The sequence below is a fragment of the Saccharothrix sp. NRRL B-16314 genome (genome assembly GCF_000716595.1).
Lineage (GTDB): Bacteria > Actinomycetota > Actinomycetes > Mycobacteriales > Pseudonocardiaceae > Actinosynnema.
In genome coordinates, this window is the sequence record NZ_JNXC01000004.1 from 227135 (window position 1) to 282083 (window position 54949).

Here is a 54949-nt window from a genome sequence, read left to right on the forward strand (position 1 = left end):
CCTCCGCGTCACGGAGGTAGCCGGCGCCGCCGTGCAGCTGGACCGCCGCGTCGACGACGAACGAGCACGCCTCCACGGCCGCGTTCTTCGCGAAGCAGACCTGTGCGACGACTTCCTGCCCCTGCGCGGCCTGTGCCGCCACCTCGCGCGTGTACGTGCGGACGAGGTCGATGCGTTGCGCCATCTCCACCAGCCGGTGGCTGACGACCTGGCGGGCGATGAGCGGTTTGCCGAACGTCTCGCGTTCCCTCGTGTACGCCACGGTCAGGTCGAGGCAGCGCTGGGCCGTCGCGTAGGCCTGCACGGCCAGCGAGATCCGCTCCACCTGGAACTGGCGCATGACCAGCGCGAACCCGGCGTTCTCCTCGCCGACCAGGTTGGCCACCGGCACCCGTGCGTCCGCGAAGGAGAGGTCGGCGGTGTCCGAGCAGTGCCAGCCCATCTTCTCCAGCCTGCGGTCCACGGTGAAGCCGGGCGTGCCCTTCTCGATCACGAGCAGGCTCACCCCGCCGTACCCGGGACCGCCGGTGCGGACCGCTGTGGTGACGAAGTCCGCCCGGTCACCGGACGTGATGAACGCCTTCGAACCGTTCACCACGTAGTGGTCGCCTTCGCGGCGGGCGGTGGTGCGCAGGGCCGCCACGTCCGAACCGCCACCCGGTTCGGTGATGCCGAGCGACCCGATCAGCTCACCGTCCAGCGTGGGCCGGACGAACCGGTCGATCAGGTCCTCGTTCCCCGAGTCGACGATGTGCGGCAACGCGATGCCGTGCGTGAGCAGCCCGGCGACCAGTCCGGACGAACCACCGGCCTGGATCAGCTCCTCGGTGACCACGACGGTGTCGAGCAGGTCGCCCGCACCGCCGAGGTGCCCGGGGAAGCCGATGCCCAGCAGGCCGATCTTCGCGGCCGTCCGGTGCAGCTCGCGGGGCAGCTCACCGGCCCGCTCCCAGTCCGACAGGTGCGGCACGATCTCCTGCTCGGTGAACTTCCGCACGGTCGCGCGGAGGTCCCGGCGCTCCGGTGTCCCGAACAGCTCGGACGTCGTGGTCACAGCAGGGCCTCCGGGATGTCGACGTGGCGGGACCGCAGCCACTCCCCCAGCGCCTTGGCCTGCGGGTCGAAGCGGGTGGACGAGGCGACGCCGTCACCGAGCAGGCCGTGCAGCACGAAGTTCAGCGCCTTGAGGTTCGGCAGCTCGTGCCGGTCGACCTCACCGGCCTCGGGCAGCAGTTCCTTCAGCCGCTCGACCGTGAGCTCGGTGCGCAGCCACTCGTACTGCGCGTCGGTGCGCACCCACACGCCGAGGTTGGCGTCACCGCCCTTGTCACCGGAACGCGCGCCGGCGATCGTGCCCAGCGGAACCCTCCTGGAGGTGGGCCTCATACCTCGACCACCTTCCCGTCCGGCAGCACGGCCTGGTGCGACACCGACGTGCGCGGCACGTACGCGGCCTTGTACACGCCGAACGGCGTGCCGTCGCCGGGCGGCGCGGTGACGTGGAAACCCGGGTAGGAGCCCAAGGCCAGCTCGATGCCCGCCCGCGAGAACGCCTTGGCCCGCTTGGCATCCGCCGTCTTCACGGTGACGTGCAGCAGCGCGCTCGCCGCCTCCTCGGTGTCCGCGTCGACGTGTTCCGTGCGCGCCAACGTCCACGTCAGGCCGTCGGCGCCGAGAGCGGCTTCCAGCTGGTGCCGGACCAGGTCCGCCTTGGCCTCGACGTCCAACCCGGTCAGCACGAACGTGGTGGAGTTGCGGAACCCGCCCAGGGTGTTGAGGCAGACCTTGAGCGTGTCCGGCGGCGGCGAGCCCTTCACCCCGGAGATCCGGACGCCCCGGTCGTGCGGGTCCAGTCGGATGGTGTCGAAGTGGCTGACCACGTCCGGGCCGGGGTAGGCGGGCGCGCCGATCTCGTAGAGCAGCTGGGCGGTGACGGTGTCCACGGTGACCGCGCCGCCCGTGCCGTCGTGCTTGGTGATGACCGACGAGCCGTCCGCCTCGATCTCGGCGATCGGGAAGCCCGGCCTGGTCGCGTCGATCGCGGTGAAGGACGAGTAGTTGCCGCCGGTGGCCTGCGTGCCGCACTCCAGCACGTGCCCGGCGACGGTCGCGCCCGCCAGCGCGTCCCAGTCCTCCCGGCCCCAGCCGAAGTGCGCCGCGGCCGGTCCGACGACCAGCGACGCGTCGGTGACGCGGCCGGTGACCACGACGTCGGCCCCGGCGTTCAGGCATTCGGCGATGCCCCACGCGCCGAGGTAGGCGTTGGCGGTCAACGCCTCCGGGAACCGGTCGCGCAGGTCGTCACCGGTCACGTGGGCGACCTTGGCGCCGAGGCCGAGCTCGTCGATCGCCTCGGCCAGGCCCTCCGGGTTCAGCCCGCCCGCGTTGGAGACGATCTTGACGCCGCGTTCGAGGGCACGGGCCAGGTTCTCCTCGAGCTGGCGCAGGAACGTGCGGGCGTACCCGAGTCCGGCGTCCTTCATCCGGTCGCGGCCCAGGATGAGCATGGTCAGCTCGGCCAGGTAGTCGCCGGTGAGCACGTCCAGGTCGCCGCCGTCCAGCATCTCGCGGACGGCGGAGAACCGGTCGCCGTAGAAGCCCGAGGCGTTCCCGATCCGGATCACGGCTGCCCCTTGTCCCGGCCGGGTCCGGGCGGGCCCGCGAACGCCTGCGCGATGGGCAGCCACGCCTCGGCGTTGGCGCCGACGGCCGTGACGGCGAGGTCGTCGCGGTGCCGGCGCCGGGTCGCCAGCAGGCAGAAGTCCAGCGCCGGTCCGGTGATCCGGTCCTCGGCGTCCGCCGGGCCCCACGTCCACAGGTCGCCCTCGGGCCCGAGCAGCTCCACCCGGAGCGGCACCTGCGGCACCGGCAGGCCGTTGACCATGAACGCGTAGCCGAACGCGCGGACCGCGATGTGCGCGACGTGCTTGAGCCGGTCGGTCGGCGCACGGGTGACGCCGAGCGCGTCGGCCACGTCCTGGCCGTGCGCCCACGTCTCCATCAGCCGGGCGGTGGCCATCGACGCGGGGCTCATCGGCGGGCCGAACCACGGCACCTTCACGCCCGGCGGCACGGCGAGCAGCGCGTCGGCCAGCTCGTCGCGGCCCTCCCGCCACTGCTCCAGGGTGACCGGCTCACGCGCGCCCTCGTCCACCATGTCCGGCGTGGCCCGCTTCAGCGCTTCGGCGAACGCCTCCGGGTCGCGCGCGGCGAGCGCGGAGATCCGGTCGGTCCAGTGCAGGTGGGCGATCTGGTTGGCGATCGTCCAGCCCGGCGCGGGGGTGGGCGCCGACCAGTCGTCCAGTGGGGCGACGAGGGCGTCCAGCACCTCGCTCTCGGTGCGCAGGTCGATCAGGATCTCGTTGATCACAGCGTGTCCTCCAGCATCCGCGCCCAGTGCCCGATGACCCGCTTGCGCCGCTTGCCGTCGTCGGTGAGCTGGTTGGCCAGGGCCAGCCCGCGCACCAGGTCGAGCGTGATCTGCACGGCTTCGCGGACGCCGGGTTTGGTCTCGTCGGCGTTCAGCAGTTCGACGGCCAGGCGGTGCGTCTCACGGCCCAGCCGGACCTCCAGCGGCACCACCACGGTCTTGAGGTCGGGATCGGTGCGTGCCGCGACCCACAGTTCGAGGGCGGCGGTGAACAGGTCGCTGGCGTAGTAGTCGGCGATCAGCTCGACCACCGCGACGGTGCTCCCGTTGACCAGCTTCGCCCGCTCCTTGAGGTGCAGGACGCTCTCCACGCCCAGGTGCTCGACGGCCGCCGCGACCAGCTCGCCGCGGGTGCGGAAGTGGTGCAGCTGAGCGCCCCGGGACACGCCCGCGCGCTCGGCGACCACGGTGGTCGTCGTGCCCGCCCAGCCGTGTTCGACCAGGCACTCGACGGTCGCCTCCATGAGCTTGCGCCGCGTCTCCCGGCTGCGGTCGGCCTGCCGCCTGGTCTCCTTGGGCCCGATCCCCTTGGGCGTGGTGTCCGTGGCCATGGGACCGAGTGTTCCGCGCTACTAACAAACAGTCAAGACTGATTGTTAGTAGCGCGGACCGTGCTCGGACCGCCTACCAGCCGCCCTGCGCCATCGTCTGGAACAGCCACTCGCCGTCGACCTTCACCAGCAGGTCGCCGTACCGCACGACCTGCGAGAACCCATCGACCGTGAAGGTCGCGTCGGTGATCACGAACACGAGGTTCGCGTTGATGAAGTGCGGCGTGCGGACCGACTCCATCCGCACGTCACCCTCACCGAGGGTCGCTTCCATGTCGGCGAGGAACCGCGCCCGGTCCCACGACTGCGCCGACCCGTCGGTGACCGCGTTGACCGGGAACAGGGCCATCCCGGCCATCGCCTCGACGTCCTTGGCCACGGCCCGGGCGTCCCACTTCTCGAACCACGCGAGCACGCCCGCCACGTCGTCATCGGTCGGCACGAATCCCACTCCGGTGTCACCCATGCCGTACAGCGTACGGTAGGTCGTACGATCCCGCTCCCGGTCGACCGAACAGCGGTTCCGAACCGATTCGGACCGCTGTTCCATGGGTGACCTGACGAGGAGGTCGGTGTGGGCGCTTCGCGGCGGGACCTGTTGCGCTGGTGGGGAATCGCCACGCTCACGACGGCGGGGAGCGCCGCCGCCGGGCCGCCGCCGCGGTGGCAGCGGCTGCGCGCCCGACTTCACGGCGACCTGCTCCAGCCAGGTGACCCCGACTACGAGACCGTGCGGCTGCCGTTCAACTCGCTGTTCGACCACCAACGGCCGGCGGCGATCGCCCGCTGCACCCGGGTGGAGGACGTGCAGCACTGCTTAACGGAAGCCCGGCGCGCCGACATCCGGGTGGCGGCCCGCAGCGGTGGGCACAGCTACCCCGGGTACTCCACACCGCACGACGGGCTGGTGGTGGATCTCGCGCCGATGTCCGGGATCGAGGTGCGGCCCGACGGCACGGCCGTGATCGGCGCCGGCGCACGTCTCGGCGACGTCTACGCCACGCTGGGCGCGGCCGGGCGCTGCCTGCCCGCCGGGAACTGCCCCTCGGTCGGCATCGCCGGTCTCACGCTGGGCGGCGGCATCGGCTGGGTGGACCGCACGTACGGCCTCACGTGCGACTGGCTGCGCGGCGCCCGGGTGGTCACCGCGGACAGCCGCGTGCTCACGGCGTCGGCCGATCGTGAACCGGACCTGTTCTGGGCGCTGCGCGGCGGGGGAGGCGGGAACTTCGGCGTGGTCACGTCGTTCGAGTTCGCCACCGCGCCGGCGCCCGACGTGCTGACGGTGTTCCGCGTCCGGTTCCCGGCCGGGTCGGCGGCGGACGTGCTCGGCGGCTGGCAACCGTGGAGCGTGGCCGTGCCCGAGGAGGTGTCCAGCGTCTGCGTCGTCCTGCCGGACGGCTCGGTCGACCTCACCGGTTGCGCCATCGCCCCGGCGACCGCGCTACGGGCAGAGGTGGCTCGACTGCTCGGCGCGATCGGCGTCGACGCGCCGTTGGAGCACGCCGAGGTGGACTACCTGACCGCGATGCGGATCATGACCGGCGGCCACCCGCCGCGCAACGCGTTCCGGGAGTCGTCCCGCGTCGCGGACGGGATGTGGTCCGATCCGGCGGCGGTCGCGGGAACGTTGCGCGGCAGGAAGAGCCCGCTGCTCATCGTCGGCGCGCTGGGTGGCGCGATCGACCGGCTGACGCCCACCGACACGGCGTACCCGCACCGGGGCGCGCCGACGTCGATCTCGGTGTTCGGCGCGGTGGGCGACCTGCCGCCGGAGCGGGTGACCCGCGAGGTGGACGAGGTGCAGCAGGAGTTGGCCGGGCTGATCGGCACCGGCACGTACATCAACTACCTGGACCCGGAGCAGGAGGACTGGGCCGCCACCTCATACCGCCACAACCTGCCCCGCCTGCGCGCCGTCGCCCGCCGCTACGACCCGGACCGCGTGCTGCGGTTCCCCCAGTCGGTGCGGTAGGTCGTCTACAGCATCCCGGCGGCGCGGAAGAGCCGGTCGTAGATCTCGCGGATCACGGCCTCCTTGCGCGCGTTGTAGTCCATGACGTGCCCGCCGCCGGGGATCGCCGCCCGTTTCGCCTCCTCGTACCGCGCGCGGTCGTCCGGATGGGCGCGCAGCCAGTCGCGGAACATGCGGGTCCGGATGGTCTCGGGGCTGTCCGGACCGTGCACGTGCAGGTTCGTGCGGGGCTCGGCGAGCGTCAGGCACCGGTGCTGGTGGAACGACGGCTCCCGGATGACGAGGACGTAGCCGGCGCGTTCGAGCGCGGGGACGTACCGGTCCTCGTTCTGGGGTCGGCGACCGTGAGGTTGATGTCGATCACGTCCTTGGCGGCCAACCCCTCCACGGAGGTCGATCCGACGTGCTCGACGTCCAGGACCGCGTCGCCGAGCGCCGTGCGGATCCCCGCCGCCAGGGTTTCGTAGCGGCCGGGCCACCGGGGGTCGTACGGCACGATCGTGACCGGTGCGGGCGCGGGCGGACCCAGGACCCACGGGTTCTCAGACGGGTCGGCGTCGTGGTGTCGGGTGATCTCGTCGAAAGTCGGCACCCGCCGCAAGGTAGCGCCGTCGAACGGGGACGTCCACCGCTTTCGGGGCCGGTCAGAGCAGGGTCAGCTGCTCCTGGACCAGGGGCGCCGGTGGGGTCGACGCGGGGAGGCTGCCTTCGGGCCACAGACCTTCCTCGTCGCCCGGAACGCCCACCTCCGCACGCTTGCCGCGCGCGTCCAAACCGTGCTTGGCCAGCAGTGGGCCGATGCGGGCGGCGAGCAGACGGCGGTACCGGGCGTCCACGTAGGACCCGCGCGCGTACAGCTCCCGGTAGTCACCGGCCAGGTCCGGCCGTTCCCGCAGCAGCCACCGGGCGAACCACTCCCGCGCGCCCGGCCGCAGGTGCAGCGGCAGCACGGTCACGCCCGTCGCGCCCGCCGCCGCGATGGACGCCAGCAGCTCGTCCAACTGCTCGTCCGAGTCGGTCAGCCGGGGCAGCACCGGCGCGACGAACACCCCGCACGGCAGGCCCGCGTCCCGGATCCGGCGCACCAGGTCCAACCGCGCCTGAGGGGTCGGCGTGCCCGGTTCGAGGCCTGCCTGCAGGTCCCGGTCCAACAACGCGAGCGACACCCCGATGCCCACCGACACCGACGACGCCGCGTCCGCCAGCAGCGGGAGGTCGCGGGCCAGCACGGTGCCCTTCGTGAGGATCGAGAACGGCGTCCCGGAGTCGGCCAGCGCCCGGATGATGCCCGGCATCAACGCGTACCGACCCTCCGCCCGCTGGTACGGGTCGGTGTTCGTGCCCATGGCCACGTGCTCGCGCCGCCACCGGCGGGACCGCAGCTGACCCTTCAGCACCTCCACCGCGTTGACCTTCACCACCACCTGGGTGTCGAAGTCCCGCCCCGCGTCGAGGTCCAGGTACGTGTGCGTGTTGCGGGCGAAGCAGTTGTGGCTGACCAGGCCGTTGGCCACGAAGTCACCGGTGCCGGTGGTGATGTCGTACAGGGTCCGCGCCACCCCCAGCGACTCGACCGACACCACCGCCAGCCGGGACGTCACGGGCACGGTCATGCCCTCCACCGCGTTGCCGCGCGGGATCGCCGGACCGATCAGGTGCAGGAACCGCAGCCGCTCGGCCAGCCCGCCGAGGACCCGCACCCCGCGCACCTCGACCACGTGCCCCACGCGCAGCCGGGTCAACGCCAGCACCGCCGCGTCGAACACCGCGCCGTCGGCGCTGGACATCACCAACTGCCCGCCGGTGGAGCTGCCGCGCGCGTCGAACAGGCCCGCCAGGAACCCCTTCGACCACTCCTCCCCCGGCGTCACCGGCCAGTCGACCAGGTCCTGCTCGCGCGGCACGCGCCCGCCGGTGTACTCGCGCAGCCGGGCCAGCACGTCCGGGTGGCTGGGCAGACCGCCGCGCACCACGCCCCACAGGTAGCCGGTGCGGTACTGCTCGCCCTGCGCGGGCGGTGCGGCGAACCGGCCCGTCCCGACCAGCTGCGCGCCCTTGACCAGGAACGGGCGTTCCTCGAAGTCCGCGCACCGGCCGGGCGTGACGTGCTTCCAGCCCTCGTCGGTGAGGAACCGGTGGTCGCCGCCCGAGACGACCTGGGTGCCGTCGGCCAACGTCACCCGGTACGCGGGCTTGGTGGTCTGCCAGTGCGCCCGCACGCGGGTGACCACGAACCGGCCTTCGACCGTGCCGAACACCGCCTCGCCCACGGTCAGCTCGGCGATGGGCTTGGTGCGCCCGTCGGCCAGCAGCACCGGCGTGTCACCGGTCAGGCAGTACGTGCAGCCGTGCGTGCAGCCCCGGTACGGGTTGACCGTCCAGCCGAACGGCAGGTCACCGCCCTGGACCTTGTTGAGCACGGACTTGGCGTTCACCTCGTGGAACACGATGTCGGCGAAGTCCGGAGTTCGTACGCTGCGAACCAGCCCCGGCAACCCCGGCAGAGCCTGCTGCCGGTCGGCCCCGTCCTTCTGCCCGTCCCATCGCATAAGTCCATTCGAACATGTGTTCGAACTACGGTCAAACGGAGTGCCCGTGTCAGTGCTGGACGTCATCCTCTGGCCCTTCAACACCCCCGCGGTGACCTTCGCCGGCGTGACCACCAGCTGGGGCGAGGTGGCCGGTTTCATCACCGGCGCGCTCTGCGTGTGGCTCGTGGCCCGGCAGAACCCGTTGAACTGGCCGATCGGCATCCTCAACAACCTCGCCTTCCTGGTGCTGTTCGCGACCAGCGGCCTGTACGCCGACTCGTGGCTCCAGGTCGTCTACGTCGCGCTCGCGCTGTACGGCTGGTGGGCGTGGCTCCGGGGCGGCACCGAACGCACACCGCTGCCGGTCAGCCGGACCACCCGCGCGCAGTGGTGGTGGCTGCTGGCGGCCGGCGTGGCCGGGACGCTGCTGCTGGTGTGGGTGCTCACCTCGTTCACCACCTCGACGGTGCCCTGGCCGGATTCCGTGACCACCGTGCTCTCCCTGCTGGCCACGTGGGGCCAGACCCGCAAGAAGGTCGAGTGCTGGTGGCTGTGGATCGCCGCGGACGTGATCTACGTTCCGTTGTACGCCTACAAGGACCTGTGGCTGACGGCGATCCTCTACGTCGGCTTCATGGCCCTCTGCGTGCTGGGCCTGCGCAACTGGACGAAGGCCCTGCGCGAGGACGAGCGCGACGAGCTGGTCGCCGCGTGACCGACTTCGACCACGCGCTGGTGCTCGGCAAGTTCTACCCGCCCCACGCCGGCCACCACCACCTCATCCGCACCGCCGCCGCGCGCAGCCGGCGGACCACCGTGACCGTGCTGGCGTCGGCCGTCGAGTCCATCCCGGTGGCCGACCGGGTGGCGTGGCTGCGCGCCGAGCACGCCGGCACGCCCGGTCTCGTCGTGCTCGGCGACGTGGACGACCACGAGATGGACTTCCACAGCGACGCCGTGTGGGAGCTGCACATGGGCGTGGCGAGGGCGGTTCTCGCGCGACGGGCGATCATGGACGGCGACCCGGCGTCGGCGGCGGTCGACGCGGTGTTCTCCAGCGAGCACTACGGCGACGAGATGGCCAAACGGCTGGGCGCCGCGCACGTGCTGGTCGACGTGGACCGCGACACCTTCCCCGTGTCGGGGACGGCGGTCCGGGCCGATCCGCGCGGCCAGTGGGCGCACCTCGCGCGGGCGACCCGGGTGGGGCTGTGCGCGCGGATCGTCGTGCTCGGGGCGGAGAGCACCGGCACCACGACGTTGTCGCGCGACCTCGCGGCTGCGCTGGGCGCGCCGTGGGTGCCCGAGTACGGGCGTGAGCACACCGAGCTGAAGCTGGCCGCCGCCCGCGCGTTCGACCCGGACGCCGCCGTGGACGGTCTGGTGTGGACGGTCGGCGACTTCCAGGACGTGGCGCGCCGGCAGCGGGAGCTGACCGACGCCGCGGTGGACGGCCCGGTCCTGGTGTGCGACAACGACTCGTGGGCGGCGACCGTCTGGGGCCACCGGTACCTGGGCGCGCCGCACCCGGACATCGCGCCGGACGCCGACCGCCCCGCCCTGTACCTGCTCACCGATCACGTCGGCGTGCCGTTCGAGCAGGACGGGTGGCGGGACGGCGAGCACCTGCGGGCGTGGATGACGGCCGAGTTCCAGGCGGGACTGTCCGCGCGGGACGTGCCGTGGCGGCTGGTCACCGGGTCGCCGGAGCAGCGGCTGCGGCAGGCCCTCGCGGCGTGCGAGGAGGCGGTGGCCCGGCACTTCCGGTTCACCGACCCGCTCGGTCAGGTCACGGTCGGCTTGCCGAGCGTGACACCGCACGCCTGAGGTGGGTCGGGCAGTATGTGCGCCGTGCACGCCAAGGATCTGATCGCCGCGCACGGCGGACACGGACACGGACACGGCCGCTCCACCGAACCCTCCTCCCAGCCGGTTCGGAAGCTGTTGCTGGTCCTGCTGCTGCCGTTCGCGCTGGCCACCGTGGTGGGCACGCTGCTGCTGTACCCGTTCGGGCACGAGCAGCGCACGGGCGCGGAGGCCGGGCTCGCGCAGGTGCCGGTGCGCGGTGACGTGACGGCCGTGGCGCAGGGCGGGTGCGGGCCGGACGCGACCGCGCCCGGCGCCACCGGGTGCTTCCTGGTGACCGTGAAGATGAGCGACGGCGCGGCGGCCGGGCGGGACGTCCGCATCCCGATCCCCGACCAGCCGGGCACGCCGAAGTTCGAGGTCGGTGACGCGGTCGTGCTGTCCTACGGCGGCGGCGACCCGAACGACAGCACGTCGTACCAGCTGGCCGACTTCCAGCGCGGGGTTCCGCTGCTGCTGCTCGCCGTGCTGTTCGCGGCGGCGGTGCTGCTGCTGGGGCGGTGGCAGGGGCTGGCGGCGCTGGGCGCGCTGGCGTTGAGCTTCGTGGTGCTGGCGCTGTTCGTGCTGCCCGCGATCCTCGCCGGTGAGAGCCCGCTGACCGTGGCCGTCGTCGGCGCCGGGCTGATCATGTTCGTGGTGCTGTACCTGACGCACGGGTTCTCCGCGCGGACGTCCACGGCGGTGCTGGGCACGTTGGCCAGCCTGGCGTTGATCGGCGTGCTGGGTGCCGCGTTCTCCGCGTTCGGGAAGCTGACCGGGCTGGACCAGGAGAGCGCGAACCTGGTGTCGCTGCTCGGGCACGACATCGACACCCGCGGGCTGCTGCTGGCGGGCACCATCATCGGCGCGCTGGGCGTGCTGGACGACGTGACCGTGACGCAGACCAGCGCGGTGTGGGAGCTGCGCCGGGCGAACCCGTCGCTCGGGTTCCGGGAGCTGTACGCGGCGGGGTCGCGGATCGGCCGCGACCACCTGTCATCCGTGGTGAACACGCTGGTCATGGCGTACGCGGGCACGGCGCTGCCGTTGCTGCTGGCGTTCTCGCTGTCCGGGCGGACGCTGGGCGAGATCCTCACCGCGCAGGAGGTGGCGCAGGAGGTCGTGCGGACGCTGGTGGGCAGCATCGGCCTGGTGGCCGCCGTGCCCATCACCACCGCCCTGGCCACGTTCGTCGCCGGTCGCGAACCGTTCCCCGCCTCCCCCGCGCCCGACGACGACCGCACGCCAGACACGGACGAGGTCACGTCGGCGCTGAACCCCACGTGGCGCAAGCGGGTGTCCGGTGACCTGCGGACCGGCTACGACCCGGCCAAGGGTCCGTGGCGCCGTCCCGCCGCTAGCGGGCAAGCAGGACCAGCACCAGGGCGATCGCGGCGGGCACGGCCTGCACGACCAGGATCCGACGACTGACCGTCGCCGCGCCGTACAGGCCCGCCACGATCACGCAGATCAGGAAGAACACCGCGAACGCGAACCCCGTCGTGCCCGGCGCGATCAACGCGAAGATCAGACCGGCTGCCAGGAAGCCGTTGTAGAGCCCCTGGTTGGCGGCCAGCACCTTGGACTCGGCGGCGAACGCCTCGGTCGTGCCGAACGTCGCACGGCCTCGCGGAGTGGTCCAGAGGAACATCTCCAGCACGACGATGTAGAGGTGGACGGCCGCGACGAGCGCGGTCAGGACATCAGCGGCGATCTGCACGGATCGGTAACGTACTCGCATGCTGAGGACCGTGTTGAGCCTCACCACCCGGGTCGCCACCGGGTTGGTCTCGGGCGTGCTGTCACTGCCGCGGATCGCGGACGCCCTGGAGCAGCTGGCACCACTGGCGCAGGCACTGCCGCAGGTCGTCGAGCTGCGCGGCACGCTCGAACGGCTGGAACAGCTCGCCACGTTCCTCGCCAACGAGCTGCCGGAGGCGTTGCACCAGCTGGAAGCGGTCCGGCAGCAGCTGGCGGACCTGGCGCCCAAGATCACCGCGCTGGCGGACGACACCGGGCAGCTCGACGAGTCGATCCGGGTGCTGGCCGCCGCGCTCGGGCCGCTGCAGGGCACCACCGAGCGGTTGGGCCGGTTGGTCGACCGGCTGCCGGACCGCAAGCGTCGCGGACCGGCGCTACCTGGATAATCAGCGGGTGGGACGGATCCGGAAAGCCGACGAGACCATCAGCCGGGAGGTCGACTCGGGCATCGCGGAACTGGTTCCCGACCCGGACGTGCCCAGGGCGTGGATGCTGCGCCTGAACGGCACGCCGCAGTCGCACGTCGACCTGGACGACCCGACGCACCTTGAGTTCGAGTACCTGCGCAGGCTCGGCCACGTCGCCGACCTGGTCGCGCCGGGCAGCGACCCGATCCGGGTGCTGCACCTGGGCGGCGGCGCGCTCACCCTCCCCCGGTACATCGCCACCACTCGGCCGCGGTCCACCCAGCAGGTCGTGGAGATCGACGCGGCGTTGATCGACCTGGTCCGGGGCGTCCTCCCGCTGGACCGGAACTGGCGGCTGCGCATCCGCAACGGTGACGCGCGGGCAGTGCTGGCCAAGGCGCCCGAGGACGCGTTCGACCTGGTCGTGACCGACGTGTTCGCCGGTGCCCGGACGCCCGCGCACCTGACGTCGGTCGAGTTCGTCGCGCTGGCGTCGCACACCCTGCGCCCGGGTGGGGTCTACGCGGCGAACATCGGCGACGGCGGCAAGCTGGCGTTCGCCAAGGCGCAGGCCGCCACCGTCCGCGCCGTGTTCCCGCACGTGTGCGTGCTGGCGGAGCCGGGTGTGTTCCGGGGCAGGCGGTTCGGCAACTTCGTCATCGTCGCGTCACACGTCGAGCTGCCGGTCGCGGCCCTGACCAGGCTCACGGCCGGCGACCCGTTCCCGGGGCGCGTCGAGCACGACGACTCCCTGATCCGCTTCATCGGCGGCGCGCCGGCGACCACGGACGAAACGGCCACCCAGTCACCTTCCCCGCCCAAGGGCACTTGGGGCCTGCCCGACGAGTGAGCGGCTAGCGGCGCGGCCACCCCGAAAACGCGTGAGTCCTACGTTCAGAACCCGTGAGTCCTACGTTCGCGACCCCCGAATTCAACGCTCAGAACGCGGACGTCGCGCTTAAGCGGGCATGTACCGCCGGTGTACCGGCACGTCGGATGCTCGTTGCGCGTGGGTACCGGCGGCGGCTCCGGACGAGGGGTGGGGCCGCCGCGCACGGCCCCGCCGCACGCCGCCGCACCCCACCAACGTCACCCCATCAACGTCACCGCACACCGCACGCGTCACCGCACCCGCCGCACGCGTCACCGCACACCGCCGGCGTCACCGCACCCGCCGCACCCGCCGCACGAGTCACCGCACGCCGCCTCACCCACCGCACGCCGCTGGCATCACCGCACGCCGCCGCACCTCACCGACGGAGCGGACGTGTCAGGCCTGGTCGAGGGTCGAGACGAAGCGGGAGATGGCTTCGGGGGTGAGCTTCTGGGCCAGCCGGCCGGTGGGCGCCATGGAGCCCAGCCGGTAGAGGGGTCGGTCGGCGGCGGCCAGGCCGCGGGCCTCGGCACGCAGTTGGGCCACCAGCAGCTCGGAGAACACCAACCCCGGCGCGTCACCCCGACCCGCCAGCACGTCGGCCAGCTTGCGCAGCGACAGGACGCCCTGCTCCCGTCCACCGGTCCCCGCGTAGATCGCCAACGCCAAGTTGATCGCCTTGCCCCCGCCACGCACGAACAGCCCGACAGTCCGGGTGCCACGCATGTCGGTGACGAGCAGATCCAACTGGTCGGCGACGTGGAGGTCCACCGAACGCGTGCCGAACGCGCGCACCGACAGCACGCGGCCGTCCAGCCACACCCGCCGCCGCGCCTCGGACCACGCCAGCAGCAACAGCGGCAGCGCGAACACCGCCGCCGTCACCAGACCGGCGGTCCGCCCGGCGAGCAACCCCAGCAACCCGCCGAACGCGCCGGCCACGATCAGCGCGCCGATGCCGACCGTCCGCGCGCGCTTGCGCACCGCCTTCGGGTCGAGCAGGTCAAGGGCAATCCGCTCGCTCACCGGCCCAACGCCTCCAGCACCGAGATCACCACGTCCGCCAGCGGCACGGGACGCTGGTCACCCGACGCCAACTCCTTCACCTGCACGACGCCGGCCTCGATGTCACGCTCGCCCAGCACCAGCGCGAACCGCGCACCGGACCGGTCGGCGCCCTTCATCGCACCCTTGAGCCCCTTGCCGCCGTACGACAGGTCGAACCGCACCCCGGCCGCACGCAGCGGCGCGGACAACGCGACCAGCCGCGACTTCGCCGCCTCGCCCAACGGCACGCCGTACACGTCGCACCGCGTCTCGTCACCCGGCGACACGCCCTCGACCTGGCACGCCAGCAGCGCCCGGTCCACGCCGAGCCCGAACCCGACGCCGGACAGCGGCTGCCCGCCCAACTGCTCCATCAACCCGTCGTAACGCCCGCCGCCGCCGATGCCGGACTGCGCGCCCAACCCGTCGTGCACGAACTCGAACGTCGTCTTCGTGTAGTAGTCCAGACCGCGCACCATCCGCGGGTTCTCCACGAACTTCACGCCCAGGTCGTTCAGGTAGCCCTTGACCTGCTCGTAGTGCGCCAGCGATTCCGCCGACAGGTTGTCCACCATCAGCGGCGCGTCCGCGACCAGCTCACGCACCTCGGGCCGCTTGTCGTCCAGCACCCGCAACGGGTTCAGCTCGGCCCGCCGCCGCGTCTCCTCGTCCAGCGGCAGCGCGGCCAGGAAGTCCTGCAGCTTCTCCCGGTACTGCGGACGGCACGTGGTGTCGCCCAGCGACGTCAGCTCAAGCCGGTACCCGGTCAGCCCCAACGCCCGGAACCCCGCGTCGGCGACCGCGATGACCTCGGCGTCCAACGCCGGGTCGTCCACGCCGACCGCCTCGACGCCGACCTGGTGGAACTGCCGGTAGCGCCCGGCCTGCGGCTGCTCGGCGCGGAAGAACTGCCCCGCGTACGCGAGCTTCACCGGCAACTGCCCGCGGTCGAGCCCGTGCTCGATCACCGCGCGCATCACGCCGGCCGTGCCCTCGGGCCGCAGCGTGATCGACCGGTTGCCCCGGTCGGTGAACGTGTACATCTCCTTGCTGACCACGTCGGTCGACTCGCCGACGCCACGCGCGAACAGCGCGGTGTCCTCGAAGACGGGCAGCTCGACGTAGCCGTACCCGGCCCGGCGCGCGGACTCGATCAGGGTGTCGCGGACCGCCAGGAACGACGCGGAGGTCGGCGGGAAGTAGTCGGGCACGCCCTTGGGCGCGGCGAACGGTGGTGCGGAGGAAGCGGGTGCGGAGGAAGACGTCGTCACGGTTCTACAGTCCTCGGTGCGGTGCGGCCGGCGCGTCGGCTGAACCCAGTCCCAGCAGGAACGGGTTGCCCGCGCGCTCGCGGCCGATGGTCGTCGTGGGCCCGTGGCCGGGCAGCACCACCGTGTCGTCGGCCAACGTCAGCACCTTGGTGCGCAGGGACGTCAGCATCTCGCGGTGGTTGCCGCCCGGCAGGTCGGTGCGTCCGATGGAGCCGGCGAAGAGGGTGTCGCCGGACAGCACGAGCCGTCCGCCCTCTTCCGTGCCGGCGCGGAACATCACCGACCCGCCGGTATGGCCCGGTGTGTGGTCGACGGTCAGCCGGAGACCCGCCAGGTCCAGCTCGGCGCCGTCGGTCAGTTCGCGCACCTCGCGCGGCTCCCGCATCTCCAGGTTGCCGCCGAAGAAGGACCGCGACTCGGCGCTGATCCCCTTGAGCGGGTCGGACAGCAGGTCGCGGTCGTCGGGGTGGATCCACGCCGGTATGTCGTTGCCGTCGCAGACGGGCGCGACGGAGAACGAGTGGTCGAAGTGCCCGTGCGTGAGCAGCACCGCGACCGGGGACAGCCGGTGCTCGCGCAGCGCCTCGGCGATCGGCTCGGCCGCGTCCTGGCCGGGATCGACCACCACGCACGCCCCGCCGGCACCCGTGGCCAGCACGAAGCAGTTGGCCTGGAGGGCGCCGGTCGGGAACCCGATCACCAGCACGGGATCACCTCTCGTCGGCAACGGATCTACAACGGATCCCTGCGGACCCCGTCAACCAGCCTATCCGGCATACACCAGCCATATACGTGCCCCCTAGACTGCTGACCGATCGTCGCCGTCGACGGGAGATCAGGGAGGTTGCAGGTGCCGACCAACGTGCAGCGCCGCGAGCAGGCCAAGCGGAAGCTGGAACGCCAGCTCGTCCGCAGGGCTGAGCGCGCGAAGCGGCGCCGGATGCTCGCTGTAGTCGCGACCGCCGCCACCGTCGTAGTCGTGGCGGGTGGTGTGTACTTCTTCGCCACGGCCGACTTCGGCAACGACACAGGTGACGACGCCGCCGCTACCTCGACCACCCCGGCCGCGCCGATCGAGATCCCCACCGAGGTCAAGGCGCTGCCGACGCGTCCGACCCCGATCGCGGACCCGGCGACCTGCGAGTACCGGGCGTCCACGGAGCCCGCGTCCAAGGAGGGCACGAAGGCCCCCGAGGCAGGCGGCGTCGCCGCGACCGGCACCGCGACCGCCACCATCAAGGCGAACATCGGCGAGCTGAAGCTGACCCTGGACCGCGCTTTGGCGCCGTGTGCGGTGAACAGCTTCATCAGCCTGGTCAAGCAGGGCTACTACGACGGCAGCAGCTGCCACCGCATCGGCACCGAGGGGCTCCAGATGCTCCAGTGCGGTGACCCGACGGGCACGGGTTCCGGTGGTCCCGGGTACACGTTCGACAACGAGACGTGGCCCGAGCTGACCTACGGCCGGGGTTACCTGGCGATGGCGAACGCGGGCACGGACGAGGCGACCCAGAAGGGCACCAACGGGAGCCAGTTCTTCATCGTCTACGGCAACGCGCAGCTGGCGCCGGACTACACGGTCTTCGGCAGCATCGACGAGGCCGGCCTGAAGCTGGTCGACGAGGTCGCCCGTGCGGGCCACGACGGTGCGTTCGACCCGGCGCCCGGTGGCGGCAAGCCGAACAAGGAAGTGAAGTTCGAGTCGGTCTCCGTCGCGTAGACCGCGTCGCGCAGACCCCGTCCGCAGACCACGGGCGAACACGCAGGGGCCCGGCACTCGGGAGAGGAGTGCCGGGCCCCTGCGCCTTCCCCGTCGGTTTGTGGGGACCGACAGGCGGATTGTCCCACCGCGCGATGACGTTTCGCTGACGCGACCCGACCGCGCGGGCGCGTTCCGGCAGGTGGACGCCCTGGGACGGCTAAACGGGCGAGTGACCGGCGGACGTCGGACTCCCGCGGCGGGACAGCGTGGCGGCGAATGCCCGCCGTGCGGGCATTCAGCGAATCGGGAATCGCCCAGGGCTGACACGCATTTCTAAGCTATTCGCTGGTAGAGAGCGCGTTCCGGCAATCACGCTCCGTATTGACGCGACCACACCCAATCAGCGGATACCCTCCCGAACGGCCAGGCGATTCGATTCGCTTACCCGAGAAACCAATTCGGGCATCAATTTCCAGGGAGGGAAGTTGAAGTTCGCCAAATCGTTCGCCGTACGCACGGCGGTCGTGATTTCCGCATTGTTCATGATGTTCACGGGCGTTCAGGCCGCGCAGGCCGAGACCGCCGCACCACCGCAGGCCGTGGCTGCCGCGCCGGCACCGTCCGGTGACGTGGGCGCGCAGGTCATCTGCGGGCTGCACGAGGAGTTCTGGGGATGGTACTGGGGCAACTGCACGAACTCGCCCATCATCATCCGCTGGCACATCTGGTCGAACCCGTGGTCGTACAAGTGCACCGCGCCGCACAGCGACACCTTCGTCGGCGCCGACACGCCCACCGTCGAGGTGCTCCAGGGCCCCTGCATCCCGTAGTAGACGGCTTTTCCCGACCCGGGTCCGGCGCGATCACGCGCCGGACCCGGCGTTCGTCCGGGGGCAGGCCTCAGGACGCGGACGTCACGCGGTAGACGTCGTAGACGCCCTCGACGCTGCGGACCGCCTTGAGCACGTGGCCCAAGTGCTTCGGGTCGCCCATCTCGAACGAGAACCGGGACACCGCCACCCGGTCGCGCGACGTGGTCACCGACGCCGACAGGATGTTCACCTTCTCGTCGGCCAGCACCTTCGTCACGTCCGACAGCAGCCGGTGCCGGTCGAGCGCCTCCACCTGGATCGCCACCAGGAACACCGACGACGACGACGGCGCCCACTCGACGTCCAGCAAGCGCTCGGGCGTGCTCAGCAGTTCGTCCGCATTGGTGCAGTCGGTCCGGTGCACGGACACACCGCCGCCCCGCGTGACGAAACCGAGGATGTCGTCACCCGGCACGGGCGTGCAGCAGCGGGCCAGCTTGACCCACACGTCGGACGCGTCCTTGACGATGACACCGGCGTCACCGGTGACCCGCCGCCGCGTGACGGTGGACGGCGTGGACCGCTCGGCCAGCTCCTCCTCGGCGTGCTCGACCCCGCCGAGCTGCGCCACCAACCGCTGGACCACGTGCCGCGCGGAGGTGTGCCCCTCCCCCACGGCCGCGTAGAGCGCGGACACGTCGGGGTAGTGCAGTTCCTTCGACAAGGCGCCCATGGAGTCGGCCGAGACGAGTCGCTGGAGGGGCAGCCCGACGCGGCGGACCTCCTTGGCGATGGCGTCCTTGCCGACCTCGATGGCCTCTTCCTTGCGCTCCTTCGCGAACCACTGCTTGATCTTCGCCTTGGCCCGCGGTGACGCCGCGAACGACAACCAGTCGCGGGACGGCCCCGCGCCCTCGGCCTTCGAGGTGAAGATCTCGATGACCTCGCCGTTCTCCAGCTTCCGCTCGAGCGCGACGAGCCGCCCGTTCACCCGGGCGCCGATGCACCGGTGGCCCACCTCGGTGTGCACGGCGTACGCGAAGTCGACCGGCGTGGAGCCCGTGGGCAGGGTGACGACGTCGCCCTTCGGGGTGAAGACGAAGATCTCCCGCGCCGCCAGGTCGAACCGCAGCGACTCCAGAAACTCGCCCGGGTCTGCCGCCTCCCGCTGCCAGTCCAGCAGCTGGCGCATCCAGGCCATCTCGTCGACCTCGACGCCCTTGCCGGTGTGCGTGCCGCGCGTCTCCTTGTACCGCCAGTGCGCCGCGATGCCGTACTCGGCGGTCCGGTGCATGTCGTACGTCCGGATCTGCACTTCCAGCGGCTTGCCGTCCGGCCCGATGACCGTCGTGTGCAACGACTGGTACACGCCGAACCGGGGCTGCGCGATGTAGTCCTTGAACCGGCCGGGCATGGGCTGCCACAGCGCGTGCACCACGCCCATGGCGGCGTAGCAGTCGCGGACCTCGTCCACCTGGATCCGCACGCCCACCAGGTCGTGGATGTCGTCGAAGTCCCGACCGCGCACGATCATCTTCTGGTGGATCGAGTAGTAGTGCTTGGGCCGGCCCTCCACCTTCGCGGTGATCCGGGCGGACTCCAGCTGCTGGGTCAGCTCGCCGATCACGCCGCCCAGGTACGTGTCGCGGGACGGCGCGCGGTTCGCGACCAGGCGCACGATCTCGTCGTACTTCTTCGGCTGGAGGATCGCGAAGGCGAGGTCCTCCAGCTCCCACTTCACCGTCGCCATGCCGAGGCGGTGCGCGAGGGGCGCGAGCACTTCGAGGGTTTCGCGGGCCTTGCGTGCCTGCTTCTCCGGCGGGAGGAACCGCATGGTGCGCATGTTGTGCAGCCGGTCGGCCAGCTTGATGACCAGCACCCGGGGGTCCTTGGCCATGGCGATGACCATCTTGCGGATGGTCTCGGCCTCGGCCGCCGCGCCGAGCTTCACCTTGTCGAGCTTCGTGACGCCGTCCACGAGGAGCGAGACCTCGGTGCCGAAGTCGACTCGAAGCTGGTCCAGCGAGTAGTCCGTGTCCTCGACCGTGTCGTGCAGGAGGGCCGCGACCAGCGTGGTCGTGTCCATGCCCAGCTCGGCCAGGATCGTCGCCACCGCGAGGGGGTGCGTGATGTAGGGGTCACCGGACTTCCGCCGCTGCGGCCGGTGCTTCTCCTCCGCCACGTCGTAGGCGTGCTGGAGCAGCGCCAGGTCCGCCTTGGGGTGCAGGTCGCGGTGGACGGCGGCCAGCGGTTCGAGCACCTGTTTGACCGGCGCGGCGCGCTGGGCGGTGATCCGACGTGCCAGCCTCGCGCGCACGCGCCTCGTCGCCGACGGCGGCCGTGCGGGCACTGGCGGCGTCGTCTGCGCTGGTTCGGTGTCCTGGCTCAACCACGCTCCTCGGGTCTAGGAACCGAGGATAGCTCCGTTGGGTGCCCGACCAGGGCGGCGTGCCGATGAGCGGTGCGGTTCACACGACGAGCAGCACCCCGCCGTTCAGCCCGACCAGTCGGACCTGACCATGTTCCACCAGCTTGAACACCGCCGGGCACCGCTGCGCGAGCGTCCCCCGCCCGGGGGGTCCCCTGGTTTTAATTCTGCCGGCGTGGTCCGACAATCCCGGTGGTTGGACGGCCGCCTGTGGATGGAGCGGGAAGGCTGTGCGCGGAGAAGGACTGGTCAGGGCGTCGGGGACGGGCAGCCTGAGGGCAGCGGGGAAGGGTGGCTGGAAGGCTGCGGGGAAGGGCGCTGGCAAGGACAGCCGGGAGAGGGCGGGGGTCGGGCGAGCGCAGAAGGCCGAGCCGGGGGCGGGAGGCCAGGCAAGGAAGCGCGGAAGGCCAGGCAGGGGCAGAAGGCCCGGTGGGGAAGAAGGCCCGATGGGGGGCGGCCAGGCAGGGGCAGACGGCCGGGCGGGGGACGGGCAGGTAGGAGCAACCAGCCGGGGGGGCGGCCGGGCAGGCAGAAACAAACAACCGGGGCGGTCGGGCAGGCAGGGCAGGACCGCCGGGGGGAGCAGAGCGCCGAGCGGGGGCGGGAGGCCGTCGGTCAGACTGCGAGCAGGGCGCTGACCTCACGGCCGACGAGGCGGTCACGGCCGCCCAAGCCCTGGATCTCCAGCACGACCGACACGCCCGTCACGACACCGCCGGCGCGTTCGACCAGCTCGCACGCCGCCGCCGCCGTACCACCGGTCGCCAGCACGTCATCCACAACCACAACGCGCTGACCAGGGGAAATCGAATCGGCAGGCAGTTCGAGCGTCGCCGTGCCGTACTCCAAGGCGTACGACACGCGATGGGTCACGGCCGGTAGCTTGCCGGGCTTGCGCAGCGGCACGACGCCGTAGCGCCAGCCGTACCCGAGCGCCGCACCCAGCAAGAAGCCGCGGGACTCGATGGCGGCTACCACCTGAGTGTCCTGGTGGATCTTGTCCTGCAGGGCGTCGACCACCGCGCGCAACGCGTCAGGGTCGGCCAAGACCGGCGTGAGGTCCCGGAACACGACCCCCGGCAGGGGGAAGTCCGGGACCTCACGCAGCAGCCCTAGGGCTCGGTCGAGCTTCAACGCTGCTTCTTGCCCGTCGGACGGCGGCGCACGTCGGCGGCCTTGCCGGTCCGCGCGGGCACGCCCGCGGCAGCCGCCATGGCCTTCTCCTTGCGCAACTCCGCCTGCACCGACTCGTCGTCCGTCGACTCCACGACGTCGCCACCGGTGACGGCCTCGCCACCGGCCTTGCGGGCCAGGTTGTCCCGACGCGCCTTCACCCGCGCGGCCTGCGCCTTGTACCGGGCGTCACGCATCTTCAGGTCCACCGCGACCGGCGTGGCGATGTAGATGGACGACAGCGCGCCGATGGCGATACCGGTCAGCTGAACCAGCGCCAGGTCCTTCAGCGTGCCGACGCCGAGCAGACCCACGCCGATCACCAGCAGGCCCAGCACCGGCAGCAACGCGATCAACGAGGTGTTGATCGAGCGCATCAGGGTCTGGTTCACCGCCAGGTTCGACGCCTCGCCGTACGTGCGGCGGGTGAGGCCGAGCAGGCCGCGGGTGTTCTCCCGGACCTTGTCGAACACCACCACCGTGTCGTACAGCGAGAAGCCGAGGATGGTCAGCAGACCGATCACCGTCGCGGGCGAGACCTCGAAGCCGACCAGCGAGTAGATGCCCGCCGTGATCACCACGTCGTGCAGCACCGCGACGAGCGCGGCGATCGCCATGGACACCTCGAAGTACAGCGCCAGGAAGATCATCACGGCGAGGAAGAACACGCCGAGCGCGAGCAGCGCCTTGCCGGTGATCTCACCGCCCCACGAGGCGGACACGGCGCTGTCGCTGACCGCGTCCGCGCCGCCGTTGGGCTTGAGGTCGTCGTTGATCGTGGCCTTGAGCTTGAACACCTCTTCGGCGGTCAGCGTCTCGGACCGGATCTGGATGGTCGCGGCGTCGCCCGTGCCCACGGTCTGCACCGCGGTCGGCTCCTTGCCGATGGCCTTCTCGAACGTCTCCTTGGCGGCGTCGACGCTGATCGTGCCGGACGAGCTGCTCGCGGGCAGCTGGACGCGCGTGCCACCGGTGAAGTCGATGCCGAGGTTGAAGCCCCGGAACACGATCGACCCGATGCAGACCAGCAGGATGAGCCCGAACAGCATGTACCAGCGCTTGCGCCTGCCGACGATGTCGAACGCGCCGTTGCCGACGTAGAGCCGCTGGAAAACGTTGGCCTTCTTCGTCTCGGCCACGTCAGACCTCCTTCACAGCGGTGCTCTTCGCACCCGACAGCGCGCGGTCGTTGACGGCGGCCTGCACGGCGCCGCCGAGACCGGACAGCTTCGGGTTGGACAGGGACTTCGACTTGGAGACCATGCTGACCAGCGGGTGCGTCACGAGGAAGACTACGACCAGGTCGAGCACGGTGGACATGCCGAGGGTGAACGCGAAGCCCTTCACCTGGCCGACGGCGATCACGTACAGGATGGCCGAGGCGAGGAAGCTGACCGCGTCCGCCGACAGGATCGTGCGGCGCGAACGGATCCAGGCGCGCGGCACGGCGGACCGGAACGACCGGCCCTCGCGCACTTCGTCCTTCAACCGTTCGAAGAACACCACGAACGAGTCGGCGGTGATACCGATCGACACGATGAAACCGGCGATGCCCGCCAGGTCGAGGGTGAACCCGATCCAGCGGCCCAGCAGCACCAGCACCGCGTAGACCACCACGCCGGACAGCACCAGCGACAGGATGGTCAGCACGCCGAGCAGGCGGTAGTAGAACAGGCAGTACACGAACACCAGCGCCAGGCCGATGCCACCGGCGATCAGGCCGGCCTTCATCGAGGCCAGGCCGAGCGTCGCGGACACCGTCTCGGCCTCGGACGACTCGAACGACAGCGGCAGCGAGCCGTACTTCAGCACGTTGGCCAGGCCGTTCGACTCGGCCTGGGTGAACCGGCCGCTGATCTGGGTGCTGCCGCCGAGGATCGCCTCGTTGATGCTCGGGGCGGACACCACCTGGCTGTCCAGCACGACCGCGACCTGCTGCTGGACGTTCGCCGAGGTGAACTTGGCCCACTTGTCGGCGCCGGAGCCCTTGAACGTCAGGTTGACGATGAAGCCCGCGCCCTGCGGGTCGGTGCCGGCCACCGCGTTGTCGATGTCCTCACCGGTCAGCCGGGAGTAGGTGGTGTAGTCGTCGTCCTTCACGGTGCCGTCGGCCGGCGGGTTGACCGGCGCGAGCACGTACTTCTCGGTGCCGTCCTGGTTGCAGGTCAGCAGCCGCATGGCCGGGTCGTCGTTGCCGAGCAACGGGTCGACCTTCGGGCAGGTGAACACCTGGAGCGCCTGGCCGAGGGTCTGCTCGTCCTCGACCATCATCAGCTGTTCCTGCCGGCAGTGCCTCGCCTCCTTGACGGCCTTGGTCGGGTCGTCGGAGACCTCGCCGGAGAACACCGCGCGGCAGTCGACCTGCTCTTCGGCCGGCGGCGCGGACGGGTCCGCGGGCGGGGTGGCCGGGGTGGTCGTGGCCGCCGGCGGGGTCGTCGTCTCGGGCTGCGCCTCGAACGCCGGCGCCGGTCGACCCTGGGCGGTCGTGGTCGGCGCGGTCTCGGCCGCGGTCTCGGACGGCGCGACGCTGCTCGCGGGCGGCGCGGACGGGTCCGTGGACGGCGGGGCGCTCTCCGTCGGCTGGGCCTCGGGCGCTGCGTTCGGCATCGGCGAGCCGATGACCTTGCGGAAGTTCAGCTTGGCGGTCTGGCCGAGCCGTTTGGCGCCCTCGCTGTCCGAACCGGGGACCGTGATCACCAGGTTGGTGCCGTCCCGGACGACCTCCGCGCCGGACACGCCCAGGCCGTTGACCCGCGTCTCGATGAGCGCGCGGGCCTGGTTGAGCGCTTCGTCCGACGGCGTCTGCCCATCAGGAGCGCGGGCGGTCAACGTGACACGCGTGCCACCCTGGAGGTCGATACCGAGCTTGGGTGTCGCCTTGCCGTTCCCGGTGAGAAACACCAGGGAGTACAGCGCGACCACGATGAGGACAAATGCGCCCAGGTACTTCGCGGGGCGGATTTGCCCGGCCGGAGGTGCCACGGTCCGTCCGTCTCCTGATAGTTGACAAGGTCAGCGAGGGCGCAGCGTACCCCTGATGGTGTGAGCTGCGCGTCACTGCCTGGAGTCGGCACGTTCACAGTTGCCGGCTCCAGGCCGAGGTCTTCTGGTTACGAGCAGTTACTTCTTGCTCTCCTGCTGCACGGGCTCGACGTCGGCGGTCTCGTCCGCCAGGTCGTCGTCGACGTCGTCGACGACCGCGTCGGTCTCGGTGTCCGCCACGACCTTCTCCCGGATCGCCTGGCGCAGCCACGTGGTGACCACCCCGTCGGCGATCTCCAGGTCGATCGTGGAGTCGTCTTCGCGCACCTCCGCCACGGTCGCGTAGAGCCCGGAAGTCGTCATGACCCGGTCGCCCGGCTCCAGGGAGTTGAGCAGCGCCTGCTGCTCGGCGACCGCCCGCTTCTGCTTGCGGGCGCTGAGGAACAGCGGCACCGCGAGCAGCACGAGCAGCAGCGGGAACATCAAGGAGGACAGTTCCATCATTCTCCGATCAACCGGACGAGCGAACGCGATCAGCGTCCGGTACGCCCGAATTTCTGGGGTGCCGGTGCCGATTGTGCCAGGTCAGTAATCCCGATCACTCGGTGGCGTCGTCGAACAGCGATCGCGTGGCCTCGCCCGGCGCCCGTGCGGGCGGCTCCAGTCCCAGGTGGAGCCAGGCGGTGGCGGTGGCCACCCGTCCGCGCGGGGTGCGCGCCAGCATCCCGGCCCGCACCAGGTAGGGCTCGCAGACCTCCTCGACGGTGGTGGGCTCCTCCCCCACCGCCACGGCGAGCGTGGAGACGCCGACCGGACCGCCGCCGAACGAGCGGACCAACGCGTCCAGGACCGCCCGGTCCAGCCGGTCGAGGCCCAGCTCGTCCACGTCGTAGACCTTCAGGGCGTCCCGCGCGACTTCCAGGGTGACGGCGCCGTCCGCGCGCACCTCGGCGTAGTCGCGGACGCGCCTGAGCAGCCGGTTCGCGATGCGGGGTGTGCCGCGGGAGCGACCTGCGATCTCCCGGCCGCCGTCGTCGCGCAGGTCGACGCCGAGGATCTTCGCCGAGCGGCGGACGATCAGCTCCAGCTCGTCGGGGCTGTAGAACTCCATGTGCCCGGTGAAGCCGAACCGGTCGCGCAGCGGGCCGGTGAGGGCGCCGGAGCGGGTGGTCGCGCCGACCAGCGTGAACGGGGCGATGTCGAGCGGGATGCTGGTCGCGCCGGGTCCCTTGCCGACGACCACGTCGACCCGGAAGTCCTCCATCGCCAGGTACAGCATCTCCTCGGCGGGCCGGGCCATCCGGTGGATCTCGTCGATGAACAGGACGTCGCCCTCGACCAGGTTGGACAGCATCGCGGCCAGGTCGCCCGCGCGTTCGAGGGCGGGCCCGGAGGTGATCCGCAGGGACGCGCCCAGCTCGGCCGCGATGATCATGGCGAGGCTGGTCTTGCCCAGTCCGGGCGGGCCGGAGAGCAGCACGTGGTCCGGCGGCGCGCCGCGTTGCATGGCCCCTTGCAGGACGAGTTCGAGCTGTTCGCGGACCTTCGGCTGGCCGACGAACTCGTGCAGGTCCTTCGGCCGCAGGGTGGTCTCGACGTCCCGCTCGGCCGGGTCCGGCAGCGGGTTGAGGGTGTCCTCCTCGTACTCCTCGAAGTTCACTGCGCCTCCGCGGGGATGCGCACGTCGGCGCGGTTCATCGCTTGCGGCCCAGTGCGGCGAGGGAGCGGCGGAGGACTTCGGACGTGCCGAGCGTGCCGTCGCCCGCCAGCACCGCGTCCACGGCCTGCTCAGCCTGCTTCGCGGGGAAGCCCAGGCCCAGCAGCGCCTCGGTGACCTGGTTGCGCACCCGGCCGTCGTCGCCGACGCTTCCCGGCGTGGTCGGGAGTTGGCCGACCTTGTCCCGCAACTCGATGATCAGCCGTTCGGCGCCCTTGCGGCCGATACCGGGCACCTGCGTCAACACGGTGATGTTGCCTTCGCCGAGCGCGGCGCGCAGCTTGTCCGGTTCGAGCACGGCCAGGGTCGCCAGCGCGAGCCGCGGCCCGATCCCGGACACCGTCTGCAACAGCCCGAACAGCTCCCGGGCGTCGGTGTCGGCGAAGCCGAACAGGGTCAGCGAGTCCTCGCGCACCACGAGCGCCGTGGCCAGCTGCACCTCTTCGCCGCGGCGCAGCGTGGCCAGCGTGGCGGGGGTGGCCTGCACGGCGTAGCCCACGCCGCCGACCTCGACGACGACGTGGTCGAGCCCGATGGACAGCACCTGCCCGCGCAGTGACGAGATCACTCGGCCTTACCTCCGGATTTCGCGGCGGTCGACGGGGTCGACAGTCGGACACTGGCCTGCGCCAGTCTCGCGCGGTGGGTGCGGGCGATCTCAGCCGCCCTCGCCTGCGCCTCCTCCAGGCGTGACCGCATGGGTGCGCGCCAGAGGTGGCAGATCGCCAGGGCCAGCGCGTCGGCGGCGTCGGCGGGCTTGGGCGCGGTCTTGAGGCCGAGGAGCTTGGTGACCATGGCGGTCACCTGGGCCTTGTCCGCGCGGCCGGAGCCGGTGACGGCGGCCTTGACCTCGCTCGGGGTGTGGAACACGACCGGCAGGTCACGGCGTGCGGCCGACAGCGCCACGACGCCGCCCGCCTGCGCGGTGCCCATGGCGGTGCGGACGTTGTGCTGGCTGAACACGCGCTCGATGGCGACGACCTCGGGCCGGTAGCGGTCCAGCCACTCCTCGACCGCCTCGGACAGCCGGAGCAGCCGCACGGCCAGGTCCATGTCCGCGGGTGTGCGCACGACGTCGACCGCCACCGGCCGCACGGTGCGACCGGGACCGCCGTCGACCACCCCGAACCCGCACCGGGTCAAGCCGGGGTCGACTCCGAACACGCGCACGCTTGGTCCCCTCAACACCGCCGACGAACACCAGTTCGAACCTTAAGGGGTGGACCGCGGACAGCGGCCGGTGACACGCGCGGGGTCACCAACGTGCACCCAGATCGACACAGTGTCACGGTGTCACTACAGTGGCTCGGTCAACTGATCGACTCCAGTCGCGGTCAATGCGGAGTGCCATGACCCTGAGGCGGTTCGGCATCGTCACCGGTGCCGTCTGCGCTCTGCTGGTCTGCGCCGTCTGCCTCGCCGTGTCCGGGGTGCTCGACCAGCCCTCGTCGGTGGCGGTCGACAAGTTCACCCAGCTCCTCGCCTCGGTCGCCGCGATGGTGTCGTTCTGGCGGGCGGCCCGGCGGCGTCAGGGCGTGGCCCGGCGCTGGCGGCTGTGGATGGCGGCGGCGATGGCCGGCCTGGTCGTCGGCCTGTGCGCGTGGACCTGGGGCCAGGTGTTCCTCGGGGTGTCGCTGCCCTCGTCCACGCTGGCGCCGCTGGGGTTCATGCTCGTGCCCGCGCTGACGCTGTGCGCGATCCTGGTGCTGGCCCACGGCGGGTCGGGCAAGCTGCCCGGTCACCGCAGCAAGCTCGTCGTCGCGCTGGACGGGCTGATCGTGGTCGGCTCGCTGTTCGTGCTCACGTGGGTGTCGCTGCTGGAGTCGATGGTCCGCGCGTGGGCCACCTCCGGGCCGGGTTTCGCGACCGTCGTGGCGCACCCGGCGGCGTACCTGGTGATGCTGGTCGTGCTGCTGGTGTCGTCGTGGACGCATCGGTCGGTGCGGCAGCTGCCGGTGCTGTTCATCGCGCTGGCGGGCTTGGCGCAGTCCGCGTCGGGGTGGGTGTTCGCGTACATGGTGAGCAAGGGCGCCACCGTCATGCCGACGGGCGTCGACATCGGGTTCATGGTGGCGCCGGCGTTGTTCTTCCTCGGCTCGATCGCGCCCGGCGGCAGCACGCGGGAACGCGCGGGGGCGGCCCGGTTGCGGGCGGGCGACCTGCTGCACCTGCTGGTGCCGTACCTGCCGATGCTCGTCACCGGCCTGTTCATCGTGGTGGGCACGGCGACCGGGGTGCGGCTGAACCCGCTGGAGATCTACGTCGGGCTCGGCGTGGTGCTGCTGGTGATCGCCCGTCAGCTGCTGACGCTGATCGACAACGTCCGGCTGCTGGACCAGCTGCGGGACAGCCGCGAACGGCTGCGTCACCAGGCGTACCACGACCCGCTGACGGGCGTGGCGAACCGGGCGCTGTTCCGCGAGCGGCTGGACGCGGCGCTGGCCGCCACGTCGCCGGTGGTGGTGCTGTTCATCGACGTGGACGGGTTCAAGGACGTCAACGACAACTACGGCCACGCGGAGGGCGACGCGGTGCTGCGGATCGTGGCGTCGCGGTTGCAGGGCTGCGTGCGGTCGCAGGACGTGGTGGCGCGGTTGGGCGGTGACGAGTTCGGCGTGCTGGTCGACGGCTACCCGCAGCCGCCGGAGGAGATCGGGCAGCGGGTGCTGGCGGCGATGAGCGAGCCGCACCGGACGGACAACGGGGCGCACCGGATCCGGGCGTCCATCGGGATCTCGCACCGCGACGTGTTCGACCCGGCGTTGACCGCCGACGACCTGCTGGGCACGGCGGACGCGGCGATGTACACGGCCAAGCGGCTGGGCAAGGGGATGGTCGTGGTGCACGGCTCGGTGGAAGCCGGGCTGTCGTGAACGGGGGCACGTGGTGAACGCCGAAGAGGCCGTCGAGGCGCTGGGGCTGGCCGAGCTGCCGGTGGAGGGCGGGTGGTGGGGGCAGTCCTGGCGTTCGGCCGAGGTGTCCTCGATCTACTACCTGCTGCGGGAGGGCGAGTTCTCCGGCGTGCACAAGCTGGACAACGTGGAGATCTACGCCTACCACTGCGGCGCGCCGTTGCGGATGCTGCTGCTGCACCCGGACGGCACGGTGACCACGCCGGTGCTGGGGCCGGACCTCGCGGCCGGGCAGCGACCGCAGGTGGTCGTACCCGCCGGGGTGTGGCAGGCGAGCGAGCCGGACGGCGAGTGGTCGCTGGTCGGCACGGTGGTGGTGCCGCCCTACACCGATGACGTGGTCACGTTCGGTGCGGCCGACACCCTCGCCCCGCGCTACCCCTCGCACGCCGACGCGATCCGCCGGCTCTGCCGCCTCTGAACCGGGTCACCCCATGGTCTTCTGACCGTCGATGGTCTCGCGGATGATGTCCGCGTGGCCGGCGTGCTGCGCGGTCTCGGCGATCACGTGCAGCGCGACCTTGCGGACGCTCCACGACGCGCCGACCTCGAACCAGGGTGCTTCGGGCAGCGGGTGGGCGGTGTTCAGGTCCAGCTCCGCCAGCAGCCGCCCGGTCTTCGCGGCGGTCTCCTCGTAGTCCTCGAGCAGGCCTTCGAGCGTCTCGTCGGCGAGCATCCGGTGGCCGTCCGCCCAGTCGGCCTGGACGCTCTCCATCAGCTCCGCACCGCCGACCGCGAACCGCATCCAGCTCTCCTCCACGGTGCGGACGTGCTTGATGAGCCCGCCGAGGGACAGCGCGCTCGCGGTGGGCGTGAGCCGCGCCTGCTCGTCGGTCAAGCCCTGCACGGTGAAGCGGAGGAAGCCGCGGGTCCTGTCGAGGACGGCCAGGAGGTCGGCCAGTTCGGTCGAAGCGATCGCGGTGGTGGTCATTTGGTGTCTCCGCCTTCCGTTCGGTGTTGACACCACGATAGGAGCGCATGCGGACAGCTTTGGTCCTCGATTCCGATCCACGGTGGAAATTCCCGCTTCGACTTACGCTCGGCGGCGTGGACCTCCCCGTGATGCCACCCGTGCGGCCGATGCTCGCCAAGGCCGTCCACTCCGTGCCGCGCGAACCCGGTCTGGTGTACGAGCCCAAGTGGGACGGGTTCCGCTGCGTCGTGTTCCGGGACGGCGCCGAACTGGAGCTCGGCTCCCGCAACGACCGGCCGCTGACCAGGTACTTCCCCGAGGTGGTCGACGTGCTGCTCGCCGGGTTGCCGCCCCGGTGCGTGGTGGACGGCGAGATCGTCGTCGTCACGCCGGAGGGGTTGAGCTTCGACCTGTTGCAGCTACGGCTGCACCCGGCCGCGTCGCGGGTGCGCAAGCTCGCCGTGGACACGCCGGCGGGGTTCGTCGCGTTCGACCTGCTCGCGCTGGACGACCGGGACCTGACGGCGACGCCGTTCGGTGAGCGCCGTCGGCTGCTGGAAGGCGTGCTGCGGGACGTGCCGGGCCTCTACCTGACGCCCGCGACGGACGACCCGGACCAGGCGCAGGACTGGTTCACCCGGTTCGAGGGCGCGGGGTTCGACGGGGTGGTGGCCAAGCGCACGGACCTGCCGTACGAGCAGGACAAGCGGGTCATGTGGAAGGTGAAGCACGAACGCACGGCCGAGTGCGTGGTGGCCGGGTTCCGTCCGCACAAGGACGGCGAGGGCGTCGGTTCGCTGATGCTCGGCCTGTACGACGACGAGGGCGTGCTGCGCAGCGTCGGCGTCGCCAGCAGCTTCACCGCCGCGCGCCGCCGTGAGCTGGTGGAGGAGCTGGCGCCGTACCGGGTGGACGCGCTGGTGGACCACCCGTGGGCCGAGTGGGCCGGGATCGACGCCTCCACGCCGGGCGCGCAGAGCCGGTGGAACCCGACCAAGACGTTGTCGTGGGAACCGGTGCGGCCCGAGTTGGTCGCCGAGGTGCGGTACGAGCACGTGCAGGCCGGCCGGTTCCGCCACACCAGCAGACTGGTCCGCTTCCGCCCCGACCGGACGCCGGAGTCGTGCACTTACGCGCAGCTGGAAGAGGTCGCGCCGGCCGAGCTCATGGAGGTCTTCGACGTCGGGTAGCGGTCACGCGGCGGCCAGCAGGGCTTGGCCGTCGTCGGTCAGGTGGGCCGGGCCCGGTTGCGACGCGATCAGGCCGTCCCGGACCAGCCGGGGTCCGACGAACTGGTCGCAGCAGCAGATGCCGTCGACCAGGAGCGTGCCCGAGGCGTACACGCAGCGACCCGCGGCGACGGCGCGGAGCACGGCCCGGTCCCTGGGGGTGATGATCGTGGCGTTCATGGTGGTTCCCCTCAGTGTTCGGGTGTCTCTACCCGTACGACGAAGGGGAGCGCTCGGAATCGACACGTCCGCGGGGGAAAGCGCGGTGTACCGATTCCGAGCCCGTCCGGTCAGTCGATCGCCTTGGCGGCCTGGCGGAAGGCGTCCACGAGTTGCGGCCACCGGCCGGCGCGGTCGCGGTTGATGGACAGCGGTGCTGGGTGGGGCGCGTTGAACACCTTCAGCTTGTGGCCCCGGCCGGACAGCGTCCAGCCGGTGCCCGCCGGCCTGCCGAGCACGACGACCGCCTTCAGACCGGTCAGCATCCGGAGCAGCTCCACCAGGTACGGCACCGCCGCACGCAGCTCCGCGGGCGTCGGCTCGCGGTTGGACAGGTGCCAGGGCACCACGTTCCAGCTCAGGCACACCCGCCGGGACAGGCCCGCCTCGGCCATCGCGCTGAAGCCGTTCGCGGCGGTCGGGTCGTCGTTGTCCAGGGAGTTGAGGCCGGACTTGGCCGACGCCGGCCCCGGTGACTCCAGCAGGAGGAGCACCTTCGAGTTGACGCCGCCGCTCGCCGGGTCGAACAGCGGCACGTCTGCTTTGCGCTCGGTGGCGATGCGTTGGGCGAACTCCGTCAGCTTCGCCATGTGCGGCGCTTTGAGGAGGGCCATCTTCCGAGCGATGACCACGGGGTTGCGGTGGGCCCTCGGGGTGGAGGGGAAGACGTCCATGGTCCGCAAGCGTCCCCGGACGGCAGAGGTCCGGCCATCCGCCGTCCGGGCGGCACCTCGCGGTCCAGCCGAACGGGATCAGCCGAACGGCGTGCTCGGCCGGTCTTCGAGGACGCCGTCGACGTACGTGTCGACCTTCTCGTTGTAGAACGCGACCAGTCCCGCGACCTGCCCGCTCTCCGGCAGGGGCGTCCGGTAGCCCCAGACGACGTTCTCGTGCACGTCGTCGCCGATCACCACGGACCAGTACTCGGCGGTGCCCTTGTAGGGGCAGTGGGTGCGGAGGTCGGTCGACCGGAGGAGGTCCAGCCGGACGTCCGTCATCGGCAGGTAGTACCGCGCCGGGAGACCGGTCTCGAACAGGATGACCGGGCGGTGCGAGTTCGCCACCTCCACGCCGCCGACCTCGACCCGGACGTGCCTGCTGCTCCGCAGCGCGTCGACCCTCGTGTACGGGTCGCGCGGGTGGACGTAGACCGGCTCGTCCTCCTCGAACCACTCGTCCATCGCGTCCCACTCCAACCGGACCAGGTCGCGCAGCGGTTCGAGGGGCGAGTCCGGGTAGCGCAGCGCCGCACCGGCCGCGCCACCGGACGTCGTCTTCACGTCGTGCACCTGGCCGTCGCCCCGGCTCGGTGACCGCTTCACCTCGCCGGTGGGCACCAGGGCGGCCCGGAAGTCCTCGGCCGGCAGGTAGTACGTGGGGTAGTACGGCTTCTCCCACACCAGCGCGGGCCGCGTCGTGTCCACCACCAGCTCGCCCGCCAGGTAGGCCCGGACCCGCTTGGCCCCGGCCTCCACCCGCACCCGTCCGCGTTCCGCAGCACTCATGGACTCGAAGCTACGCCGAGTTCGGCGGTCTGCGCGGCGCGCTTCGCGGTGATCGCCCCTGCCAGCTCGCGGGTCTCCTGATCGGCTCCGCTGTCCTGCTCGCCGCGCGCCAGCAGCGCCGACTGCCCCAAGTGCTCGCGCAGCTTCGCGGGCAGCCCGGACGGGTCAAGGCGCAGGGCGGCCAGGTCCGCTTCCGAGACCAGGCCCGGCATCTGGTGACCGACGTGCGGGTTCGCGTCCGGCAGGCCCGCACGGGCGCGCAACCGCTTCAGGGCGACCAGCTCCTGCTCGTGGGACGCCCGCAGGTCGGCCGCGAACGCCGCGAGCGCGGGCGGCACGAGGTCCAAGGCGGGCAGGAGTTGTTCGTTCATCGGGACCATCAGCTGGATCCACGCGGTGTCGGTGGTGTTGAACGGCGACGACGTCACGGGCTCCGGCGACGAGCACGCCACCAGGAGCAGCAGGGTGGCACCCCAGAGCGCCCGGAAGCGCCCTGGGGTGGCCGGGAAGGTCTTCAACTCGGAATCCTCATCGTGGCAACCGGTAGTCCGGGCCGAGGGCGGCGCCCCGGTGCGGCTTGTACTGGTCGTACCCGCGCGGGTCGCACTGGAGGCCGCCGTTGATGCAGTGGCCGACCAGCGCCTGGAGCGTGGGGCCGTCCCACGCGTTCATGAAGTCGTAGTGCCAGGTGTAGCCGCGTCCGCTGGCCAGCCGGACCCGTGACATGTCACCGGCCACGGGGAAGGCCATCTTGAACTCGATCATCGGCACCGGCACCGGGTGCGTGGACGGGCACACCAGCGTCGCCCGGTCCGGGTACGCCATGTGCGACTTGTGGTCCGCCGAGTCGAGGTCGCGCCCGTTCCAGCAGCTCGGCGCCTGGTAGCGGACGTTGAGCTGGGTGCCCGGCGGGCAGTACGACGGGAAGTCCCAGTTGTGCGCGCTGTTGCCGCACTCCCAGCCCTCGACGGCGCCGGGCGCGGTGCGGAACTGCTCCTGCGTCGCGTTCTGGCTGCCGACCACGAACCGGATGCCGGCCGGGAACGACCGGACCTCCTGGTACTTCAGGATGCCGGACTTGTAGTAGATGACCTGGGGGAAGTTCGGCGGCACGATCTGGTCGCCGTTGTAGAGCGACGGGAACCAGTACGCGGACTTGTCGTCGGGCGTCCGGCAGTTCGTCTGCCCGGCCTTGAGCGAGTCGATGGTGCTGCGGGCGTCCGTGGACTGGTTGCCCAGGAACGTGTGCATGTGCGACGCGCCCGGCAGGCCGGGGAAGACGATCGGGTCGTCGGGCCGGTGCGTGGTGACCGAGCAGTTGGCCTGGAACTCGTGGTGCGTGACCAGCTCATCGGCCTGCGCCGAGTGGGTGGAGACCGTCAGTACGGTGGAAAGTAGGCCGACCGCAGCAGTTGCGGCCAGCGCGCGGAGTTTTCGGGACACCTGTGTCCTCCTGCCGACGTGGGGAACGTGGCTGGGAGAGCGCTCTCCCGAATGAGGTTGCCCGCTGCGCCACCCGAGTGTCAATAGGCACGTCATTGACAGATCCGTAGTCGGTTCGTAACACTTCGACTCGGGTTGAGAGAGCGCTCTCCCGCACCTCGATCCGACAATCCGGCAGGAGATGCCATGCACCGCCTCCGATCCGCACGCAGGGTGCTCGCACCGCTCGTGGGTTTCGCCCTGGTCATAGGACTCGCGGTAGTCCCGGGCACGGCGACCGCGGCACCCGAGCTCCTCTCCCAGGGCAAGCCCGCCACCGCGTCGTCGCTCGAAGGCGCGGGCACGCCCGCGTCGGCGGCCGTCGACGGCAACGGCGGCACGCGGTGGGCCAGCGCGTGGAGCGACCCGCAGTGGCTTCGGGTCGACCTGGGCGCCACGTCCACCCTGAGCCGCGTCGAGCTGGACTGGGAAGCCGCGTACGGGACCTCGTTCCAGATCCAGGTCTCCGCCGACGGCAGCACGTGGACCCCCGTCCACACCACCACTTCCGGCACCGGCGGCAAGCAGGGCTTCGACGTCACCGGCTCCGGCCGGTACGTGCGCGTGTACGGCACCCAGCGCGCCAACGGCTACGGCTACTCGCTGTGGGAGTTCCGCGTCTACGGCACGCAGGGCACCACTCCCCCGCCCGGCGACGGCGTGCGCGTCACCGGCTCGCAGGGCAACTGGCAGCTCACCGTCGACGGGAAGCCGTGGACGGTGAAGGGCCTCACCTGGGGTCCGCCCGCCGCGGACGCGGCACGGTACATGCCGGAACTGAAGTCCATGGGCGTCAACACCTTGCGCACCTGGGGCACGGACGGCTCGACCAAGCCGCTGCTCGACGCGGCGGCGGCCAACGGCCTGAGGGTGATGAACGGCTTCTGGTTGCAGCCCGGCGGCGGCCCCGGTTCCGGTGGCTGCGTCAACTACGTCACCGACGCGACCTACAAGAACGACATGCTGAACACGATCAAGCAGTGGGTGACCACCTACAAGGACCACCCCGGCGTGCTCATGTGGAACGTCGGCAACGAGTCGATCCTCGGCCTGCAGAACTGCTACTCGGGCACCGAGCTGGAGAACCAGCGCGTCGCCTACGCCAAGTACGTGAACGAGGCGGCCCGCGCCATCCACGCCATCGACACCGACCACCCGGTGACGAACACCGACGCGTGGACCGGCGCGTGGACGTACCTGAAGGCGCACGCGCCCGACCTCGACCTGTACTCGGTGAACTCCTACGGCAACGTGTGCAAGGTCCGCCAGGACTGGATCGACGGCGGCCACACCAAGCCGTACATCCTCACCGAGGCCGGTCCGGCCGGTGAGTGGGAGGTGCCGAACGACGTCAACGGCGTGCCGAGCGAGCCGACCGACGTGCAGAAGCGGGATGGCTACACCCGGGCGTGGAACTGCATCACCGGGCACACCGGGGTGTCGTTCGGCGGCACGCTGTTCCACTACGGCACGGAGTACGACTTCGGCGCCGTGTGGTTCAACCTGACCCCGGCGGGCAAGAAGCGGCTGTCGTTCTACGCGGTGCAGCGGGCGTTCGGCGGTGCGACTCCGGCCAACACGCCGCCGGTGATCACCGGCATGAACCTGCCCACGAGCGTCCCGGCGGGCGCGCGGCTGGACATCGACGTGGCCGCGAGCGACCCGAACGGCGACGCGATCACCTGGTCGGCGGCGTTCAACAGCAAGTACATCGACAACAGCGGCGGTCTCGGCTTCACGCCCGTGCAGGTCGACGGCAACCGGCTGAGCGTCACCGCGCCCGACCGGCTCGGGGTGTGGAAGGTGTACGTGATGGCCGAGGACGGCCGCGGCAACATCGGCATCGAGACCAAGTCGGTCCGGGTCGTGGCGCCGCAGCCGGCGGGCGTGAACGTGGCGCAGGGCAAGCCGACCACGGCGTCGTCCTACCAGCAGGTGGGCGACGGCGCGCCGTTCCCGCCGAGCAACACCACGGACGGCAACGCGACGACCCGCTGGGCCAGTGACTGGGCGGACCCGCAGTGGGTCCGGGTCGACCTGGGCGCGCCGACCGCGTTCAACCACGTCCAGCTGGTGTGGGAGGGCGCTTACGGCCGGGCGTACGAGATCCAGGTGTCCGACGACGGGACCACGTGGCGGTCTGTGCACGGCACGACCACCGGGAACGGCGGCGTGGACTCGATCGACGTGACGGCCACCGCGCGGTACGTGCGGCTGCACGCCACCCAGCGCGGCACGGGCTGGGGCTACTCGCTCTACGAGTTCGGCGTCTACCGGCGCTGACGTGGAACGACGAGGGGCCGGGGGGAGAACTTCCCCCCGGCCCCTCGGTCGTCCGCTCAGCTGCCGCGGACGCGACGGATCGTGTCCCGGTACCACAGCGCGCTGCCCTTGAGCGTGCGGACCTGCGTCTCGTAGTCCACGTGCACCAGGCCGAACCGCTTGTCGTAGCCGTAGGACCACTCGAAGTTGTCCATCAGGGACCACGCGAAGTACCCGCGGATGTCAGCACCCTCGATGCGCGCCTTGGCGACCGCCGCGATGTGCGAGTCCAGGTAACCGGTGCGGTCGTCGTCCCGCACGAACCCGCTCTCGTCGGCCTTGTCGTCGAACGCCGCGCCGTTCTCGGTGATGACCATCGGCACGCCGGGGTAGTCCTCGCCGATCTGGACCAGGAGCCTCGTGAACCCCTCAGGCACGATCTCCCAGTCCATCGCGGTCACCGGGCGGCCGTAGCGCACCTCCCGGCAGACCGGGACGCCGTCGGCGTCCTCGGTGTTGCCGTCCTCGTCCACCCCGGAGAACATCGAGCTGGAGTAGTAGTTCACGCCCAGCACGTCGATGGGCTGCTTGATGATCTCCAGGTCACCCGGCTCGACCGGGATGGTGACCCCGCGCGCCTTGAGGTCGTCCACCACGTCGGCCGGGTAGTCGCCGCGCACCAGCGGGTCCAGGTAGATCCGCCGGGACAGGCCGTCCGCCCGGCGGGCCGCGTCGTGGTCGGCCTCGCTGTCGGAGGCCGGCGCGGCGTGGCCCATGTTGAGCGTGATGCCGAACTCCATCGGCTCGGTGGCCGCCTCGCGCATGCGCTGCGTGGCCAGGCCGTGGCCCAGCAGCAGGTGGTGCACGGCGTGGATGGCCGACCCGAAGTCCTGCCTGCCGGGCGCCTGGCGGCCCTCGTAGTAGCCCAGCATCGCCGAGCACCACGGCTCGTTCAGCGTGGTCCAGTGGCGCACCCGGTCGGACAGGGCGTCGAACACGAGCATCGAGTAGTCGGCGAACCGGTAGGCGGTGTCGCGCACCGGCCAGCCGCCCGCGTCCTCCAGCTCCTGCGGCAGGTCCCAGTGGTAGAGCGTGACCCACGGGTCGATGCCCTTGGCCAGCAGCTCGTCCACGAGCCGGTCGTAGAACGCCATGCCGGGCGCGTTGACCGGGCCCTTGCCGCCCGGCTGCACGCGCGGCCAGGCGACGGAGAACCGGTAGGTGTCCACGCCGAGCGAGCCGATCAGCGCGACGTCCTCGGGCATCCGGTGGTAGTGGTCGCACGCGACGTCACCGTTGTCGTCGTTGTGCACCATGCCGGGCGTTCGGCAGTAGGTGTCCCAGATGGACGGTCCGCGACCGTCTTCTTCGTGCGCCCCCTCGATCTGGTACGCGGAGGTCGCCACGCCCCAGCGGAACGAGGCGGGCAGGGTGTCGATCGCGGGGTCGTGCCCGACGATCGGCGCCGTGGTGTCCATTGATCTCCTCTGGAGGTCGGAACCCCTCTTGGTGGAGGGGTTCAGAGCCCGTCGTCGTGAACGGGGTGCAGCCAGCAGGCCACGGTGCGGTCGGCGGGTGCAGGCTCGTTCGCCCCGGCGTCGTGACCGGATCGGACGTCGCCGGGGATGCCGAGCACCGGTACCTCCACACCGCAGCGCTCCATTGCGTGCGGACAGCGTGGGTGGAACGCGCAGCCCGGAGGCATGGCGCGCAGGTCCGGGGGTGAACCGGGGATGCCGGTCAGCTCGCGCTTCGGTCCGCGCAGGGCGGGGAACGAGTTGAGCAGGCCGTGGCTGTAGGGGTGCAGCGGGTCGCGGTACAGGTCGGCCGAGGTGGCCTCCTCCACGATCCGGCCGCCGTACATGATCGCGATCCGGTCGGAGAACTCGACCAGCAGGGACAGGTCGTGGGTGATGAACACGACCGAGAAGCCCAGCCGTTCGCGCAGCTCCACCAGTTGGCGCAGGATCTGCCGCTGCACCACCACGTCCAGCGCGGTGGTCGGCTCGTCCATGATGACGACCTTCGGCTCCAGCGCCAGCGCCATGCCGATCATCACGCGCTGCCGCATGCCGCCGGACAGCTGGTGCGGGTAGCTGTCCAGCCGGTCGGCGGAGATGCCGACCAGCCGCAGCATCTCGCGGGCGCGGGCCAGCCGGGACGCGGGCGTGCTCCGCGGGTCGTGCGCCTTGATCACGTCGGTGAGCTGGCTCGAGATCCGGTGCACCGGGTTGAGCGAGTTCATCGCGCCCTGGAACACGATCGCGGTCTCGGCCCAGCGGAACTTCCGCAGCTCCGGCAGGGTCATCCGGAGCACGTCCACCGGTGCGCCGCCGTCCGGGTGGTAGAGCACCTCGCCGCCCGCGATCACCCCCGGCGGCGGGAGGAGCCTGGTCAGGCCGTACGCCAGCGTCGACTTGCCGCTGCCGCTCTCCCCCGCCAGGCCGAGCACTTCGCCCCGGTGGAGGGTGAGGTCGACGTCGCGGACCGCGTGCACGGCCTCGTCTCCGAGGCCGTAGTCCACGTTCAGACCGCGGATCTCCAGCACCGCGTCGGTCACGATCCCTCCCTTCCTTCGGCGTTGCCGAGCACCGGCGTGAAGCCGACGCGCATCCGCACCGTGCGGCCGTCTGCGGTCTTGACGTTCGTCTTGCCGCCGCCGCGCAGCCGTGGGCTGACGAACTCGTCGATGCCGAAGTTCACCAGCGACAAGGCGGTGCCCAGCAGGGCGATGGCGAGGCCGGCGGGCACGAACCACCACCAGGCGCCCTGTGCGAGGGCCTGCTGGCTCTGCGCCCAGTACAGGACGGTGCCCCAGTTCCAGTCGCCGCCCGCGCCGACGCCGATGAACGCCAGCGTGATCTCCAGGGTCACCGCGAAGATGACCGTGCCGACGAAACCGGAGGCGATGACGGCGGTGAGGTTGGGCAGGATCTCGAAGAGGATGATCCGCCACGTCTTCTCGCCGGTGGCCCGCGCGGCTTCGACGTAGTCACGTCCGCGCAGCGACAGCGTCTGCGCCCTCAGCACGCGTGCGCCCCAGGCCCACGAGGTGAGGCCGATGACGAGCGCGATGGTGAGCGTGCTGGTCTCCGGCAGCGTCGACGTGATGATGATCATCAGCGGCAGCGCCGGGAGCACCAGGAACACGTTGGACAGCGCGGACAGCATCTCGCTGCCCGCTCCGGCCAGGTAGCCGGACGTGACACCGACGAGGATCGACAGGATCGTCGCGACGAGGCCCGCGATGAACCCGACCACCATCACGCTGCGGGTGCCGACCACGACCTGGCTGAAGATGTCCTGGCCGAGGTGGGTGGTGCCGAACCAGTGCGCGGTCGACGGCCCCTGGAGCAGGTCGCTGCTGCGCCCCGACGGGTCGTACGGCGCGATCCACGGTCCGATGATCGCGAGCAGGGCGAAGAAGCCCAGGACCGCGAGACCGATGGAGGCCTTGCGGTTGGCCACGAACCTCAGCCTGCGGCGCTTCACGGGCGTCGCGGCCGGGGTCGCCGCCGCGGTGGAGGGAACGACGGTCACTGCTCAGCCCTCCCGTCGGGTGCGCGGGTCGAGCGCGAGGTAGGCCACGTCGGCGAGGAAGTTCGCCAGCAGCACGGACAACGTGATGATCAGGAAGACGCCCTGCATGAGCGGGTAGTCCTTGGCGCCGACCGCCTGGAACAGCTGGAGGCCGAGCCCCGGGTAGGAGAACACGATCTCCACCAGCAGCGTTCCGCCGACGATGAAGCCGAGCGACAGCGCGAAACCGGAGACGTTGGGCAGCAGCGCGTTGCGCGCCGCGTAGCCCACCATCACCCGGCGGTCGGACAGGCCCTTGGCGTGCGCGACGGTCACGTAGTCCTCGGAGGACACCGTGACCATCATGTTGCGCATCGACAGGATCCAGCCCGCCATGGACGAGATGAGGATCGTGAACGCGGGCAGGATGCCGTGCCGCAGCACGCTGCCGATGAACTGCGGGTCCGGGTTGGGCACCAGACCGCCGTCGTACGCGCCCGAGGCCGGGAAGAAGCTGTCCGGACCGGTCAGCAGCGCGATCGCGATCAGGCCCAGCCAGAAGTACGGGATGGACGACACGAACGTCGTCACCGGGATCAGCGCGTCGGCCCAGGAACCGCGCCGCCAGCCGATGCCCGTGCCCAGCGCCGTGCCGATGAGGAAGCCGAGCACGGTGGTGATGCCGACCAGGCCGAGCGTCCACGGCAGGCCGTCACCGATGACCTGCGACACCGGTGACGGGAAGTAGGTGAACGACAGGCCGAGGTCGCCGCGCAGCAGCTGGCCCAGGTAGGTGAAGTACTGCTCGACCAGGCTCGCGTCCTTGTCCAGCCCGAACAGCACGTACAGGGACTGCACGGCCTCGCTGGTCATCTGGCCGCGGGACCGGGTGATCAGCGCCTGCACCGGGTCGCCGGGGATGGCGCGCGGGATGAGGAAGTTGATGGTGACCGCGGCCCACGCCGTGAACACGTAGAACGCGATCCGCTTGAGGAGGTAGCTCACAACGCCTCCTCGGGCTCGCGCAGCCTGGCCTTGTCCGCTTCGGACAGGCCGTCGCCGTAGAGCCAGCACGCGGCGAAGTGCGCCGTCGAATCGGCTACCGCGCCGTCGGCGCTGTCGGTTCCGTCGGCGCTGTCGGCGGGGATGGCGCTGTCCGCGGGGATGGCGAACCGGGGCGGCACCTTCTCGGCGCACACCTTCATCGCGAACGGGCAGCGCGGGTTGAACCGACAGCCTTCCGGCGGGTTGATCAGGCTCGGGGGTTCGCCCGTGCCGCCGTCCTTCTCCTGCGCGGCGGGCCGGTCGGGGTCCGGCGCGGACTCGATGAGCAGCTGCGTGTACGGGTGGGCGGGCCGCTGCGTCACGGCCTCGCTCTCGCCGCCCTCGACCACCCGCCCGGCATACATCACGTACGTCTCGTCGGCGAAGTAGCGCGCCGACGCGATGTCGTGGGTGATGTAGAGGATCGCGAGGCGCAGGCGTTCCTTAAGGTCCTTCAACAGGTTCAGCACGCCGAGCCGGATCGAGACGTCCAACATGGACACTGGCTCGTCGGCCAGCAGCACCTCGGGGTCGGCGCCGAGGGCGCGCGCGATGGCGACGCGCTGGCGCTGACCGCCGGACAGCTCGTGCGGGAACTTGTCGATGTACCGCTCGGGCGGGGTCAGCTGGACGCGGGTGAGCAGGTGGGTCAGCGCCTCTTCCCGCTCGGTCGCGGACTTGCCCGCGTTGCCGTGGATCTGCAACGCCCGGGTCAGGTGGTAGCGCACGGTGTGCACGGGGTTCAGCGACGCGAACGGGTCCTGGAAGATCATCTGGACCCGCTTGCTGTACGCGCGGAACCTCTTGCCGCCGGCGGCGTCGGACACCGCCTCGCCGTGCAACCGGATCGTGCCGCTCGTCTGCGGGTAGAGCTGGGCCAGCAGCCGGGCCACGGTCGACTTGCCCGAACCGGACTCGCCGACCAGCGCGGTGACCCGGCCGCGGTGCAGCCTGAGCGTCACGTCCTCGACCGCGCGCACGGAGCGCACCTTCCGGGACAGCAGCTCACGCCCGCGCTTGCGGACCGGGAAGTGCTTGGTCAGGCCATCGGCCTCCAGGACCACATCAGTGGTCCCGGAGGCCGACGGTGCGGTGCTCGTCGTCATGCGGCCGGCTTCAGGTGCAGGACGACGTCGAGCGCGTTCTCCAGCGTGGGCTGGAGCGGCGCGTACTGGTTGGACTCGTCCGGCCAGCCGACCCAGTTCTTCGTGCTGTACTGGCCGCCCGCGTTCGCCGCGGAGGTGATGGCGACCGGCATGTCCCGCACGAAGATCTGCTGGAGCTTGTGGATCGCCGCGGTGCGGGTGGCGTCGTCGGCGGCGTTGGCGTACTCGTTGAGCAGCACGGTCGCCTCGGGGTTCTCGTAACGGCCGTAGTTGCCGTTGATGCCACCCTCGCCGATCGGCTTGAACAGCGCGCCGTTCATGATGTTCTCGTAGATGTCGTACGGCGTCGGACCGTTGTTGGTCCAGTGCAGCGCGGCCTGGAAGTCACCGGTGTCGAGCGCCTTGCTCCAGGCGTCGGCGTTCGGCAGGTCGACCGTGGCCTCGATGCCGATCTCGGAGACGTTGTCCTTGATGATCTCCAGGTTCGTCACGTAGTCCGACCAGCCGGACGGCACGGTCATCTTCAGCGTGACGGGCTGGCCCGACGGGTCCTTGAGCTTGTCGCCCTCGAACGTGAAGCCGGCGGCGGTCAGCTCCTTCTTCGCGGCCTCGACGTCGACCGTGACGATCTCGCTCTTGAACTCGGGCGCGATGTACGAGTCGCCGGCGGGCGTCGGGATGCCGGTGATGTTGTCGACCTTCGGGTAGAAGTACCCCGCCTCGCCCTGGGTGAAGATGTCGTCGCGGTTGATCACCATGTTGACCGCGCGGCGCAGGGCCGGGTTGTCCCACGGCTTGACCTTGGTGTTGAACCACAGGCCGTGGATGCCGAGCACCGGCGGGAAGTAGAGCTTGTAGTGCTCGGGGTCCTTGGAGGTGTAGACCGCCTCGTAGTTCGGGATGAACACGAAGCTCCACTCGGCCGCGCCGGTCGCCAGGGCCGTGGTCTGCGCGTTGTTGTCGCTGTAGGAGGTGTAGCGGACCTCCTTGACCTTCGGCAGCTCCTGCCAGTACGAGTCGCGCACGGCCAGGGTGACGGTCTGCGGCGTGAACGACTTCAGCGTGTACGGGCCGCTGCCGACGGGGGTCTTGATCGTGTCGGTGCTCGGGTCGGCGAGCGTCGACCAGATGTGCTTGGGCACGATCAGCTGTTCGAGGATCTTCTTCTGGTTGACGAACTGCGACCGCGGGAACTCGACGTCGACCTTGTTCCCGGAGGCGGAGACCTTGTCGTAGGGCACGGAGTCGACGTTCAGGCCGGGGTTCTTCTTCAGCAGCTCGAACGTGAACGCCACGTCCTCGGCGGTCAGCGGCTTGCCGTCCGACCACGTCGCGCCGTCGCGGACGGTCAGGCTCAGCTTGTGGAAGTTGTCCGCCCACTCCCATTCGGTGGCCAGCCACGGCTTGGGCTTCTCCGCGGGCTTCGTCTCGTTCACCATCGCCAGCGGCTCGAAGAGCAGCCGGCGGTAGCCGAGCGAGCTGGCCGCGGAGGTGTTGAGGAACGGGTTGTTGTTCTCGGTCTGCGGACCGTTGGGCATGCCGACGTTCAGCACGCCTTCGTTGGCGCTGTTCGTGCCGGGGTTCGTGGACGAACAGGCTGCCGAGAACAGCAGGGCTGCCGCGACGGCGAGGGCGGACGTTCGCCTGAGTCGCATGGGTTCTCCTTGTCGGACGGGGTGAAGGGCGAGCGCTCTTGTGGTGCTGTCCTGCTTGTCGTGAGTCCGGGCCGCGGGTGCCACGCGGCTGGGACGCTGCTCGCGTCCCGTGTCGTTGCAGACTCAACCCCGGTGAGACAAGTCACGTCAATCACGAACAGGTTACAAACTTAGACTAATTTTAAGTCGCAAACTAAGGTCCATGGCGTGGCACCGAAGCGCACCACCGTCCGCGACCTGCGTCGGCAGAACAGGTCGACCCTGCTGTCGATGCTGTTCTTCGACGGTCCGCTGAGCAGGTACGAGCTGGCGGGCCGGTCCGGGCTGTCGGCCGCGACGGTGTCCACCGTGACCGGCGAGATGGTGGACGAGGGGCTCGTCGTCGAGGCGGGTTCCGTCGACTCGGACGGCGGCCGGCCGCGGGTGCTGTTGCGCGTCAACCCCGACTTCGGGCACGTCATCGGGGTGGACGTCGGCGAGACGGGGATCAAGGTCGAGCTGTTCGACCTGGCGCTGACCCAGCTCGCCGCCCTCGACCACGCCCTCTCACCCTCCTCCCCCTCCGCCGTGGCGTCGCTGATCGCGTCGTCGGTGCGGGACGTGGTCGACGCGGCGGGCGTGCCGGCGTCGACCGTGCTCGGTGTCGGCATCGGCGTCCCGGGCACGGTGGAGCAGGGCGCGACGGCTGTCGTGCACGCCCCGACGATCGGGTGGGACGGCGTGCGGCTGGAGGAGCTGGTGGCCGACGCCTCCGAGTCGGCGTGGCCGCTGTACGTGGAGAACGGGGCCAAGACGCAGGGGCAGGCCGAGATGTGGTTCGGCGCCGGCCGTGGGGCGAAGCACGTCGTCATAGCCCTCATCGGCTCCGGCGTCGGTGCCGCCGTCGTGACGGACGGCGGGGTCTACCGGGGCGCGACCAGCTCGGCCGGCGAGTGGGGGCACACGACCATCGTGTACGGCGGCCGGCCGTGCCGCTGCGGTGCTCTGGGCTGCTTGGAGGCCTACGTGGGCGCCGAGGGCATCCTCGACCGTTACCGGAAGGCCCGCGGACGTGCCCTGACCGGCGTCGACGAGCAGTCCACCGTGGCCGCCCTGATCGAGGCCGCGGCCGGCTCGAAGACCGCTGCGCGGGTGCTCGAGGAGACCGCCGGGTACCTCGGCGCGGGAATCGCCAACCTGGTGAACCTGTTCAACCCGGAGCGGATCGTGCTCGGCGGCTGGGCCGGTCAGGCGCTGGGAGCCCACCAGCTGGACCGGATCGTCGCCGCCACCCGTGCGCACGCGCTGCGCCACCCGTACGAGCAGATCTCCATAGAACTCGGCCACTTGGGCCCGGACGCGGTCGCCGTCGGCGCCGCCACGCTCCCCGTCGCCGCCCTGCTCGACCGCGCCGCCGACCCCCGGAAGCTCGCCGTCCGCGCCGACATCGCCTGACCCGAACGTCGAACCCATCCCTCCCGAGCGTTGAACTCACCCGACGCGAACGTAGGACTCACCCGTTCCGAACGTAGGACTCACGCGCCCTGAACGTAGGACTCACGCGAGGTTGGCGTGAGTCCTACGTTCGCGTCCCGTGAGTCCTACGTTCGCGGCGGGTGAGTCCTACGTTCGGAACGGGTGAGTTCAACGCTCGGGGTGGTTGACAGGGCGCGTGGTTGGGCTGAGGCTGGACGGGAGAGCGCTCTCCGACGGTTAGGGGTCGTGGTGGACGGGTTGGACCTGGACGTGTTGGTCGGCAAGTTGGACGTGACGCGCAAAGTTCGGCTGCTGACCGGGGCGACGGGCTGGCGGACGCACGCCGAACCGGACATCGGGCTGCGGTCGATCGTGGTGTCCGACGGGCCGATCGGGGTGCGCGGTCAGGGGTGGGACGAGCGCAGCACCTCCCTGGCGCTGCCGTCGCCCACCGCCCTGGCCGCCACCTGGGACGTGGACCTGGTGCGCAGGCTCGGACGGCTGCTGGCGGCCGAGGCGCGGCGCAAGGGTGTCGACGTCCTGCTGGCACCGACGCTCAACCTCCACCGGTCACCGTTCGCCGGACGGCACTTCGAGTGCTACTCGGAGGACCCGCTGCTCACCGCGCGCATCGGCGCCGCCTACATCACCGGCGTCCAGGGCGGGGGCGTCGCGGCCACCGCCAAGCACTACGTCGCCAACGACTCCGAGACCGAACGCATGACGCTGAACGCCGACGTCGACGAACGCACCCTGCACGAGGTCTACCTGGTGCCGTTCGAGGCCGCCGTCGAAGCAGGCGTCTGGGTGGTCATGTCCGCCTACAACGGCGTCAACGGCGCCACCATGTCCGAGAGCCCGCTCCTCGAAGAGCCGCTGAAGGGCTCCTGGGGCTTCGACGGCCTGGTCGTCTCCGACTGGGGCGCCGTCCGCTCGACGAACGCCGCGCTCGCCGCCCAGGACCTCGCCATGCCCGGTCCCGAAAGCCCGTGGAACGACCTGGCGGCAGCCGTCGAGAGCGGCGAGGTGCCGGAGAGCGCGCTCGACCTGAAAGTCGAACGGTTGCTGCGACTGGCCGCCAGGGTCGGCGCGCTCAACGGCACCACGGCGACGAAACCCGAGGTCGAGGCACCGCGGGAGCTGTTGCGCGAAGCGGTGGCGGCGGCCACCGTCCTGCTGCGCAACGACGGCGCCCTTCCGCTGTCCCCCGGCGCGAAGGTCGCCGTCCTCGGCCCCAACGCTGCCACCGCCCGCATCCAGGGCGGTGGCAGCGCGGGCGTCTACCCCGAGTCCGTGGTGTCCTTTGTGGACGGGCTGAAGGAGGTCACCGAAGTCGTCCACACCACCGGCGTGCGACTGGCGGACCGACCCGCGCCGTTGACCACCGCCAACGCACGCCACCCGCACCTCGACGAACCCGGCGTGCTGGCCCGGCTGCTCGACGCCGACGGCGCGGAGTTGACCGCCGAGCACCGGCTCCTCGGCCGGGTCCTGGAGATCCCGCTGGTCGACGGCGCGCACGCGGTCGAGGTCCACGGCAAGCTCGCGGTGGACGTGGACGGTGAGTGGCGGCTCTCCATCGCCGGGTTCGGCCGCCTCACGCTCGACGTGGACGGCGTGCGAGTGGTGGACGAGGACGTCCCGCTCGACACCGACGACCCGGCCGTCATCCACCTGACCCCGCCGTACCGGCACGCGGACGTGCGGCTCGAAGCGGGCACGACGGTCGAGCTCGTGGCCCGTCGCGAGCTGCGCAAGGACACCGGGACGGCGACCGTGCTCGCGGCCGACCCGCCCCGGCTGAGCGAGGCCGACGAGCTGGCGCTGGCCGTCGAGCTGGCCCGTGCCTGCGACGTCGCCGTGGTCGTGGTCGGCACCACCGACGAGATCGAGAGCGAGGGCTTCGACCGCACGTCCCTCGCCCTGCCCGGACGGCAGGACGACCTGGTCCGCGCGGTCCTCGCGGTCAACGACAGGACGATCGTCGTGGTCAACTCCGGTGGCCCGGTCGAGCTGCCCTGGCGGGACGAGGTCGCCGCGGTGCTGTTGACGTGGTTCCCGGGGCAGGAGGCCGGGCACGGGCTGGCCGACGTGCTGTTCGGCGTCCGCGAGCCCGGCGGTCGGCTGCCCACCACCTGGGCCGCCGACCAGGAAGACCTGCCCGTGTCGAACGTCGTGCCCGAGGGCGGGGTGCTGCGCTACGAGGAAGGCCTCCACATCGGCTACGGGGCCTGGCGACGGGCCGAACGGGAGCCCGCGTACTGGTTCGGCCACGGCCTCGGGTACACCACCTGGGCGTACGAGCAGGTCACGGCCACCGCCGCCGGCGTGAAGGTCCGGCTGCGCAACACCGGGGAACGGGTCGGGCGCGAGGTCGTCCAGGTGTACGTGACGCGGCCCGACAGCGAGGTCGAACGGCCCGAGCGCCGGCTGGTCGGGTGGGCCGTCGCGACAGCCGCACCGGGTGCGACGGTCGAGGTCGACGTCGAGGTGCCGGAGCGGGCGTACCAGCACTGGACGCCCGAGGGGTGGGTGACCGAGCCCGGCGGGTTCACGCTGCTGGTCGGGCCGTCGGCGGGCGACACACCCCTCACGATCGGAGAGCGCTCTCCACGCGTGGCAGAATAGGCCGCATGAGCAGACCGCCGACGACCCCGCCGACGTTGGAAGACGTGGCGCGGGTCGCCGGCGTGTCCAGGGCGACGGTCTCCCGGGTCGTCAACGGCACCCGGAACGTGGACGTCAAGATCCAGGAGCTGGTGCGCGCCGCCATCGACGAGACCGGGTACGCGCCCAACCGCGCCGCCCGGTCGTTGGTGACCAAGAGGGCCGGGACGATCGCGCTGGTGATGTCGGGCGCTGGTGATCCGGGTGAAGAGGACGCCTTCGCCGCGCGCGTGCTGGCCGATCCGTTCTTCGGACGGGTCGCCGGCGGCGTGCTCGGGTTCCTCCGCCCGCGCGGCGTCCACCCGGTGCTGATGATCGCGGACACCGAACGTGCCAGGGAGGACGTGCTCGCGTTCCTGCGTCAGGGCAGCGCGGACGGCGCGTTGCTCGTGTCCACCCACGCCGAGGACCCGCTGCCGGTCCGGCTGGTGGAGTCCAAGATCCCGGCGGTGCTGTTCGCCCGACCCGCCCGGCCGATCCCGATCAGCTACGTCGACCTCGACCACCAGGCCGGGGCGCGGCTCGCCGCCGACCGGCTGGTGGAGTCGGGCTGCACGCAGGTCGCGACGGTCGCCGGTCCGCTGGACGTGCCCGCGTCCCAGGACCGGCTGACCGGGTTCCGGGATGCCATGGCGCGGCACGGTTTCCCGTACGTCCCGATCGCCGAGGGCGGTTTCACGTCCGCGAGCGGTGAGGCGGCGATGGAACGGCTGCTGGCCGAGCACCCCGACATCGACGGCGTCTTCGCCGCGAACGACCTGATGGCGCAGGGAGCGTTGCTGGTGCTCCAGAAGCACGGGCGGCGCGTGCCGGACGACGTGGCGCTGGTGGGTTTCGACGACAGCAGCCCTGCGCTGGTGTGCCGGCCGCGGTTGACCACGGTGCGGCAACCGGTCGAGGACATGGCGGCCGAGATGGCCCGGTTGCTGATGGCGCACGTCGAAGAACCGGGACTGCGCCCGAAATCCGTGATCTTCGAGCCGACGTTGATGGTGCGCGAGTCCGCCTGAGCCACGTTGACGATGTTGTCGTTGACGTTGTCGTGACCCTGGCGTTACGCTCCGAGAGAGCGCTCTCTCAGCGCCTCCGGTGCCACGGAGGCATTGCTCCCGGGCCATCCACGTGCCCCTTACCTCGTCAGGTAGGACCATGAGCTCTCCCCGTTCCCGGTCACGGTTGCTGACCGCCGCGCTGGCCCTCGGGCTCGCCGCGGCGCTCACCCCCGTGATCTCCGCCCAGGCCGCCGAGTGCGGCACCACCAACGCCGCGCTGAACCGGCCGGCCACCGCGTCGTCCGTCGAGAACGGCGGCACCCCGGCCACCGCCGCGGTCGACGGCAACACCGGCACCCGCTGGTCCAGCGCGTTCTCCGACCCGCAGTGGATCCAGGTGGACCTCGGGTCGACGCAGACGGTCTGCCGCGTCACGCTGAACTGGGAAACCGCGTACGGCAAGGCGTTCCAGGTCCAGTTGTCGGACAACGCGTCCACCTGGAACACCGTCTACTCCACCGCCACGAGCACCGGCGGCGTGCAGAACCTGACCATGTCGGGCACCGGCCGCTACCTGCGGGTGTACGGCACGGCGCGCTCCACCGGCTACGGCTACTCGTTGTGGGAGTTGGCGGTCAACTCCGAGACTGGCGGCGTGACCATTCCCCCGACCGACCCGCGCAACCCCGACTTCGGGCCGAACGTGCTGGTCTACGGACCGGGTTCGTCCCAGGTCGACATGCAGAACCGGCTGAACGCCATCGCCACCCAGATGAAGACCAACCAGTTCGGCCCCGAGCGGTACGCGGTGCTGTTCAAGCCGGGCTCGTACAACGCCGACGTGAACCTGCGGTTCTACACGCAGGTCGCGGGTCTGGGCCTGCGCCCGGACGACGTGAACATCAACGGCCACGTGCGGGTCGAGGCGGACTGGTTGCAGCAGGGTGACAACCCGGACAACCTGGGCAACGCGACGCAGAACTTCTGGCGTGGCGCGGAGAACATGTCCGTCACGCTGCCGTCGAACCAGATCGAGCGGTGGGCGGTGTCGCAGGCGGCGGCGTACCGGCGCATGCACCTGCGCGGCCAGATCCACCTGTGGAACGGTGGCGACGGCTGGGCGTCCGGCGGCCTGATCGTGGACAGCAAGATCGACGGCGTCGCGGTGTCCGGTTCGCAGCAGCAGTTCCTGACCCGCAACAGCAACCTCGCGGGCGGCTGGAGCGGGTCGGTGTGGAACATGATGTTCGTCGGTTCGCCCGGCGCGCCGCCGCAGCACTTCCCGAACCCGTCGCACACCACCGTCGACACCACGCCGGTCGTGCGCGAGAAGCCGTTCCTGTACTTCGAGAACGACGAGTACAAGGTGTTCGTCCCGGCGCTGCGGCAGAACGCCCGCGGCACGAGCTGGGAAGCGGGCGCGCCCGCCGGTCAGTCCCTCTCGCTGGCGGACTTCTTCATCGTCAAGCCGGGTACGCCGGTGGCCACGACCAACGCGGCGCTGGCGCAGGGCAAGCACCTGCTGCTGACGCCGGGTGTGCACCACCTGAACGACACGATCAACGTGACGCGGCCGAACACCGTGGTGCTGGGTCTCGGTCTGGCGACCCTGTCGCCCGACATCGGCAAGGCCGCGATGGCCGTGTCCGATGTGGACGGTGTGAAGCTGGCCGGTTTCCTGGTGGACGCCGGTGTGCAGAACTCCCCCGTGCTGCTCCAGGTCGGCCCGACCGGTTCGACCGCCGCGCACACCTCGAACCCGACCTCGCTGCACGACGTGTACCTGCGCGTCGGCGGTTCCCAGGCCGGTAAGGCCACGGTGTCGTTGGAGATCAACAGCGACAACGTGATCGTGGACCACACGTGGGTGTGGCGGGCCGACCACGGCACGAGCCCGACCGGCTGGACCGTCAACACCGGCCGCAACGGCGTCGTCGTCAACGGCGACAACGTGACCGCGTACGGGTTGTTCGTCGAGCACTACCAGCAGTACAACACGCTGTGGAACGGCAACGGCGGTCGCACGTACTTCTACCAGAACGAGCTGCCGTACGACCCGCCGAACCAGGCGTCGTGGATGAACGGCTCCCAGCCCGGCTGGGCCGGCTACAAGGTGGCGAACCACGTCACGTCGCACGAGGGCTGGGGCATGGGCGTGTACGCCTTCAACCAGGCCGACCCGAGCATCGTCACCGCGAACGGGTTCGAGGTGCCGAACACGGCGGGCGTCCGGATGCACGACCTGGTGACGGTGTCGCTCGGCGGCGTCGGCACGATCAGCAACGTCATCAACGGCGTCGGCGGGACGGCGAACCTGGCCACCCAGCAGCGTTACGTGGTCAACTACCCGTGATCACCTGATCGTGACAGCCGCACCCTGACGAACCGCCCCGCCGAGCCTCCCGGCGGGGCGGTTCCTCGTCATCGGCCCACGGGGTCATTCGCCCTTGGAGAGGCAGAACAGGTGGCCCTCGGGGTCGGCGAGGACGGTCCAGTCCTCCTTGCCCGGCTGGAAGTCCGGCTTCCGCGCGCCGAGCCCCACGAGGGTCGTCACGGCCTGGTCGACGTCGGGCACGGTGAAGTCCAGGTGGGCGTGCTTGCGGTCGTCCGGCCAGCCGGGGCCCTGGTAGTCCGCGACGCGCTGGAACCCGAGCCGCACCGAGCCGCTGTCCCCGATGAACACGAACGTGTCGTCGGTGTAGCTCGGCTGCCAGCCGGTGGCGGCGGTGTAGAACTCGGCTAGCTTCGCCGGATCGGCGCTGTCGAGGATGATCGTGGCGAGGCGCATGGCGGATCCCTTCTCGGTCCCTGCTTGGTGACGGTGTGCAGCCTCCCCGGTCGGCGCAGGGCCGGTCTTGAACTTTCTTGTCGGACCCCCGGCGTACCTTGGCCGACGTGCGCACCCCAGTATCGCTCGCGGCGTCGGCCGACTTCAGGGTCGACGCCGTGACCTGCGTGGATTCACACCCCGGGTGGTCGGGGTCCGAGGTGGTGGACGAGCACGTGATGGTGCTCGTGCGGCGAGGGCGGTTCCGGCGGCGGGCACGGGACGGGGTGTTCGAGGTGGAGCCGGGCACGGCGTACCTGAACGTGCCGGGCGAGGAGGCGGAGTTCGCGCACCCGGCCGGTGGGGACGTGTGCACGGCGGTGTGGCTGGGGCCGGGGTTGTGGCGGTCCATCGTGGGTGAGGAGCGGCCCGCGCGGACGGCGTTCTACGTGGACGCGGCGGTGGAGTTGGCGCACCGGCGGGTGGTGGCCGGCGGTGACGTGGAGTTCGGCGTGGCCGAAGGGCTGGTGCGGATGGTGGGCGCGGCCGTGGGTCGGGTCGCGAACCGCCCGCTGCCGGGTGCGGCGGACCGCCGGGTGGTGGCCGCGGCACGGGCGGCGGTGCTGGCCGGTGCACCCGAATCCGCCGGTCTGGTGCCGTTGGCGGGGTCGCTCGGGGTGTCGCCGTACCGGTTGAGCCGGGCGTTCAGCAGCGAGGTCGGCGTCTCGCTGACCAGGTTCCGCAATCGGGTGCGGGTCGGTCAGGCCGTCGAACGGCTGGAGGCGGGCGAGGAAGACCTGGCCGGGATGGCGGCGGACCTGGGTTTCGCCGATCAGGCCCACATGACCCGGACCGTCCGCGACCACCTCGGTCACACCCCGACCGCGCTGCGCCGACTGCTCGTGAGGCCGGGATAGAGGTGGGGCGCCCGCCGGCCAGGTGGTCGACGGGCGCCTCTTTCCTCTGCTGTGAGGCCGCTCTGCGGGCAGGTCGCTGTGCTGTCAGGTGGTGGCGGGTTGCCGTTGCGGCGCCCGGTAGGCCCGGTCCCACAGGATTTCCACCGGGCCGCGGGTGAACCGCTTCATCCACCACGACGCGCCGAGCATCAGCAACGCCGAGACCACCAGCCACGTGCCTGCGGCGAACCACGCGCCGAGGTGCCCGAAACGCGCGGCCAGGTCGAGGCCCCACCGGTAGCAGAGCACGGACGCGATCACGTTCTGCCCGATGTAGCAGCTCAACGCCGACCGGCCGACCGCCGTCACGCCCCGGCGCAGGAACCCCGGCGCCCCCGCGTGGTGGACGAAGGCGGTGATCGCGCCGAGCAGTCCGAACGCGACCAGCGGTGCGCACACGTACCGGTCGACCGCGAACCACTCCGGGCCGGCCAGCGTCGTCAGCACGTTGAGCGGCACGCCGACGCCGAGTCCCCACACCACCAGCCGACGCCGGATGCGGGCCCCACGCGACGAGTCCTCCAGTGCACCGGCCTTGAACAGGCGGACGCCGGCCAGGAACAGCACACCGCTCAGGGGCAGCACGAAGAACCCTTCGGCGCGGAACACCGCGAACAGGTCGATCCGTGACTGCACCTGCCCCCACCAACTGGCAGTGCTGACCGCGATCGTCGGATCGCTCGTCTGCGCCACACCGGCGAGCATCGCCGCCGTGAGCAGGCCGACGAACGCGAGGTGCACCGCGCCCATCCCGACCATCCACCCCATGACGACCCGGGAGCTCCGGCCGACGAGGTAGGCGACCAGCACCGAGACGATCGCGTAGAACATCAGCACGTCGAACTCGAAGATCAGCACGTAGTGGATCAGGCCCTCGAACAGCAGGAGCGCCGACCGCCACAGGTACCAGCCCGGCCACCGCAGCCCCCGCCGCACCGCCGAGTCGTGCTGGATCGCCAGCCCGATGCCGAACAGGATCGACAGCAGGCCGAGGAACTTGCCGTTCGTGACCATGCGCAACAACGCGTCGGCCGGGTCGCCGAAATCCGCCAGGAAGCCGGCCGGACCTCCCGGGTGCGTGAACGCCCAGACGTTCGTCCCCAACGTGCCCAGGATCGCCACCCCGCGCAACACGTCCAACGCCGTGATGCGTCCGCCCATGTCCCCCTCCGCAATTCCTTGTGCAAGCGAAGTTAGGGCGGGGGTGGGTGGGTTGGCGTCGGCCGATGGTCTGCGCCGGGGTCGCACCTTCGGAGGACACCGGCGACCGTTCGGATGACACGGTGAACGCGCGATGGGTTCGACCGACGCGGTGTTCGAGGGATTGACGGGCACCCGTCACCGGTGACGGCTGGCGCGGTCGAGGTTGGCGCGGTCCCGGTTGGCGCGGAACCGGTTGGCGCGGTAGCGGTTGGTGCCATCGGGGCTGGTGCGGTCGGGGTTACCGCCGCCGGTTCGCGGCCTGCCGGGCGAGCGCGCCGGCGACGAGGATCAGGATGAGCGCGGTCAGGCCCCAGCGGCGCTGATCTCGCACGACGTTGTCCATCTGCTCCAGCGATTCCACCCGTCGTTCCGGCAGGTCGAGGGCGCGATGTGGTGGGGCGGTGGGTGGCGGCGCAGTGGGTGGTGGGGTTGGTGGCTCGGCCGGCTGCGCGGGTGCGGGTCGGGTCGTGGTGGGAGTTGTCGTGGTGGTGCGTGTGGTTGTTGGGGTGGGCGGGCGCGGCGTTGCCGCGGTGGGAAGAGCCAGGCCGGGCGGAGGT

49 protein-coding genes and 2 pseudogenes (1 of these 51 only partly in view) are annotated in these 54949 nt (G+C 70.9%); 17 read left to right on the forward strand and 34 right to left on the reverse strand.

The annotated features are described in order from the left end of the window. From OQ02_RS10885 to OQ02_RS10905, 5 genes and pseudogenes are all read right to left on the reverse strand, one after another. Nucleotides 1–1054: the 5' portion of an acyl-CoA dehydrogenase family protein gene (locus tag OQ02_RS10885; RefSeq protein ID WP_033438198.1), read on the reverse strand. 101 nt of this gene lie to the left of the window's left edge; only the first 1054 of its 1155 coding nucleotides appear in the window; it begins with the start codon at nucleotides 1052–1054; its stop codon lies off the left edge, out of view. Then, a pseudogene (locus OQ02_RS40045) lies at nucleotides 1051–2564 on the reverse strand (acyclic terpene utilization AtuA family protein). Before OQ02_RS40045 ends, OQ02_RS10885 begins: the two are co-directional and overlap by 4 nt. Nucleotides 2565–2620: 56 nt before the next feature. After that, entirely contained in the window at nucleotides 2621–3370 is a 750-nt protein-coding gene (locus OQ02_RS10895) for a TIGR03084 family metal-binding protein (protein ID WP_033438199.1), read from the reverse strand. After that, nucleotides 3367–3981, reverse strand: a complete 615-nt coding sequence (locus OQ02_RS10900; protein WP_033438200.1) for a TetR/AcrR family transcriptional regulator — start codon at nucleotides 3979–3981, stop codon at nucleotides 3367–3369. Before OQ02_RS10900 ends, OQ02_RS10895 begins: the two co-directional genes overlap by 4 nt. Nucleotides 3982–4054: 73 nt before the next feature. Beyond that, a complete protein-coding gene (locus tag OQ02_RS10905) occupies nucleotides 4055–4447 on the reverse strand; it encodes a hypothetical protein (protein WP_033438286.1) in 393 nt (130 codons plus the stop codon). 108 nt (nucleotides 4448–4555) lie between these two features. On the opposite strand from OQ02_RS10905, the gene OQ02_RS10910 reads away from it, so the two are divergent. Then, nucleotides 4556–5956 (forward strand): FAD-binding oxidoreductase, encoded by a 1401-nt coding sequence (locus OQ02_RS10910; RefSeq protein ID WP_033438201.1) that lies wholly within the window; start codon nucleotides 4556–4558, stop codon nucleotides 5954–5956. A gap of 5 nt (nucleotides 5957–5961) precedes the next feature. Here the strand turns inward: OQ02_RS10910 and OQ02_RS47125 are convergent. Both OQ02_RS47125 and OQ02_RS10920 read right to left on the reverse strand, forming a co-directional pair. Further along, nucleotides 5962–6548: pseudogene (locus OQ02_RS47125) on the reverse strand (GrpB family protein). 52 nt (nucleotides 6549–6600) lie between these two features. Further along, on the reverse strand, nucleotides 6601–8505 hold the full coding sequence (locus OQ02_RS10920; protein ID WP_197043277.1) for an intein-containing Rv2578c family radical SAM protein: 1905 nt from the start codon (nucleotides 8503–8505) through the stop codon (nucleotides 6601–6603). A gap of 46 nt (nucleotides 8506–8551) precedes the next feature. Between OQ02_RS10920 and pnuC the strand changes: the two genes are divergently transcribed. The 3 genes from pnuC to OQ02_RS10935 are packed head-to-tail and all read left to right on the forward strand — an operon-like array spanning nucleotide 8552 to nucleotide 11763. Then, nucleotides 8552–9202, forward strand: a complete 651-nt coding sequence (pnuC, locus tag OQ02_RS10925; protein ID WP_033438202.1) for a nicotinamide riboside transporter PnuC — start codon at nucleotides 8552–8554, stop codon at nucleotides 9200–9202. Continuing rightward, on the forward strand, nucleotides 9199–10314 hold the full coding sequence (locus OQ02_RS10930) for an AAA family ATPase (RefSeq protein WP_051772147.1): 1116 nt from the start codon (nucleotides 9199–9201) through the stop codon (nucleotides 10312–10314). The genes pnuC and OQ02_RS10930 overlap by 4 nt, the downstream gene beginning before the upstream one ends. A gap of 15 nt (nucleotides 10315–10329) precedes the next feature. Next, nucleotides 10330–11763 carry a YibE/F family protein gene (locus tag OQ02_RS10935; RefSeq protein ID WP_081915518.1) on the forward strand — a complete coding sequence of 478 codons (1434 nt, stop codon included), beginning with the start codon at nucleotides 10330–10332 and terminating at the stop codon, nucleotides 11761–11763. On the opposite strand, the gene OQ02_RS10940 is transcribed toward OQ02_RS10935, so the two are convergent. Continuing rightward, entirely contained in the window at nucleotides 11690–12073 is a 384-nt protein-coding gene (locus tag OQ02_RS10940) for a DUF1304 domain-containing protein (RefSeq protein ID WP_442973601.1), read from the reverse strand. The genes OQ02_RS10935 and OQ02_RS10940 overlap by 74 nt on opposite strands. On the opposite strand from OQ02_RS10940, the gene OQ02_RS40850 reads away from it, so the two are divergent. Together OQ02_RS40850 and OQ02_RS10950 are read left to right on the forward strand one after the other, a co-directional pair. After that, on the forward strand, nucleotides 12072–12479 hold the full coding sequence (locus OQ02_RS40850; RefSeq protein WP_051772148.1) for a hypothetical protein: 408 nt from the start codon (nucleotides 12072–12074) through the stop codon (nucleotides 12477–12479). The two genes, OQ02_RS10940 and OQ02_RS40850, sit on opposite strands and share 2 nt — an antisense overlap. Before the next feature lie 7 nt (nucleotides 12480–12486). Further along, nucleotides 12487–13350 carry a spermidine synthase gene (locus tag OQ02_RS10950; protein ID WP_051772149.1) on the forward strand — a complete coding sequence of 288 codons (864 nt, stop codon included), beginning with the start codon at nucleotides 12487–12489 and terminating at the stop codon, nucleotides 13348–13350. 420 nt (nucleotides 13351–13770) lie between these two features. Here OQ02_RS10950 and OQ02_RS10955 read toward each other — a convergent pair whose 3' ends face one another. The 3 genes from OQ02_RS10955 to OQ02_RS10965 are packed head-to-tail and all read right to left on the reverse strand — an operon-like array spanning nucleotide 13771 to nucleotide 16398. Next, on the reverse strand, nucleotides 13771–14400 hold the full coding sequence (locus OQ02_RS10955) for a hypothetical protein (RefSeq protein ID WP_033438204.1): 630 nt from the start codon (nucleotides 14398–14400) through the stop codon (nucleotides 13771–13773). Continuing rightward, nucleotides 14397–15692: a histidine--tRNA ligase gene (gene hisS / locus OQ02_RS10960; protein WP_051772150.1), complete on the reverse strand. Its 1296-nt coding sequence runs from the start codon at nucleotides 15690–15692 to the stop codon at nucleotides 14397–14399. The genes OQ02_RS10955 and hisS overlap by 4 nt, the downstream gene beginning before the upstream one ends. A 4-nt stretch (nucleotides 15693–15696) precedes the next feature. After that, the gene (locus OQ02_RS10965; RefSeq protein WP_033438205.1) at nucleotides 15697–16398 is read right to left on the reverse strand and encodes an MBL fold metallo-hydrolase; all 702 of its coding nucleotides are present in this window, start codon (nucleotides 16396–16398) and stop codon (nucleotides 15697–15699) included. Nucleotides 16399–16542: 144 nt separating this feature from the next. Here OQ02_RS10965 and OQ02_RS10970 point away from each other — a divergent pair, with 144 nt between their 5' ends. Further along, on the forward strand, nucleotides 16543–17412 hold the full coding sequence (locus OQ02_RS10970) for a peptidylprolyl isomerase (RefSeq protein ID WP_033438206.1): 870 nt from the start codon (nucleotides 16543–16545) through the stop codon (nucleotides 17410–17412). Nucleotides 17413–17879: 467 nt separating this feature from the next. After that, entirely contained in the window at nucleotides 17880–18224 is a 345-nt protein-coding gene (locus tag OQ02_RS10975; RefSeq protein WP_156076970.1) for a hypothetical protein, read from the forward strand. 70 nt (nucleotides 18225–18294) lie between these two features. Here the strand turns inward: OQ02_RS10975 and OQ02_RS10980 are convergent, their stop codons facing one another. From OQ02_RS10980 to ruvC, 8 genes are all read right to left on the reverse strand, one after another. Beyond that, entirely contained in the window at nucleotides 18295–20595 is a 2301-nt protein-coding gene (locus tag OQ02_RS10980) for a RelA/SpoT family protein (protein ID WP_033438208.1), read from the reverse strand. Nucleotides 20596–21249: 654 nt separating this feature from the next. After that, entirely contained in the window at nucleotides 21250–21768 is a 519-nt protein-coding gene (locus OQ02_RS10990) for an adenine phosphoribosyltransferase (protein ID WP_033438210.1), read from the reverse strand. Continuing rightward, nucleotides 21765–22946 (reverse strand): protein translocase subunit SecF, encoded by a 1182-nt coding sequence (secF, locus tag OQ02_RS10995; protein ID WP_033438211.1) that lies wholly within the window; start codon nucleotides 22944–22946, stop codon nucleotides 21765–21767. The genes OQ02_RS10990 and secF overlap by 4 nt, the downstream gene beginning before the upstream one ends. Nucleotide 22947: 1 nt before the next feature. Further along, complete coding sequence (gene secD / locus OQ02_RS11000; RefSeq protein ID WP_033438212.1) at nucleotides 22948–24789, reverse strand: protein translocase subunit SecD; 1842 nt, start codon at nucleotides 24787–24789, stop codon at nucleotides 22948–22950. A 138-nt stretch (nucleotides 24790–24927) separates the two neighbouring features. Further along, on the reverse strand, nucleotides 24928–25290 hold the full coding sequence (yajC, locus tag OQ02_RS11005) for a preprotein translocase subunit YajC (RefSeq protein WP_033438293.1): 363 nt from the start codon (nucleotides 25288–25290) through the stop codon (nucleotides 24928–24930). Nucleotides 25291–25387: 97 nt separating this feature from the next. Next, nucleotides 25388–26449, reverse strand: a complete 1062-nt coding sequence (ruvB, locus tag OQ02_RS11010) for a Holliday junction branch migration DNA helicase RuvB (RefSeq protein ID WP_033438213.1) — start codon at nucleotides 26447–26449, stop codon at nucleotides 25388–25390. Between the two features lie 34 nt (nucleotides 26450–26483). Next, nucleotides 26484–27074: a Holliday junction branch migration protein RuvA gene (gene ruvA, locus OQ02_RS11015; protein ID WP_033438214.1), complete on the reverse strand. Its 591-nt coding sequence runs from the start codon at nucleotides 27072–27074 to the stop codon at nucleotides 26484–26486. Beyond that, nucleotides 27071–27676, reverse strand: coding sequence for a crossover junction endodeoxyribonuclease RuvC (gene ruvC, locus OQ02_RS11020; protein ID WP_033438215.1), 606 nt, complete (start codon nucleotides 27674–27676; stop codon nucleotides 27071–27073). The genes ruvA and ruvC overlap by 4 nt, the downstream gene beginning before the upstream one ends. 179 nt (nucleotides 27677–27855) lie before the next feature. On the opposite strand from ruvC, the gene OQ02_RS11025 reads away from it, so the two are divergent. Both OQ02_RS11025 and OQ02_RS11030 read left to right on the forward strand, forming a co-directional pair. Next, entirely contained in the window at nucleotides 27856–29379 is a 1524-nt protein-coding gene (locus OQ02_RS11025; protein ID WP_033438216.1) for a GGDEF domain-containing protein, read from the forward strand. Nucleotides 29380–29389: 10 nt separating this feature from the next. Continuing rightward, nucleotides 29390–29839, forward strand: coding sequence for a cupin domain-containing protein (locus OQ02_RS11030; RefSeq protein ID WP_033438217.1), 450 nt, complete (start codon nucleotides 29390–29392; stop codon nucleotides 29837–29839). A 6-nt stretch (nucleotides 29840–29845) separates the two neighbouring features. Here OQ02_RS11030 and OQ02_RS11035 read toward each other — a convergent pair whose 3' ends face one another. Continuing rightward, complete coding sequence (locus tag OQ02_RS11035) at nucleotides 29846–30349, reverse strand: DinB family protein (RefSeq protein ID WP_033438218.1); 504 nt, start codon at nucleotides 30347–30349, stop codon at nucleotides 29846–29848. 116 nt (nucleotides 30350–30465) lie between these two features. On the opposite strand from OQ02_RS11035, the gene OQ02_RS11040 reads away from it, so the two are divergent. Next, nucleotides 30466–31521: an ATP-dependent DNA ligase gene (locus OQ02_RS11040; protein ID WP_197043278.1), complete on the forward strand. Its 1056-nt coding sequence runs from the start codon at nucleotides 30466–30468 to the stop codon at nucleotides 31519–31521. 3 nt (nucleotides 31522–31524) lie between these two features. On the opposite strand, the gene OQ02_RS11045 is transcribed toward OQ02_RS11040, so the two are convergent. The 5 genes from OQ02_RS11045 to OQ02_RS11065 form a co-directional block, all read right to left on the reverse strand. Beyond that, nucleotides 31525–31740 carry a hypothetical protein gene (locus OQ02_RS11045; protein WP_033438219.1) on the reverse strand — a complete coding sequence of 72 codons (216 nt, stop codon included), beginning with the start codon at nucleotides 31738–31740 and terminating at the stop codon, nucleotides 31525–31527. A gap of 110 nt (nucleotides 31741–31850) precedes the next feature. Continuing rightward, nucleotides 31851–32453 (reverse strand): uracil-DNA glycosylase, encoded by a 603-nt coding sequence (locus OQ02_RS11050; protein ID WP_051772151.1) that lies wholly within the window; start codon nucleotides 32451–32453, stop codon nucleotides 31851–31853. Nucleotides 32454–32531: 78 nt separating this feature from the next. After that, nucleotides 32532–33284, reverse strand: coding sequence for a DUF427 domain-containing protein (locus OQ02_RS11055; RefSeq protein WP_033438220.1), 753 nt, complete (start codon nucleotides 33282–33284; stop codon nucleotides 32532–32534). Continuing rightward, entirely contained in the window at nucleotides 33281–33802 is a 522-nt protein-coding gene (locus OQ02_RS11060; RefSeq protein ID WP_033438221.1) for a hypothetical protein, read from the reverse strand. The genes OQ02_RS11055 and OQ02_RS11060 overlap by 4 nt, the downstream gene beginning before the upstream one ends. A 10-nt stretch (nucleotides 33803–33812) precedes the next feature. Then, entirely contained in the window at nucleotides 33813–34727 is a 915-nt protein-coding gene (locus OQ02_RS11065; RefSeq protein ID WP_033438222.1) for a DUF1996 domain-containing protein, read from the reverse strand. Between the two features lie 186 nt (nucleotides 34728–34913). Between OQ02_RS11065 and OQ02_RS11070 the strand changes: the two genes are divergently transcribed. Then, nucleotides 34914–37049, forward strand: a complete 2136-nt coding sequence (locus OQ02_RS11070; RefSeq protein WP_033438223.1) for a discoidin domain-containing protein — start codon at nucleotides 34914–34916, stop codon at nucleotides 37047–37049. A 56-nt stretch (nucleotides 37050–37105) separates the two neighbouring features. Here OQ02_RS11070 and OQ02_RS11075 read toward each other — a convergent pair whose 3' ends face one another. The 6 genes from OQ02_RS11075 to OQ02_RS11100 are packed head-to-tail and all read right to left on the reverse strand — an operon-like array spanning nucleotide 37106 to nucleotide 44352. Next, nucleotides 37106–38506: a GH1 family beta-glucosidase gene (locus OQ02_RS11075; protein ID WP_051772152.1), complete on the reverse strand. Its 1401-nt coding sequence runs from the start codon at nucleotides 38504–38506 to the stop codon at nucleotides 37106–37108. A 41-nt stretch (nucleotides 38507–38547) separates the two neighbouring features. Beyond that, entirely contained in the window at nucleotides 38548–39588 is a 1041-nt protein-coding gene (locus OQ02_RS11080; RefSeq protein ID WP_033438224.1) for an ABC transporter ATP-binding protein, read from the reverse strand. After that, the gene (locus tag OQ02_RS11085) at nucleotides 39585–40568 is read right to left on the reverse strand and encodes an ABC transporter permease (protein WP_051772153.1); all 984 of its coding nucleotides are present in this window, start codon (nucleotides 40566–40568) and stop codon (nucleotides 39585–39587) included. Before OQ02_RS11085 ends, OQ02_RS11080 begins: the two co-directional genes overlap by 4 nt. Nucleotides 40569–40571: 3 nt before the next feature. Further along, nucleotides 40572–41552, reverse strand: a complete 981-nt coding sequence (locus OQ02_RS11090; protein ID WP_033438225.1) for an ABC transporter permease — start codon at nucleotides 41550–41552, stop codon at nucleotides 40572–40574. Continuing rightward, on the reverse strand, nucleotides 41549–42697 hold the full coding sequence (locus OQ02_RS47130; RefSeq protein WP_033438226.1) for an ABC transporter ATP-binding protein: 1149 nt from the start codon (nucleotides 42695–42697) through the stop codon (nucleotides 41549–41551). Before OQ02_RS47130 ends, OQ02_RS11090 begins: the two co-directional genes overlap by 4 nt. Next, complete coding sequence (locus OQ02_RS11100) at nucleotides 42694–44352, reverse strand: ABC transporter substrate-binding protein (RefSeq protein ID WP_033438227.1); 1659 nt, start codon at nucleotides 44350–44352, stop codon at nucleotides 42694–42696. The genes OQ02_RS47130 and OQ02_RS11100 overlap by 4 nt, the downstream gene beginning before the upstream one ends. Nucleotides 44353–44622: 270 nt before the next feature. Between OQ02_RS11100 and OQ02_RS11105 the strand changes: the two genes are divergently transcribed. The 4 genes from OQ02_RS11105 to OQ02_RS11120 all read left to right on the forward strand — a co-directional run bounded on the left by OQ02_RS11105 (nucleotide 44623) and on the right by OQ02_RS11120 (nucleotide 51819). Next, nucleotides 44623–45786, forward strand: a complete 1164-nt coding sequence (locus OQ02_RS11105; protein WP_197043289.1) for an ROK family transcriptional regulator — start codon at nucleotides 44623–44625, stop codon at nucleotides 45784–45786. 270 nt (nucleotides 45787–46056) lie between these two features. Continuing rightward, nucleotides 46057–48435 carry a glycoside hydrolase family 3 C-terminal domain-containing protein gene (locus OQ02_RS11110; RefSeq protein WP_051772163.1) on the forward strand — a complete coding sequence of 793 codons (2379 nt, stop codon included), beginning with the start codon at nucleotides 46057–46059 and terminating at the stop codon, nucleotides 48433–48435. Between the two features lie 5 nt (nucleotides 48436–48440). Further along, nucleotides 48441–49484 (forward strand): LacI family DNA-binding transcriptional regulator, encoded by a 1044-nt coding sequence (locus OQ02_RS11115; protein WP_033438230.1) that lies wholly within the window; start codon nucleotides 48441–48443, stop codon nucleotides 49482–49484. Between the two features lie 139 nt (nucleotides 49485–49623). Beyond that, nucleotides 49624–51819, forward strand: coding sequence for a discoidin domain-containing protein (locus OQ02_RS11120; RefSeq protein ID WP_033438231.1), 2196 nt, complete (start codon nucleotides 49624–49626; stop codon nucleotides 51817–51819). 84 nt (nucleotides 51820–51903) lie between these two features. On the opposite strand, the gene OQ02_RS11125 is transcribed toward OQ02_RS11120, so the two are convergent. Then, entirely contained in the window at nucleotides 51904–52254 is a 351-nt protein-coding gene (locus OQ02_RS11125) for a VOC family protein (RefSeq protein ID WP_033438232.1), read from the reverse strand. 107 nt (nucleotides 52255–52361) lie between these two features. Here OQ02_RS11125 and OQ02_RS11130 point away from each other — a divergent pair, with 107 nt between their 5' ends. After that, nucleotides 52362–53150 carry a helix-turn-helix domain-containing protein gene (locus OQ02_RS11130; RefSeq protein ID WP_231499961.1) on the forward strand — a complete coding sequence of 263 codons (789 nt, stop codon included), beginning with the start codon at nucleotides 52362–52364 and terminating at the stop codon, nucleotides 53148–53150. A gap of 84 nt (nucleotides 53151–53234) precedes the next feature. On the opposite strand, the gene OQ02_RS11135 is transcribed toward OQ02_RS11130, so the two are convergent. Next, entirely contained in the window at nucleotides 53235–54350 is a 1116-nt protein-coding gene (locus OQ02_RS11135) for a DUF418 domain-containing protein (RefSeq protein WP_033438234.1), read from the reverse strand. Between the two features lie 280 nt (nucleotides 54351–54630). Continuing rightward, on the reverse strand, nucleotides 54631–54753 hold the full coding sequence (locus OQ02_RS46645) for a hypothetical protein (RefSeq protein WP_269321610.1): 123 nt from the start codon (nucleotides 54751–54753) through the stop codon (nucleotides 54631–54633). Nucleotides 54754–54949: the final 196 nt, after the last annotated feature.

What these genes read in the sequence shown, in the direction of transcription:
- OQ02_RS11055 (WP_033438220.1), bottom strand. Translation starts at nt 33,284, where the DNA reads ATGAGTGCTGCGGAACGCGGACGGGTGCGGGTGGAGGCCGGGGCCAAG.
- OQ02_RS10900 (WP_033438200.1), bottom strand. Translation starts at nt 3,981, where the DNA reads ATGGCCACGGACACCACGCCCAAGGGGATCGGGCCCAAGGAGACCAGG.
- OQ02_RS11125 (WP_033438232.1), bottom strand. Translation starts at nt 52,254, where the DNA reads ATGCGCCTCGCCACGATCATCCTCGACAGCGCCGATCCGGCGAAGCTA.
- OQ02_RS11135 (WP_033438234.1), bottom strand. Translation starts at nt 54,350, where the DNA reads ATGGGCGGACGCATCACGGCGTTGGACGTGTTGCGCGGGGTGGCGATC.
- OQ02_RS10905 (WP_033438286.1), bottom strand. Translation starts at nt 4,447, where the DNA reads ATGGGTGACACCGGAGTGGGATTCGTGCCGACCGATGACGACGTGGCG.
- OQ02_RS47130 (WP_033438226.1), bottom strand. Translation starts at nt 42,697, where the DNA reads ATGACGACGAGCACCGCACCGTCGGCCTCCGGGACCACTGATGTGGTC.
- yajC (WP_033438293.1), bottom strand. Translation starts at nt 25,290, where the DNA reads ATGGAACTGTCCTCCTTGATGTTCCCGCTGCTGCTCGTGCTGCTCGCG.
- OQ02_RS11075 (WP_051772152.1), bottom strand. Translation starts at nt 38,506, where the DNA reads ATGGACACCACGGCGCCGATCGTCGGGCACGACCCCGCGATCGACACC.
- OQ02_RS40850 (WP_051772148.1), top strand. Translation starts at nt 12,072, where the DNA reads ATGCTGAGGACCGTGTTGAGCCTCACCACCCGGGTCGCCACCGGGTTG.
- OQ02_RS11070 (WP_033438223.1), top strand. Translation starts at nt 34,914, where the DNA reads ATGCACCGCCTCCGATCCGCACGCAGGGTGCTCGCACCGCTCGTGGGT.
- OQ02_RS11035 (WP_033438218.1), bottom strand. Translation starts at nt 30,349, where the DNA reads ATGACCACCACCGCGATCGCTTCGACCGAACTGGCCGACCTCCTGGCC.
- OQ02_RS10940 (WP_442973601.1), bottom strand. Translation starts at nt 12,073, where the DNA reads ATGCGAGTACGTTACCGATCCGTGCAGATCGCCGCTGATGTCCTGACC.
- OQ02_RS10920 (WP_197043277.1), bottom strand. Translation starts at nt 8,505, where the DNA reads ATGCGATGGGACGGGCAGAAGGACGGGGCCGACCGGCAGCAGGCTCTG.
- OQ02_RS11120 (WP_033438231.1), top strand. Translation starts at nt 49,624, where the DNA reads ATGAGCTCTCCCCGTTCCCGGTCACGGTTGCTGACCGCCGCGCTGGCC.
- OQ02_RS11105 (WP_197043289.1), top strand. Translation starts at nt 44,623, where the DNA reads ATGCTGTTCTTCGACGGTCCGCTGAGCAGGTACGAGCTGGCGGGCCGG.
- OQ02_RS11115 (WP_033438230.1), top strand. Translation starts at nt 48,441, where the DNA reads ATGAGCAGACCGCCGACGACCCCGCCGACGTTGGAAGACGTGGCGCGG.
- OQ02_RS11025 (WP_033438216.1), top strand. Translation starts at nt 27,856, where the DNA reads ATGACCCTGAGGCGGTTCGGCATCGTCACCGGTGCCGTCTGCGCTCTG.
- OQ02_RS11045 (WP_033438219.1), bottom strand. Translation starts at nt 31,740, where the DNA reads ATGAACGCCACGATCATCACCCCCAGGGACCGGGCCGTGCTCCGCGCC.
- OQ02_RS11100 (WP_033438227.1), bottom strand. Translation starts at nt 44,352, where the DNA reads ATGCGACTCAGGCGAACGTCCGCCCTCGCCGTCGCGGCAGCCCTGCTG.
- OQ02_RS11050 (WP_051772151.1), bottom strand. Translation starts at nt 32,453, where the DNA reads ATGGACGTCTTCCCCTCCACCCCGAGGGCCCACCGCAACCCCGTGGTC.
- OQ02_RS10935 (WP_081915518.1), top strand. Translation starts at nt 10,330, where the DNA reads ATGTGCGCCGTGCACGCCAAGGATCTGATCGCCGCGCACGGCGGACAC.